Origin of the sequence: Blautia sp. OF09-25XD (genome assembly GCF_003482095.1) — a bacterium.
GTDB classification, from domain to species: Bacteria; Bacillota; Clostridia; order Lachnospirales; family Lachnospiraceae; genus Fusicatenibacter; species Fusicatenibacter saccharivorans.
The window spans coordinates 1-57,671 of sequence record NZ_QUMG01000021.1 but is presented as its reverse complement, the minus strand read 5'-3'; the positions used below and the strand labels follow the sequence as shown (position 1 = coordinate 57,671).

Below are 57,671 nucleotides of genomic sequence, written 5' to 3'. Positions count from 1 at the left end.
ACCAGAGTTCTTACTTTCATTTTTACAAGGAGGGATTATTTTATGAGTTCCTATGTCATCAGCTGCTGCTCTACGGCAGACCTTACCGAAGAACATTTCTCCAAACGGGAAATCTCATACATCTGTTTCCATTACAAATTAAATGACACCGAGTACGCGGATGATCTCGCAAATCCATGCCGTTCGATCAGTTCTATGCCGCCATGGCCGCCGGCGCTTCCACGAAAACATCCCAGGTGAATGCCGATGAATTTGAAGCCTATTTTGAAACATTCCTGCAGGACGGCAAAGACATTCTCCACGTCTGCCTCTCCTCCGGCATTTCCGGTGTCCTGAATTCTGCGATGATCGCCAAAGCCGACCTTGAAGAGCGCTACCCGGAACGGAAAATCCTCATCGTGGATTCCCTCGGCGCTTCCTCCGGCTATGGTCTTCTGATGGACCGCCTTGCCGACCTGCGCGATGAAGGAAAACCGCTGGAAGAGGTTTACGATTTTGCGATGAAAAACCGCCTCAAAGTCCATCACTGGTTCTTCTCCACGGACCTCACCTTCTACGTGCGCGGCGGCCGCATCTCCAAAGCCTCCGGCGCAATCGGCGGCTTTCTCGGCATCTGCCCGCTGCTCAACATGGACAACGAAGGACGGCTGATTCCGCGGTTCAAAATCCGTACGAAGAAAAAAGTCATCAAAAAAATCGTCGACCAGATGGAAGAAAACGCCGAGGGCGGCCTCTCCTACTCCGGCAAATGCTACATTTCCCAGTCCGCCTGCTACGACGATGCGCGGGCCGTTGCGGATCTTATCGAGGAACGCTTTCCCAATCTGAACGGAAAAGTCGAGATCAACAACATCGGAACCACCATCGGCAGCCACACAGGGCCAGGAACCGTGGCATTGTTTTTCTGGGGGAAAGAACGGGTGGATTAACTCTCCTGCACTTCCATCTAAAAACAGGGAAGAAAAAAGCTCTGTCCATTTGGGCAGAGCCTTCTTGTTTTCCTTCTATTCTTCTATCTTCCCTCTCCAACATTTCCGCACCAGTGCAAACACCAGATACCCGATGGCTGCTCCAAGCGTATTCGTCACAACATCATCTAACTGGCAGAAGCCGCGCTCTGTTAAAAGCTGCACAGTTTCCAACATCATGCTCGTGGCAAATGCGGCATACACACAGTACCACCATCTCCGAAGAAACGGCACCGCCGCCGGCAGTAATACACCGAACGGCAGAAACAGCAGAATATTTTCCACAAAATACCGGTCCGGCAGACACTGGTTTCCCCAGGTTTCAAATAGCTTCAAATCCACACCTGTTCTCGAACCCGGTTCTCTCGAAAGCAGTGTAATCGAAATCAGCATGGCAAAATAGACGGCTACCAGAAACCACGCCAGAAGCTGCCCGCCGTGCAGCGCACGGTACTGCTCCAGCCGTTTCCGTTTCTTCTGGATCTGCTGATTTTTCCACGCCGCCGCAACCGTCACAAAGCCGACACCGACTGCAACCGCATGCGGCAGATACCGGAATGTATCAAAAATATCCTGTTCAATCGTTGTCAGATAAAGAGGAATTGCCATTTACATCACCTTCCGTATTTTCGCGGCTGATCGGAAACACCCGCGAGATAATCGAGACTGCAGTCATACAGCTTTGCCAGCGTAATCAGACAGTCCAACGGAATCTCACGGATGCCTTTTTCATACCGGTTGTAGGTGTCCGGGTGACTGAAAATCTTCCGCGCCGCCTGTGTCATCGAGTAACCGCGTTCCAGACGGAGCTCTTTCAGCCGGATCAGCATTTTCTCCCGCCCCGGCGTTTCTTCTATTTTTCTGTGCATTACTTTCCTTCTTTTTCCTGCTCCGTTTCCGCCGCTGCTTTTTCTGCCTCCGGCACATACCCCGGATTGTCGTCGTATCCTTCCAGGAAATTGTGGCGGATGCCGTGCTGCTTGTAGCCGACCACGGTGTCAATGTTGACATTTTCGACACTGCGGAAAATATTGCTCTCCACGAACGGATTCACCTTTTTCAGGTTTTTGATCAGTTCCTTGATCTCCACGCGTTTCGAACGATTCTCCTCGTTATTGCAGGTCGTGCAGGTATCGGTAAACTTGCAGGCACACTGGATAAAATGCAGACCGTTATAATCTCTCCACGCCTTGATATCATCCTCGCGCACCAGATACAGCGGGCGGATCAGCTCCATGCCCTCGAAGTGGATGCTGTGAAGCTTCGGCATCATCGTCTGCACCTGCGCACCGTAGAGCATTCCCATGAGGATTGTCTCAATGACATCATCGTAATGATGGCCAAGTGCGATCTTGTTGCAGCCAAGCTGCTGTGCAAAATGGTACAGATGGCCGCGGCGCATTCTCGCGCAGAGGTAACACGGCGAATTTTCGACATGGTAAACCGAATCGAAAATATCGGTCTCGAAAATCGTGATCGGAATATGGAGGCTCTTTGCGTTATCCTCGATCACCTTGCGGTTCTCCGGGCTGTATCCCGGGTCCATGACAACGAATTTTACTTCGAAATCAAATTTATTGTGAAGCTTTAACTCCTGAAAGCATTTCGCCATCAACATCGAATCTTTTCCGCCGGAAATACAGACAGCGATTTTATCGCCCGGTTTTACCAGCTCGTATGTGTTGATCGCTTTCGTAAATTTGGACCAGATCGACTTTTTGAATTTTTTGCGGAGACTCTTCTCCACGTCTGCCGCCTTGTCCTGCTCCTCCGGCGCGCTCATCACATCCATCAGCCAGGCGATGTAACCGCCCTCCAGGCTCACAGCGTCCCAGCCCTTTTCCTGTAATTCTTCCGCCGCTGCGACACTGAACCGGCCGCGGCTGCAGCAGATAATCGTCTTTTTGCTCCGGTCAATCGCATCACTTGTCTCGATTTCTTCTGTCTTCATCACAAGCGCTCCCGGAATCGCGCCGTGGGAGATCTCTACCGCATCGCGGATATCGACGATCTGATAGCTTGACGGATCGAGCTCTTTTAGTTCTTTTATTGAAATACTGGTACTCATGTAATTTTTCCTTTTCTAATTAAAATGCCTTACTTTTCTTCATTCTTTCATTGTATCGTTTTTTCTGTGACTGTCAAGAAAAAACGGGGAGTCTCTGAACATTCGTTTCAAATCCTCCCCCACTTTTTTATTTTTTCCGGATATCCGCCATCGTCTTCAACAGAAGTTCTTTCTTCCAGAAGACCAGCCCTGCACTTGCGAGCAGAATCGCGTAACGCAGGATCCTGTACGGGAAAATCAGATTGCAGATGATGCTTGCTCCAATCAGAAAAACGGAGCACGCCAGAAGAAATCCTGGATTCATCAGATTTTCCTGGATTCCTTCGTTCACCAGAATCTGTTTGCTCACAATATAATGGCCGACCGAATACAGCATATAGCATGCCAGCGTCGTGTAACCGGCCGCAATATAGCCGAACAGGCGGATAAAAATAAAGTTCAGCACCACATTCGCTCCAGCCGCCGCCATGGATGCAGCCATCAGAAACTGTGTTTTTTCATAATAGAACTGCGGCATCGAGAGAATATTATAAATAAAGATAAAAAACACACTCGCTGCCACCGGCGGAATGACGTACACCGCCTCGCGGTACTTCGGCGATCCGAAAATCAGCACCATCTCCGGACTGATCAGCATCAGCGCCACGGCTATGCCGACCACTACAATACTAAGAAGCTGCAGCACCTTCCGCATCGAGCGGATGTCGCCCTTTTTGATCTTGCTGTACATCCACGGTGTCAATGCACTGTTCATACCGCTGATGAAAAGCTGCACCAGCATACCAATGCTGTACGCCAGCCCGTACAGCGCAACTTCCGTCTTTCCGACCATCTTGTCGATCATGATGCGGTCGCCCTGATTCAGGATAATACCGGACAGATAATGCGGCACAATCGGAATTCCGATCCGCAGTGCGTAGCCCCAGTATTCCTTCGAAAAGAACTCTTTTCCTTTGCAAAACTGGAACACAATAATCGGCACACAGATGCAGACCTGCACCCCGACGATACCTAAGATCCGCATCATGGCCGTACCGCCGTTGATACGGATCAGCACCAGGCTCGCGATCGGGTTCATCAGCGCCTGCAGAATCGTCACGCAGACCAGAATCCGGTACCGATACTCAAACCGCTGCCGCCCCGACCAGTAAGAAAGCGCCGGACTCAGCAGCGCTTCCAGAAACATCAGCAGAATCATGGATTTCGGCAGATTTAAAATCTTCTCCCAGAAACCCGATGTAAAACAATACAATGCAAAAACCGCACCCGTAATCACAAGCGTCAGTCCCTGCATTGCAGATGTATATTCATCCCGCTGCTTCTCGTACTTTGCCATCGCATTGTCATAAACACCATTAAATAAATACAGCGATGTCATAATCGTCAAAATCTGCAGCCAGGACAGATAAACCGTATAGGTTCCGTACTCCTCGGTGCTCATCAGACGCGTGAAAATCGGAACTGTGATGAACGAAATGCCTTTCTGTAAAAAACTGCAGATCGTAAACCAAAGCGCCGCCTTCGCCTGGACGGAGAGAGAACGGTATTTTGAGGTAATGTTCATGTAAAATAGAACTCCTTGCTGTTGGTTATTTGCGTGTTTTATGTTAACACAAAATGGGGGGGACTGCAAGAGGAACATCCATTAAAATCCCCCATGTGAACGCTTCCATTCAACCATGGGGGATTCTCACTGCTTTATGTGTTTCGATTCCCAAATGATTCAGAATATACATATAGGCCAATGCATACGACTGACACACACCTCTTCCGTCCATCAGCACACCATAACTGGTATAATTCTTATAATTCAGATCATACTCTGCATGCAATACCAGATAATCGTGAATTACAAACGCCTTCTACTCATCTGTCATGGAATTGTTCATCAGTTTATAGATGGATGCCAGTTTCTCATCCACTGCATTAAAAATCTGTTTGGTTTCTTCCGGTGTTCCGAATGTATTGGTAATTCTCAAACCTGTATAGTATGCATCACCATACCAGGCAATGATTCTATTATACGTATCACTCGGAAAATACGGCGAATAGCATAATAAAAGCTTAAGTCATAGGTATCCCTTCTTATTTTTAAATCTTTAATGGATACCCATTCATTTCCAGCCAGCATCGCTTCTTTCACACGATTCTCCAGAACCGTATACAATTCATACTCCGTTCCGCTGAACTCATCGCCTTCATCGGCCCCGTATGTATCAATCCCGGACTCATCCTGCTGTGGTTCCATGGGTTTAATATCGCCCGTCGGCAATGTAACATCCTCATTTTCGTCCGCAAACGCCTTTTGCGGCATCACAAAAATGGATGCCGCAAGCAGAAACAAAAATGCTGTCAGTTTAACGATTCTCTTTTTTCTCCTCTCCATGCGCTTTTCCTCCCTGCAATTCTTCTAAATACAGTTTTGCATCTTTTAAGAAGCTGACCGCAATCATCACGATCACAATGCCGATCGGAAATGCCGCTACGATACTGACAGACTGCAGACTGTTCATGGAACTCTCTGCAAAAAGAAGTGCAATCGGAAGCAGGATCAGCAGGATACACCACATCAGCTGAATTCCTTTTGCCGGCTCTTCGCCGTCTTCCAGTTTCCGGTAGCTGTAGCACGATGCCGTCAATGCGATCGAGTCGAACGATGTCGCATAAAATGCAACCATCGTAACTAATACAACAACCATAATCAGCGGTGCACACGGCATGGTTTTGATCATCGACACGATCAGATGATATAAATCTCCACTTTCATTATACTGCGAAATGAAATCAATTGCACCTGAAATCTGCTTTCCCATCGAATAATTTCCAAGAATAATAAAGCTGACAAGCGTGGAACCCACACCAAAACCGTATCCGCCGAGAATCGTCTGGCGCACTGTTCTTCCGCGGGAAATGCTGCCAATGAAGAACGGTGCTGCCACACACCATACCATCCAGTATGCCCAGTAATAAATGGTCCAGTTCTGTGGGAAGTTTGTCGTACGCATCGGGTCCGTATACGTTGATAAGCCGATAAAGTTCTGAATCATTTTTCCAAGAGAAGAAAATCCAGTTTCAATAATATACCGCGTCTCTCCCCCAAACAGCAGGACGAAGGCAAGGAGTCCGAAAAACAGATAAATGCACACCTTGGCCAGAATGCTGATTCCTTTGAATCCATGCAGAAGAGAATAGGTATAAACACAGCAGGTGATCAGAAGAATGATAATATTAATCACAGTTCTGCTGACTTCCATATGGAACAGCTCGCCGATGATTTCCGCCATCAGAGGAGTTGCCACACTAAAAGTGGTAGCAGTTCCGGCCAGCAATGCAAAGACAGCCAGAAGGTCAATCAGACGGCCGCCAATTCCATCTGTCTGTTTTCCCAGAATCGGACGGCACGCCTCGCTGTATTTCTGACGGTTTCGTTTTCTTACATGAAGCATAAAGCCAAACGCAACAGCCAGTACCAGATAGAATCCCCACGGGATAAAGCTCCAGTGAAACAGTGGAAATACGCCTGCCCAGTCCTGAATGCTGCCAAGTTCTGCGATGTGAGGATCTGTTGCGTACAAAATCCACTCAGAGAACGAATAAAACAGAATATCTGCTGCCAGACCACAGGTAAACATCATGCATCCCCATGCAAAAAAGGAATATTTTGGCTTCTCATCCGGCTTTCCAAGCACAATATTTCCGTATTTGGAGCCTGCCAGAAACAGAGACAGAAAGAAAATGCCAAGTCCGATGACCAGGTAATACGTTCCAAAGGTGTCTCCAAACAGAAATCGAATCTGGCCAAGTACCTGATTCGACTGCTCCGGTGCAAAGAAAAATACGATACATAGAGCAACGATCAGCGCCAGAGGCACCAGCGTAATCATCCAGTCGATTTCTTTTTTCTTCTGTTGGTTCTTACTGTTCATTTTCTTCCCTTTCTGCGTAATCCGCATACGATGCATCGAGTGCAACAAGCTCGCTGAAATTGTCTACTTCTATGATATCCTCTGCCTTCATTGGCCGGATGCCAAGCTGATACTCTTTCGGGTAGCAGAACATTGCCACATCGTCCCAGTAAATCTGACGGTTTTTCTTTACTTCAAACTCCTGCTCCAGATGGCCTTTTAACCGCTTTCCATCTTCTGCTGTCCATCGGGAAATGCTGTAGAGCTGCCAGCCGCCCTTTCCGCCGGTTCTGCTGCAGCCTGTCACAATGCCGTTTTCCACGGTCTGCAGCCACTCGTCGGTCTCATCATCCGTCCACACGCTGTTGTAACCGGATCGCTCAAACTCCGGTGCCAGAATTTCCGGATGATAGATGATCTGGTCACCGTCAAGAATAAACGCATTTTCCAGATGTTCCCGCGCCACATACAGCGATGCGATGTTGTTGCAGGTATCGTACCACGGATTGTCGATCAGCTTCAGACCCGGGTACTCCTCTTCCAGTGTCTGGAACTGTTCCTTGAGGTAACCGACTACCACGTAAATTTCTGTGATTCCGTTTTTGTGCAGTCCATTGATGACGGTATCAATCATCCGCACACCGTTTACCCGGACCAGCGGTTTTGGTGTTTTTAACGTTACCGGCTTCATCCGGTTTCCGAGGCCTGCCGCCATAATAATGGCGCGCTCTACTTTGTACATATTTCTTTTCCTTCCTCTCCCAGTTCCTGCTGGACAATTTTGTAATAATCTTTTGCGTAACGGTACTGCCGCAGGGAATATTCTCCGAATTCCACGCCTAATTTCCGTTTATATTCGCACCAGTTGCTCCAGAGCAGACCGCAGACTGCGATGTAGCAGTAGATTTTTATGCGTGTTCTGTCGTCACAGTTTCCTTCAAAATAAAGATCAATCAGATGGTCCACCTGCTCTTTTTTGTAAAGAGAATAGATACAGAACATCGCAATATCCACATGCGGATCCTGCATTCCGGCGTATTCCCAGTCGATCAGGCGGATCTCCTCTTTTCCGTTTTCTTCCACAAACAGAAAATTGTCCGGCACAGCATCAATGTGAGTGAGCACCCACTCTCCGGCATTTGCTTCGATGTAATCCTTTAACTGAAGCACATGCGCTTTCGTCTTTTCGTAATCTTTATATGCTGACGGAGTTCCTTCCCAGAGGCTTTCATAGTATTCCATCTGTCCGAACAGGTCGAAGGAATGGTCTACTCTTAATTTCTGCCCGTGAAACTCCCGCAGTTTCTTCATGCATTTCTGAAGATCTTCCTCATTTTCTGCATCGCAGACCCGCGCACCTTCGAGATATTCTGTGATTTTGTAGCCGTTCTCCGGGTTAATATAGGCAATCTCATCGCAGATCCTGCGGCCGGCGATCGTCTGATATACAGCGGCTTCCTGCCTGCGGTTGATCAACTGATCGGTTCCCTCTCCCGGAATTCGCATAATGTATTTTTTATCTTTACAGGAGAATAAAAAGGATCGGTTTGTCATTCCTTTTTTCAGAACTGTAATGTTTGTCACTTCGTTCTGCTGTGCTCCAAGTGCTTCACAGATTACCTGAATCGCATCCGTCTGCAGCTGGCTGGAATCGCTGTCAATCTCACGCAGCTGCTCATAGGTATTGATTTCTACGGCATCGGCAGCATGTACAACACGGGCCGTCACAATCATTCTGTCTTTCCGGTATAAGGTTTCCTCCCAGAACGCTCCGTCGTATCGGGAATCTCTTCCCAGTTCTTCCAGACGCTCCCGCACGATCTCCGCTTCTGTTTCCAGCAGATAACAGATGCCGATCATCGCGTTTCCGCCTGCCTGTTCTTTCTGTACGACCAGCTCCTGCTTCCGGTTTACGCGGACGGTACTGTCATCATCCACCAGATCGCTGACCATGTACCAGGAATATAATTCGTTTCTGCTGTATGGATTCTTTTCACACCAGATATCACAGGGAATGATGTAGCTGTTTGATAAATGGGCTGCCGCCGTTTTCAGGGAATGCAGATTGTTTTTCGACACATAGTCCGGAGCGACGATCAATTCTACGCCGTATTCATCGATCAGATATTCATACTGCTCTTTCATAAATCCGACAACGACGTAAATCTCTGTAATGCCGACTTCATGAAGCTGACGGATTGTGCGCTCTATCAGCCGCTCTCCCTTGATTTCCAGAAGTCCTTTCGGTGTCTCTGTATTAATCGGAACCATCCGCATACCAAATCCGGCGGCAAGGATAATGGCGTTTTTCGGCGCTTTCTCTTTTGCCTCACGCAGTGTCTTTTCCGTCGGACGGATCTCTTCATCCAGGTAACCTTCTGAAATCAGTTCCTTGATCGAACGATTGACGATTCCAAGCGAATGGCCGGTCTGTGCGGCAAGGATACGCTGATTGATGAAGGGTTCTTTTATCAGGTTGTTCAATATATCTTGTTTTGAGTTGTTCATATACTTCCTTCTTTCATTTTTCATGAACTTTTGTTTTCGATTATACCATAACTTTATGACTTTTTCAATCCCCTGTGTGTTAGGATAGTTGTCAGTGAAAGATAATTACTTTTGTGGTAGTATATATGTGAACTTCCTATAAAATTAACTCTCATAAAATTCCTTTTAAAGTATGCTACAACTGGCTTAAAGCAAGAACATGTCGAAACGAGAGTTAATATTTCAGGAAGTTCACATAAAAAGGTCCAAATAATTAACATTATTTGGACCACCTGTCAAAGGAAGCCTTTTTCCTTTTCGCCGTCATCAGGACTTCTTTGCGCTTCCATTCATAAATTTTTCTTAAAATTTACCTTTATTTTACCACACTACTCCCAAAACTACAATATATCTCCATTTTTCATTTTTTTTACATAGAACCTTTCTGGCCTAATACAATCAGTACAGTTTTAAACAAAATCTTAATATCCAGCATAAAGGACCATTCTGAAATGTACTTCGTATCCAGTTTTACAACCTCTTCAAAATCTGTAATCTCGCTTCGTCCGCTTACCTGCCACATACCAGTCAGTCCCGGCTTGATTGCCAGTCTTGCTCTGTGATGGAGCTCATATTTCTCCCACTCATCCACTGTCGGCGGACGGGTTCCTACAAGGCTCATGTCGCCTTTTAACACATTGAAGAACTGCGGGAATTCATCCAGCGAGGTTTTGCGGATAAAGTTTCCGATTCCTTTGCCTGGTCCTTTTTCGCTTCCGATGACACGCGGGTCATTCTCCATTTTGAACATCAGACCATCGCTGACGCGGTTCTGTTTCATCAGTTCTTTTTTCCGCTCTTCCGCATCCATGTACATGCTACGGAACTTGTAAATTTTGAATTTTCTTCCGTTCTTTCCGACACGGTACTGTGAGAAGAAGATCGGGCCCGGAGACTTGATATAAATCGCAGGGGCAACGAACAGGAAGATGATTCCGGTCAGAATACATCCGGCAAGACCGCCGCAGATGTCCATGATTCGTTTCAGCACAAGCTGTCCTGCGCTTGCCATATTGATGCAGGTGGTGACCACGGTATAGTTGCCCATGCGCTCTACAGTCTGATTTTTTCCCTGCATTTCGTTCACGTCCGCAATTTTTACGTGGATCGTGATTCCCATTTCTGTGAATGCATCAAATACCTTCTGCGGAATCTCTCTGCCCTCCGGCAGGACGATCAGAACCTCATCAAACCACTCGCGGCAGACATATTCGGCTGCGTTTGCAAGGCTGGATACGACTGGCACGCCGTGGATTTTATGTCCGGTTCTGTCCTGGTCTACGAGGACAACGCCGGTCGGACGAACGCCGATATAGTCGAAGTCAAGCATGCTTTTTACAACAGACTGTGACTGTTTTTCGGTTGTAATAATTAAAAGGGAACGGCCGCTGTGTTCTCCGCTGCCGCGTTTTTTCAGGAACATTTTCCAGCCGATACGCATCAGATAGGAAAAGATTCCGTAGATGACTCCGGTTAAAATAATGGTTGCTCTGGAGAACTGATCTCCTTCCTGAATCAGGAACAGATAGAATACACCAAGAACGATGATGTATACCATATTTTTGATGGTTTTTCCAATTTCAACCAGATATCCACGTTTCATAACGTTTTTGAAGGAATCGTCGAAGAACATGATCATCAGCTGAATCAGTGCAAATACGATCGCTTCATTTCGGTAAATCGGGTTTGCATATGGGTTCGGGCTGTGGTGCCGCATAAAATAACCCATGATAAATGCAAGCTGAAGGCAGATGATATCAAGGATCATGAAATCCAGGTGCTTCAGCCAGCCTGTAGATGATTTTTTATACATACCTTTCTCCCCTGTCGTACTTCTCTTCTTCTGATATCGTAACAGAAAGATCCTTGCTCTATCTGCCCGTGACATTTCTGTGACGAATTCAGAAGCTGTTTTTCTTTATCCCAAACATTTTATCCCATCTCTACCTATTTGTAAAGATGTGGACAGCTTTTTGGACATACTTTTTTCACATTTTTGTAAAATATTTCATTTTCTATTACTTCATCAAGTCCAATATTTGCAGCGTTTTCATTTTTTTCTCAACATACCGATGCAGGTAAGCACGCAGCAGTCTTTCGAGCTCATCGAGAATCTCCTCGTTCACCGTAAACCCATACAACTTCTCCAGCGGTGCCGCAATGATATAGCGGCATGCCAGCACGGTGCCCGGCTGCAGCGGCCATGGATCTTTGATGGTTTTTCCGCAGTTTTGGCAGTAGATGGCGCTGTCGCGTGGGGAGAAAACGGTCAGGTTTTCTTTCGTGCCGCACTCCATGCAGGAGAACATCTGCGGTGCTTCTCCGCTGATTGTGATCGTCCGCAGTTCGAAGATGCACCGGATCAGGCGGAGATCCTGTTTTCCGCGGCGGATGGCGTTCATCGTCACGTACAGAAGGTTCAGCATCTGGGTTTCATCGTTTCCTTCCTGGCCGAAATATTCGGCCAGTTCCAGAAAATAAAAGCCGTAATAAACGCCGGGCTGCATCTGCGCCAGGTCGAGGAAGTATTCTTTAATGTTTGCGCCGGAGAGGGTGTAGCTGTCACGGCCCTCGTAGACCTGAAACTCGCCGAAGACGAACGGATTGGAGACGGCCATCAGCGGGCTTTTCATGCGGCGGGCGCCGCGCGCGAAGGCAGTGATTTTGCCGAGCTCCCGGGTCAGGATCACGACGCGCTTGTCATACTCTCCGACCGGGGAGGCGGATAATACCATTCCGCTTACATTGATTGGTTCTCGCATGTTTCTTCCTTATTATAATGCAATATTATAAATCGAGTTTCTTTTTATCATATCCGAAGTTCTTCACAAGGAAATCGCTGTCGCGCCAGTCTTTTTTGACTTTGACCCAGAGCTTCAGATTGACTTTCTGCTCCAGCATCTGCTCCAGCTCATACCGCGCGTTGCTTCCGATCTTCTTGAGCATCGCGCCCTGTTTTCCGATGATGATGCCCTTGTGGGAATCGCGCTCGCAGATGATGGTCGCATCAATATCAACGATTTTTCCGTTCGGGCGGTCTTTCATCTGGTCGATCACAACGGCGATGCCGTGCGGGATCTCTTCGTTTAAGGCGTACAGTGCTTTCTCGCGGATGATCTCAGCCACGATCTGGCGCATCGGCTGATCGGTGATGGTGTCCTCATCGTAGAACTGCGGGCCGTACGGCAGATATTTGAAGATGCTCGGAATGATGTCATCGGTGTTCTGATGGCGGAGTGCCGAGCACGGAATGATCTCGGCAAACTGGAACAGCTTGCGGTACGTATCGATGAATTCCAGGATTTTGTCTTTCTCCACGGTATCGGTCTTGTTGATAATGAGGATGACCGGCGCATTGACTTTCTCCAGGATCTCTGCGATATGGCGCTCTCCTGCTCCGATGAAGTTGCTCGGCTCTACCAGCCAGAGAATCACATCGACTTCTTTTAACGTTTTCTCAGCTACATCGACCATGTACTCGCCGAGCTTATTTTTCGCCTTGTGGATACCCGGTGTGTCGAGGAACACGATCTGTCCCTCGTCACACGTATAAACGGTCTGGATGCGGTTACGGGTGGTCTGCGGTTTCTTGGATGTAATCGCAATCTTCTGTCCGATCAGGTGGTTCATCAGCGTGGATTTTCCCACGTTCGGACGGCCGATCAGGGCTACAAAGCCGGATTTATAATTTGCATTGTTTTCCATTGCTGTCTCTTCTCCTCATTTATAAGTTCTCTACGTTCTTAAACAGTTCTTTCTCTTTCTGAATGGCTGCTTCGCTTCCGACAACGCAGATGTTGTTCTGTTTTAAGGCTGCATCTACAAGGTCTGCCAGTGCATGAATGTCATACAGGGTTGCATCGAGGATCTGATCTCTCTCCTGCTGGAAGTCTGCTTCGGTGATGCCGTTGAACCATGCGCTCTCGGAGGTCTGGCCTTTTGCGGACGGGTTCATCGGGACGTCGAGTTCGCTGATCGTTCCGATGATGTATTTGGTCATCTGGCGCTCGTCTGCTTCGAAATTGCGCACGTAATCGCCGATACCGCGGTATACTTCAAGGGTTCTTCCGACGTTCGGGTCACGGTAGGAAGAAATGCACGCGTTTCCGCCTCTTCCGAAAGCTCCGCCGCAGCCGTAAGCGCCGCCTTTGACGCGGATGTTGATCCACAGATAGTCATAGCTCAGCATGACACGCAGGATGCGCAGGGCTCCTGTGTAGTCGTAGCCTTCGCGCTCGAAGTTTCCACAGAGTGCCACGTACTGTACCTGGCCGGAGGTCTGGAAGGCTTCGTTTTTCTGTTCAAAGTCATACACAATGCTGCCCGGCTCCACTTCGTCGGTGTACAGATTCTCTTTGAATGCTGCGATTTTTTCTTCCAGCGGTGCGTAGCCTGTCTCGTCTGCGGTATAGGAGACGGTCAGATTCTCTTTGCGGAAGATGTATTTCATCAGGGTCTGCAGATTTTTAATCAGTTCTGCTTTTTTCTCATCGAAGTTCTCGTCCAGATCTTTTAAGAGCTGGTAGAAGCCGATGCCTGCGATGCGGTCCTGGAAATTGCTCATCGGGGAGTAATAGGAAGCTGCACGCATCACAGCCGTTGCATTTCCGGCGGAAGACAGGCGGTTCTGCAGGCCGGATTTCATGCTGGAGATGATCTCGTGAAGACGTTTCTCGTCACCCAGGCGGGAGGTGTTCAGGATTTCCTCGATCATTTTCATGACGAAATCCAGTTTGTCGTACAGGAATTTCGCGCGGATGCCGAACATTCTGCAGCAGTCGTCATCATTTTCCGGAATGCGGAATACCTGCAGTCCGCAGTTGATGCCGCCGGTCTGTGCATTGATCTCGTTGAACAGTTCGCCGTAGGTGTAGTGTTCGGTGTCCACATAGCCGAGAACGGATTTTAATACGCCCATGTACGGGATCAGATCGTTCGGCACATTTTTCGTATCAAACAGCAAGCTTAAGTAACCGATGCCGTTCGTGAATACGTTGTGATGAAGAACCGTCGTTCCATCGACTTCATGCTCGTCATTGTAAAGTTTGACAGACTCACGTTTGATATCGCTTCGTTTCAGGAGCGGAATCGTCTCGAGTGCTTCCTCGCTCTCCTCTTCTTCCTGATATGCTGCCAGCTCTTTGGTGTCAGCAATGATTTTCTCGATCTCTTCTTTTGACAGGCTCTCTTTGTATTTCTGCAGTTTTTCTGCGGTCTTTGCATCATTTTCTGCGGCAAGACCAGTCTTTGGAATGAGGGTCACGATGGAGGCATGGGTGTTGTCCAGCAGATACGTCTGGATCAGGTCTTCGAAATAGCCTTCTTTTGCCAGTTTTTTCAGCTCATCGTAGATCGCAAGCTGCTGCAGGTAGGCGAACGGTTTGTTCTCGTCGTACAGCCAGCTGTCGAAGACGTCAATGCCGTACATCAGGCCCTTCGGGAAGCTGGAGAAGTCCGCCTCACGGAAACGGAATTCGAAATAGTTGATGCCTGCCTCGATGGCTTTCTGATCCATGCCGTTTTTCACGATATCCTCGAGGGTGCCGCGGATGATGGACAGGAATTTTTCTTTCTCATTTTCATCGGCGTTCTTGGCTACGATGGAGAAGAATGGCTGCAGGATGCCGTCCTCGTAGGAGCCGTAAACATCTTTTCCGATGTGTGCGTCAAGGAGTGCCTGTTTGACCGGGGCTCCCGGTGCGTCAAGGAGTGCATACTCCAGAACAGAAAATGCCACGTTTAATTTTACATCCAGACCGCTGCCGATGACCATGTTGTAGGACAGGTACGCATTGTTTTCAAGCGGATCGCCATCGAGTACCGGGTACTCGTGTACAATGTCGAGGGTCTCTGCAAATGGTTTCTGATACGGAATTTCGGATTTTACTTCTTTTACATCAAAATGGGACAGGTATTTTTCATCCATCCATGCCAGTTTTTCTTCCATATCCATGTTTCCGTACAGGTAGATATAGCTGTTGGACGGATGGTAATAGGTCTGATGGAAATTCAGGAAGTTTTCGTAGGTCAGGTTCGGGATGCAGGACGGATCTCCGCCGGATTCTACGCCGTACGGAGTGTCCGGGAACAGGGTGTTGAAGGTTTCACGCTCCAGGACATCGTCTGCGGAGGAGAAGGCTCCTTTCATCTCGTTGTATACAACACCGTTGTAGGTCAGCGGGCCGTCTTCGCTTTCCAGATGATAGCTCCAGCCTTCCTGACGGAAGATTTCGTCGTGTTTGTAAATGTTTGGGTAGAATACGGCGTCCATGTAGACATGCATCAGGTTCTGGAAGTCGGCATCGTTGGTGCTGGCTACCGGGTACATGGTTTTATCCGGGTAGGTCATAGCATTTAAGAACGTGTTCAGGGATCCTTTGACGAGTTCTACGAAGGGATCCTTTAACGGGAATTCGCGGGAGCCGCAGAGGACGCTGTGCTCGAGGATGTGGGCTACGCCGGTGCTGTCGGCCGGCGGGGTACGGAACGCGATGTTGAAGACTTTGTTGTCATCTTCGTTTTCGAGAAGGAGCACGCGGGCACCGCTCTTGTTGTGACGGAGGAGGTAGCCGTGTGCATGGATATCGTCAATCTGCTGTTCCTGCAGCAGGGTATAGGCTTTGCAATGTTCTGCGTTCATTTTTGTATATCCTTTCTTGTTTTTCTTTATTATTTCCGGTTTTATGCAGTCAAAAACGGACCGCAGTGCCCGTTTGCTGGGATTTTCTGCGGCCCTGTCGGTTTTATTCTTCGTTGTCGGTTTCTGCTGCGGTGTTCTCTGTCTCGTCGACGTGTTCTTTTACTTCGTCGTTTGCAGCGTTGTTCTGTGCATTTTTCTGTGCCTGTGCTGCAGCGGCCTGTGCCATCATTGCCTCAAGGTTCGGGCGGACGCTCTGTGCCTGGGCTCCCATGATTCTCTGGAGCTGTTCTCTGGTCAACAGAAGGTTGAAGCCGGACGGGTTGATGACGAAGCCTTTGGCCTGTTTCATCAGGTACGGCAGAAGGTGCTGAAACGGGATGGCTGCCAGACGGAGTTTTGCCTGCGGATCCGGACGGAATTTCTGGAATTCACCGATATCGGAAAACAGCGGCTGGAAGATGTCTTCGTTCTGGTTTTTGATGTACGGGATGCGCACGTCTGGTCCCGGGTTGGCCGGATCGAATTCGCCCTGTACCTGGGAGATGTCGATGGCAAGGATGAATTTGCTTCGCATCAGATTGACAAGCATTTCTTCTTCGAGTTCACGCAGGTGCTGCATGCGCTCGGCATCGTCTCTTCTCTGGTTTGGTTTTCTGAGTTCCTGCAGAAAGTATACGACGGTGAGCTGTACGCCCGGGTTCAGAACCGGGAGGTGCTGTTTGTTCATTTTCTCCATGTCTGGTTTCGGGAAGATCTGCTCGAGCTCGATGCGGCGGGTCTGGTCGCCTTCGTGGAAGATGACCATATTGACGCCTTCGGCGTAGAGGCCCATATAGAAGTTCGGCATCTGCTTGCGCAGGACTTTTACGGTGAGCAGCGGGGTGTTCTTTTCTACATAGGATTTTGCAAACTCCTTGGCTGCTTCTTCTTCGGTAAACATGTATACCTGATCATCAAAGGTTTCCGGATCGCACTCTACGTATGGGAGTTTTGTGATCTGGGAAAAGGTCACATAGATGATTTCCATGCTCTGGAATTTCTTCATGGTGAAGCTGTTGTCTACTGTCATTTGTGGTTGAGTCCTTTCTTCGCTCTTAGAGGATATGGTATCCCCAAAATATCTATGTGACATTATATCATACTTTTGGTGGGTTGCCAAAGGTTTTCTTTGGGGGTAACGGACCGCGCAGACCAAAGCTGTCGAAACGGGGCCTGACTTTGCATGACGGAGGGAGAGGGCTTTTCGTAGTCTGTAATTGGGGCGTGCAGACTACGGAATTGTTTTTTAACACATTCTAGTTAATCGCTTTGGCATTGGGGTAGATTTTTTCCATTCGGGCGTCCGGGAAATGGGCATCTATGGTCTGCTCGATGGCATTAGCAGCGGGCTTTTGGTGGGCGCGTTCGTCGTATCGGGCGAGAGCAAGGGTAGATACGAACATGTTGGCCACCATGAACACAATCAGGATCCAAGTGATGATTTTTCCGAATTTCATCGGGATTTTTTCAATCCAGCGCGAAATGACAGGATAGAATTTTTTGAGCCAGACGACGGCGGCTATTCCCCAGAAGAAACAGTACAGGAGGTTGATACGGCCTCCGAGGTTGAAGGGAATGTCGCTGTAGTCCCAGAAGACTTTTCCGAATACGATTTCGGTGAACACACTGCAGATGTATTCGTAGGCTCCGCCGAGGAAGGTACCAAAGGCAAACAGGAATCCATCGGAGCGGTCGCGGTAGTTGTAGAGGAACCAGGTAGCGAGGGCGATGGCCAGGCCCCAGACGATGCTGAACGGGCCCCAGACAAGGCTGCTGCGGCTCATCCAGACACCGGCGGTGATGCGGCAGAATATGGTTTCTGTAATATCGCCCAAAAATGCGCCGATGATGAAGAGAAGAACGATTTTGTAAAAGCTGCATCCTTCGGCAAATACGCCGGTTTCTGTTTTCTCTTTTTTCTCCGGAACTGGCTGTACGGCCGGATAGGCACGTTCCACACGACGCTCCAGATAGCGGTAAACACGGACAGAAAGGCGTCTGGTGAAGGCGTCGATCTGATCGTTCATAGCGCTGATCCGCGGCATTTTTTTCGTGATGTGGTGCAGAACAGCATAGGAACCGACGGCATCTACTACCAATATACCAAAGAGAATCCAGGATGTGATATGCAGGAAACCGGCCGGAATTAAATGAAGAACTGTAAAGCAGAGGCGATTGCCGATTTTCATGGCAAGCAGTCCTAAAATTCCCCAGAGTACAGAATACTGGAGGCAGATATAGCCGTCCATGTTCCATTTTTTATTGGAATAGTCCCACCATTTGCCATGGCCAATGCGTTCCAGCGCGTGACCGGCCAGCCACTCGGCTGCGGTAGCGATAATCATACAGCCAAGGAACAAAAAGACGGGGCTTGACTGCAGTTCATACAGATAACGTGTCATAAAGACAGCTGTGATTCCATAGATGGCGCAGAGCGGACCATTTAAGAATCCTCTGTTTACCATATGTTTTTTCCGGATCGCGGCCACAGAAGTTTCCAGAAGCCATCCAAGGAAGGCGTAAAAGAAAAACAGGCCGAGATAGTCATAAATTGTATAGTTCATGTTCTTCTCTCTATTCTTTCATTATTTTTGCTATTTTAAGGATTTTATTTTCCACTGAATCCCTTGTATACTCTCCAGTATTTTGTTTTTATTTTTATCCTGCAAATAAGATGGATTTAATTTTGCTTTTTTATACTGCAAATATGTTCCTTCTGTTTTCTGAATCAGCAATTTTGTAAAATATTGTTCCCAGCTAAAAAACTCTGTGCTGTCGATATAATCTTCTGGATTTTCCAGAATTTTACGAACCTCTTTGTCCTGTAAAAGATCTGAATTTAAAATCAGCCATTCAAAAGACTCCGGTAAATATAAATGTACGTTCTGTTTTTCCTCTATTTTATTGCTGAGAAGATTCATTTCTGCTCCAATTGCAGCACCGTCCGCAATAATACAGGTTTCTTCTGTTCCTGCCTTGCCGATCATTTCCGGTATTTTTGTTTTTCCACCAGCGCTTTCACATGTAATATTCCTTTCTGCACATACATTTTCAAAAAATTGATACCCAGAATTGGAATCTTCCGTAATTATTTTTTGTACTCTAACAGGAAGCCGTGCTGTTTTGGGATAGATCTGATACATTTTCTGATATATTTTTCTGGTATCTCTGTATTTTCCGGAAACATGCAATCCATAAATCTCTTCTACACTATACGACAAATTATATAAGTTTTCTCTCGTAATCAATACAAAATAGTTTTCTGAACCCCGTATGGCAGAAGCAAATTCTTCTGTTTTTATAAAATAATTCTCCTCGTCTATGAAAAAGATGCTTTCCCGGCTGTTTTCCAAAATAATTTTCCAATTAACACCTTCCAGCACTCTGCACGGTACTTCACAGGAAACGTTGATTCCGCTGGACTCCCCTAAATTTTCTGCCTGCCGGATCATATTTACCAGTGTTGTTTTTCCTGATGCACTATCCCCCTGGATGATTGTAATATTACGCTTTATCACAAATTCATAATGAACTCTGTTATTTTGAATAATAACTCTTTTCTTTCCCTTCATACATCCACCTATACATAAGCCTCGGCAACATCTACAAATTCGGACATATTCCGCACAATAGTCCCTGTATTTAAAATCAGGATTTCAAAAGGATCTTTGCCAAACCGCATCACATGATGCAGATTAATCGTCAGATCCTTTTGCTCTCCTAATTTTAAAATCCATTTTGCACAATTATCTCCACATACGGAGGCATTAAAGATCTTTCCGTCTGTATCGTATGCCATCAGCAGCAACGTTTTGATTCCTCCGGATAAATCTTTCGGTGGAATCGGACCAAGCACCGGGCTGTCAATCAGATGCGCACTGATTACCTCCGAGCGATCCACATCGCGGATCATTTCTTTTGCCAATGGCGTGGTCAGCCATTCATCTTCATAACAATTATCAAAATAGGTTGGCGGATGATAGATTGCACCTTTCATTTCTCCAAGATATATTTTCAACATAATAAAATTCCTCTCGCTAACGCTCATTATATCGTGATACGCACATTATACCATATCTCAAAGCCTTCTTGCGCAAATGTATCGTTGTCAACATTTTCCGGGATAAAAATGTTGACAAACGATACAAAACTATTGCCAAATGTCGCTAATTCATTTTTTCTCCCAAAAAGAAAGAAGCCATACTCTCTCAAGTATGACTTCTCTCCTTTTTCAAATTCTTTTTAAGGAAAAAGAATTACTCTTCTTCTGCGCCGTACAGTTTTACGAGTTTGTTCAGGTAAGTGTAACGGTCTTTTGCTTCCTGCTCGTTCTTGCCGAACAGTCTTTCTGCTTTCGCCGGGTTTGCACGTTTCAGAGAGTTGTAACGTACCTCGCCATTCAGGAATTCCTGATAATCTCCTGACGGAGCCTTGGAATCCAGTGTGAATGCGCTCTTGCCTTCTGCAGCGAGTGCCGGGTTGAAGCGGAAGCAATGCCAGTATCCGGTCTGAACAGCGAGCTGCTCCTCGGTCTGTGCTTTGCTCATACCTTTCTTGATACCATGGTTGATACATGGAGCGTAAGCGATAATGAGGGACGGTCCCGGATATGCCTCTGCCTCTGCGATTGCTTTGACTGCCTGATTGTAATCAGCGCCCATAGCGATCTGTGCTACGTATACATAGCCATAGCTCATTGCGATGCTTGCCATATCTTTCTTCTTGGTTTCTTTACCGCCTGCTGCGAACTGTGCAACTGCACCGGTCGGAGTAGCTTTGGAGGACTGTCCGCCTGTGTTGGAGTAAACCTCTGTATCGAATACCATTACGTTGATATCTTTTCCGCTGGCAAGTACGTGGTCTACGCCGCCGAATCCGATATCGTAAGCCCATCCGTCGCCACCGAAGATCCACTGGGATTTCTTAGCGAGGAAGTCTTTGTTCTTAACGATGTCTCTGCAAACGTCGCAGTCAGCGTCTTTGATTGCTTCTACAAGTTTCTCGGTTGCAGTTCCGTTGGTAGCGCCGCAGTCAAAGGTATCCAGATACTCTTTGCATGCTGCTTTTACTTCTTCCGGAGCTTTCTCGGAGTTCATAACATCCTCAACTTTGGCTTTCAGGCCGCCGCGGATTGCTTTCTGAGCAAGAAGCATACCATAACCGAACTCTGCGTTGTCCTCGAACAGGGAGTTGGACCATGCCGGGCCCTGTCCTTTCTCGTTTACAGTGTAAGGAGTGGACGGTGAGGAGTTGCCCCAGATAGAGGAGCATCCTGTTGCGTTTGCGATGTACATTCTGTCACCAAACAGCTGGGTGATCAGTTTTGCGTAAGGAGTCTCGCCGCAGCCTGCGCATGCGCCGGAGAACTCAAGCAGCGGTTTCTTGAACTGGCTGCCCTTTACGGTATTCTCTTTGAATTTTGCTACAACGTCTGTCTTCTCTGGAAGAGCTGCTGCATAATCGAAGTATTTCTGCTCTGCTTCGTGTGCTGCAAGGCTTTCCATAGCCAGTGCTTTCACACCCTTCTTGCCCGGACATACGTTTGCACAGGAACCACATCCGGTACAGTCAAGCTGGGAAATAGCCATTGTGAAGGTGTAGTCCGGCATACCGGTCATCGGCATGGTCTGGATGCCTTCCGGAGCTGCTGCTGCTTCTTCTGCGGTCATGGCAACCGGACGGATAACAGCGTGCGGGCAGACGAAGGAACATCTGTTACACTGGATACAGTTTTCCGGATTCCATACAGGTACGTTTACGGCGATACCACGTTTCTCGTATGCGGATGTGCCGGACGGAGTTGTTCCGTCTACGTAGTCTGCAAATGCGGATACAGGCAGGTTGTTTCCTTCCTGGGAAGTTACTTTTGCCTGGATGGTATTTACGAATTTAACAGCGTCAGCGCGGCCGCTCTCTGCATGAGTTGTGGTCAGACCTTCGTCTGCTGCATTTTTCCAGCTTTCCGGAACTGCAACTTCTTTGATCTGTTTTGCACCCTCATCGATTGCTGCCCAGTTCTTTGCTACGACATCATCACCTTTACGGCCATAGGTAGCTTTTGCTGCTGCTTTCATGAGTTCGATGGCTTTTTCTTCCGGAATGATCTTCGCAAGCTTGAAGAATGCAGACTGAAGAATGGTGTTGATACGGGTCGGTCCCATGCCGGTCTCGATACCGATCTTAACGCCGTCGATCACATAGAATTTAATGTTGTGGTTTGCGATGAATGCTTTTACCTGTCCCGGCAGATGCTCTTCCAGGCCTGCTTCATCCCATGGGCAGTTCAGAAGGAAGGTTCCTCCGTCTACCAGCTCTTCTACCATGTGATATTTGTTCACATAGGAAGGATTGTGGCATGCAACAAAGTTTGCTTTGTGGATCAGGTATGTAGATTTGATCGGTTTCTTTCCGAAACGCAGGTGAGACATGGTTACACCGCCGGACTTTTTGGAGTCATAGTCGAAGTAAGCCTGTGCGTACATGTCTGTGTTGTCACCGATGATCTTGATGGAGTTCTTGTTTGCACCTACGGTACCGTCTGCGCCAAGTCCCCAGAATTTGCAGTTGATGGTTCCTTCCGGAGTTGTTACCAGAGGAGCGCCAACCGGCAGAGACAGATTGGTAACATCGTCTACGATACCAATGGTAAATCTCTGTTTCTCTGTATTTTCATATACAGCAACGATCTGAGCCGGTGTGGTGTCCTTGGAACCAAGTCCGTAACGGCCTGTGAATACCGGTGTGCTCTCGAATCTGCTGCCTTTTAATGCTGCTACTACGTCCAGGTACAGAGGCTCGCCAAGAGATCCCGGCTCTTTTGTTCTGTCCAGAACGGAAATCTGTTTTACAGTCTCCGGAATTGCATTGATGAGTGCTTCTGCGGAGAACGGACGGTACAGACGTACCTTTACAACGCCGACTTTCTTGCCTGCTGCTACGAGGTAATCGATGGTCTCCTCGATGGTATCGCAGACAGAACCCATAGCGATGATTACGTGCTCAGCGTCTGCTGCTCCATAATAGTTGAACAGTTTGTAATCGGTTCCGATTTTCTCGTTTACTTTGTCCATGTACTCCTGTACGATTGCCGGAAGAGCATCGTAGTACGGGTTACATGCTTCTCTTGCCTGGAAGAAGATATCCGGGTTCTGTGCGGATCCTCTCTGGCACGGATGGTTCGGGTTCAGGGCATGTTTACGGAATGCATCTACTGCATCCATATCTACCATGTCTTTCAGATCTTCGTAATCCCATGTCTCGATTTTCTGAATCTCGTGGGAGGTACGGAATCCGTCGAAGAAGTTGATAAATGGAACTTTGCCTTTCAGTGCTGCACAGTGTGCAACCGGTGTCAGGTCCATAACCTCCTGTACGCTGGATTCGCAGAGCATTGCGACTCCGGTCTGACGACAGGCGTAAACGTCTGAATGATCTCCGAAGATGGAAAGTGCGTGGCTTGCAAGGGCACGAGCGGATACGTTGAATACGCCCGGGAGCTGCTCGCCGGCAATTTTATAAAGGTTCGGGATCATCAAAAGAAGTCCCTGGGATGCGGTGTAGGTTGTGGTAAGAGCTCCGGCTGCCAGTGATCCGTGTACTGCACCTGCTGCTCCTGCCTCAGACTGCATCTCAGTTACCTGAACTTCCTGTCCGAAAATGTTCTTTCTTCCCTGGGTTGCCCACTCATCGGTATGCTCCGCCATAACGGATGAAGGGGTAATTGGGTAAATAGCTGCTACGTCGGTATACGCATAAGACGCATGTGCTGCAGCCTGGTTACCATCCATGGTTTTCATCTTTCTAGCCATTTGATTTTATCCTCCTTAAAAAATGATGACCAAAAATTACTTTGGCTTTTCTCAGGTTGGTGTTCTGCCGGGTTTCGGTTGCCTCCGCGCTTCGAAAAACCCGGATAAGGGCATGGCAATGCCACTATGTCCAGTATTTGAATTATAACACCGATTGGGCATTCTGTCCAGATTTTCTGTGGGTGTTCAGGGAAAAATACAAGTTTTTTACAACTTCTGGTAATTCCGCGTCGAATTTCTCGATAAAAAAAGAAGGAACGACCCGCATATTTTTTCTCTTCTGCGGACAGTTCCTTTGCTTCTTTTATTTCTGATTCTGCGCCTCAATCTGTTCTGCGAGGTCGGTTAGATAAACCCATCTCTCGGTTTTTTCTTCCAGAGCAGCTTCGGTCTTCTCTTTTTCCACCATCAGTTCGGCGAGCTTTGCAGAGTTGGTGGCGTTTTTGAGCATCTGATCGTCAAGCGATGCAATCTTTTCCTCGAGTACAGCGATATCGTCATCGATGGTCTCGTACTCGCGCTGTTCTTTGAACGTAAATTTCAGGCGGGTCGGACGTTTCTGCTTCCAGTCATTGTTCTTTGACTTTGCAGGTTCGTCCGCGGACGTTTTGGACGGCGCTGCTTTTGCCGTTTCTTCCGCACTTCCGCCGAAACGGCGTTCTTTTGCTTCGAGGTAATCGGTGTAGCCGCCCTCGTACTGCAGAAGATTTCCGTTTCCGTCGAATTCGAAGATGCGGTCCACGACGTTATCCAGGAAATAGCGGTCGTGGGAAACGGTGATGACGATGCCGACGAACGTGTTCAGGAAATCCTCAAGCACGGTCAGGGTCGGGATATCAACGTTGTTGGACGGCTCGTCGAGGATCAGAACATTGGCGCCGCTCACTAAGACGGATAAGAGATACAGTCTCCGTTTTTCGCCTCCGGAGAGTTTGGAAATCGGGGTGTACTGCATATCCGGTGTGAACAGGAAGCGTTCGAGCATCTGCGATGCGCTGATGCGGCCGTCACGGGTCTGGACATACTCAGCGATATCTTTCACGTAGTCGATCACGCGCTGATTCGTATCCATGTCCGGCTCTTCCTGTGCCAGATAGCCGATGCGGATCGTGTCGCCGATTTCGATGGTTCCCGCATCCGGCAGGACTTCTCCGGTGATCATCCGCAGCATTGTGGATTTTCCGCAGCCGTTCGGGCCAATGATGCCGACACTCTGGTTCCGCAGGAAGATGTATTCGAAATCTTTCATCAGCGTTTTATCGCCGAAGGCTTTGCTGACGTTATGGAATTCAATCGTTTTCTTTCCCATGCGGGTCTCGACAGCATCCATCTCCACAACAGCGTCCGCAGTCGGTGCGGTGCCGTTTTTGAGTGCTTCAAGGCGTTCCAGGCGGGCGCGCTGTTTTGTGCTTCTTGCGCGGCAGCCGCGTTTCGCCCATTCGAGTTCCATGCGCAGGATGCTCTGGCGTTTCCGTTCAGAGGCGAGTTCCATCTCCTCGCGCTCAGCTTTCAGTTCCAGAAAACGGGAATAGTTGGAATCGTAGCTGTACATTTTTCCGTGGCTGATTTCGAGGATGCGGTTCGACACTTTATCCAGGAAATAACGGTCATGGGTGACCATAAAGACGGTTCCGCGGTAATTTTTCAAGTAATCCTCGAGCCAGGAGAGCATCGCATTGTCGAGATGGTTTGTCGGCTCGTCGAGGATCAGGACGTCAAAATCGGACGCAAGCACTTTTGCCAGGGCAACCTTGCGGCGCTGGCCGCCCGAGAGGGTGTCGAGTTTTGCGTCGTATTCGGTGATACCGAGCTGTACAAGGTTGCTCTGCACCTGCCAGTCCTCCTCATCACCGGAAAGGGCGTAGGACAGCACGGTGGCATCCTTTGGAAATTCCGGTGTCTGCGGAAGATAGGCCATTTTGAGGTTGTTCTGGCGGATAATCTGGCCGGAATCCGGGGTCTCCTCTCCTGCTGCCATGCGCAGCAGCGTGGATTTTCCGGTTCCGTTGATTCCGACGATGCCGACCTTGTCGCCCTCCTGCAGGCCGAAGGAAGCATCGTCAAAAATCAGTTTATCGCCGAACAGTTTGCTGATGTGTTCGATGTTGATGATATTCATTTGCACAGTTCTGCAACGGTCTGGTTGATGACTTTTCCGTCTGCTTTACCTTTCATATCTGCCATAACGGCCTTCATGATGGCACCTTTGTTCTTGGTTGCCAGAACGTCTGCGAATTTCTCCTGGATGTAGGCTTTGACTTCGTCTGCACTCATCTGTTTCGGTGCATACTCGCTGATGACGTCATAGCGGAACTGATACTCTGCTTTTAAGTCCTCACGGGATGCCGGGCAGGTATCGATCTGCTCTTTTACGGTCTTCAGCTCTTTTAAGATGACGCGGTCTACCAGCTCCGGTTTGATGTCATCGCGGCAGCCCTCGTCGATGGCTACTTTCTTTGCTGCGGAGATCAAGGAAGAGATGGCCTCTTTTCTCGCTTTGTCTTTGGCTTTCATTGCTGCTATCATATCACTTCTTAAAGTTTCTAATTCCATGGTGTTGTTCCTCCTGTACTAAATTTTGTCCGGTTTCAAGTATAACACTTCTCTTTTTGCTTTTCCAGTCACTTTGTAGGATAGCTCCCTTATTTTCCCCACGGCAGACGGTGTTTCTTTACCTGGATTGCCTGATGCGGGCACATTTCCTGACAGCAGAAACAGCGGATGCACTTTTTATAATCGTAGACCGGCGGATTTCTGCGGCCGTTATCAAAGCGGACGGCTTTCCCTTCCACCGGGCAGCTCTCGACGCAGACGCCGCATTTTTTACATTTTTCTTCTATGATATAGGGGCGGCTCTGGAAGACCCCGAGGATCTCGAGCAGGTCGAGGGCTCCTTTTTTGCGGGCTTTGCGGCGGTCGACGTTGAAGTTTGGATTTCCGTACTTTCTTTTCAGTTCTTCCTCGGATATGGTGCCATCCGCTGTCACGATTTCGATGCGGTCGTCGTGCCACGTTCCAAGGCCGAGCGTTTCCCCGTAGAGATTTGTCGGCACATACGACGGATCGAGGTTCACCAGATGGCAGAACACGGTATCCAGTGCGATCGGATCGGTGGACATAAGAAGAACTCCCATCGAAACCGGGTCGCCGGAAGTCGGACCATTGCCTTCCATTGCTACGATGCCGTCGCAGATATAGAGGCGCGGGGCGACTTTCTGGTTCAGCTCGATCAGCATGTGTGCGAAGCTCTCAGCGTTCGGATAATGCGTGTGGCCGAGTTTTTTGTAGACGCCGCTGATGCAGCCGTACTGGTTCTTGACAGCTCCGGTGATGCGTTCCAGCGCGTGGGTTTTCATTTTGCTGACGCTGATGAGGGCGTCGCAGTCGAGTGCATCTTTCGCAATCATCAGAAATTTGCCATCGGCGGTTTCTACGCGCTCGCTCGTAAGGAAATCCTTCAGCGGAACGTTGTGTTTTTCCAGCACCTCTTTCAGCCCGGCTTCTTTTGCAATGCCTCCGGGGTGCCAAGGCCGCAGGAATCTCCGCAGGAAATATTCTCATAGCCATTTTCCTGCAAAATCGTGATCAGGCATCCATGACTTCCGGGTCGGTCACGACGGCACGTTCGCGTTTTGCGGAGCGGACGAGGTTCGGTTTTAATAAGATATTCTCTTCTTTTCCGACCAGAGATTCCAGGCCGCCAATTGCTTCCAATCCCTTTTGCAGGCTTTCCTTTACGCGCGCCGGCTCATAGTCGGGACAGGCAACCACTGCCACTTTGCTTTTTTCCATATTCACCTCATGTTTTTCTATATTTCAAAAGAAGCTGCGATCCCCTTACCGGTTCTCACAGCTTCTTCGTATATTCACACAGAATATGTTTTTACTTATGCTACTTTGCTTTTTGCAAGCTCAGCCAGTGTTGCAAATCCTTCTGCATCGTTAACTGCCATGTCAGCCAGAACTTTACGGTTCAGCTCAACGCCTGCCAGTTTCAGACCATACATAAATTTGCTGTAGGACAGACCGTTCATTCTTGCTGCTGCGTTGATACGAGCGATCCACAGCTGACGGAACTGACGTTTTTTCTGTTTTCTTCCTGCGTAGGAGCTGGTCAGTGCGCGCATTACGGACTGTTTTGCTACTCTATACTGTTTGCTTCTGGCTCCTCTGTAACCTTTAGCCAGTTTTAATACTCTGTTATGTTTTTTCTTAGCGTTCATGCCGCCTTTAATTCTTGCCATTTCTTATTTTCCTCCTTGATCTGTTGGGCGTAACTCTACCTTGCAAAAATTACATGTAAGGTAAGATTTTCTTCATGTTCTTTACGTTTGTTGCATCAACAGTAGTCTGTTTTCTCAGGTTTCTTTTTCTCTTCTGAGATTTCTTGGTTAAGATATGGCTCTTGTAAGCTTTATTTCTTACTAATTTTCCTGTTCCTGTTGTTTTAAAACGCTTTGCAGCTGCTCTGCTTGTTTTTACCTTTGGCATTTTAATTTCCTCCTTGATATTGATTCAAATGTATTTTAACGTTTAGCCGTCAAAAACATGGTCATGCTTCTGCCTTCCACCTTCGGCGCTTTGTCAACCGTTGCAATATCGGACAGACTCTCTGCAAATTCATCGAGGATGTATTTGCTACTGTTCATATGTGCCATCTCACGGCCGCGGAAACGAAGTGTTACTTTTACTTTGTCTCCCTTTGTAATGAACTTGCGGGCTGCACCTACTTTGGTATTAAGATCATTGGTGTCAATGTTTGGAGAAAGGCGAACTTCCTTGATTTCAATTGTTTTCTGTTTTTTCTTTGCTTCTTTTTCCTTGCGGGCCAGTTCATATCTGTACTTTCCGTAGTCGATAATTTTGCAAACCGGCGGTTTCGCTGTCGGAGCAATTTTCACAAGATCCAGACCTGCTTCCTGTGCTTTCAGGTACGCATCTCTGGCAGACATAATTCCAAGCTGTTCTCCGTTCTGACCGATCAGACGAATTTCTCTGTCTCTGATCTGCTCATTAATCATTAATTCGCTAATTGTAGTGCACCTCCATCATTATAAAAGACTGTGTTCCCGCTTTTGCGGTGTAACGAAATCAAACTCGGCTCACCGGACCGGATTTGACTGATAACGCAAGAAAAGTGGATAGACAGACTATCCACTTAACATTGTACATAAATCTCTACACAAAGAGAACTTAAGATCAATATTGAACCGTAGTCGCGTGTTTGCGCTAGGGTGAGAGTGGATACTCTACTTTCTTTTTCTCAGACTATTGCAGTATAGCACTCTCCCATCCTATTGTCAATACTGATTTTCGCATTTTTTCGTATTTATTTCCCGCAGCCACAGCGGAAGGAGCTGCACTCGGTTTCCTGGCAGCTGCATGCGCTGTCTCCGGCGATATGGATATCTCCGGCTTCGCATTTACAGTTGTCGTTAAAGGTACAGTTCTGCGCCTTGCAGTCGACACCGATTTTCGTACAGCCGCAGCCGGTGGAGTTGGACATCGTGCCCTCACCGCGCTCCTTGAAGCTCTCGCAGCACGTTTCCATGGAGCTTTTGGCTCCGCTTCCGCCTACGCGGATATCTCCTTTGGAACAGAGCTCGTTCTGGTTGTAAACACAGGTCATAGCGGAACAACTTAATGCTGGCATAATAAATTACCTCCTGAAATTTAGTTTTCTGCGGTTTCGCCCGCATAGAAACCATTATTTCCAAGAGGTAATTTTTTATGCCTTATTTATTTGATAATACCAGTGTCCAAAGTTTGGAAATCCGACGCAAGCAAAGCTTGCACGAGGATTTTTAAATTTTGGACACGCCAAAACATGAGTAAGTAGCCATTTTTCGAAGAAAAATGAGCGGAGTACGAATGTTTTGAAGATTGCGGGAGTACGAAGTACGGAGCAATCTGGTATCATAGGTGTCAATTTTTTTGACACCTACCTTATTTATTTTCTTTTGTTTCAACAGTAACCGGGCGGTTAACGCGGCTTGCGATTTCTTCTTTGATATCTGCGATAAACTGCTCCAGGCTTCTCTGGCCTTCATCACCTGCAAAACGGCTTCTGACAGATACAAGACCTGCCTCTTCCTCTTTTGCTCCGGCGATCAGCATGTATGGAATCTTCTGTCCCTGTGCCTCACGGATCTTATATCCGATCTTCTCGGAACGGGTATCCATCTCTGCGCGGATGCCTGCCTCGTGAAGGGCGTCCAGAACCTTCTTGCCGTAATCTGCGTATTTGTCGGAGATTGGCAGAACCTTTACCTGTACCGGTGCAAGCCAGGTTGGGAATGCACCTGCAAAGTGCTCGATCAGGATACCGATGAAACGCTCAACAGAACCGTAAACAACACGGTGGATCATAATCGGACGATGTTTCTCTCCGTCTGCTCCTGTGTATTCCAGTTCGAATCTCTGCGGCAGCTGGAAGTCAAGCTGGATGGTACCGCACTGCCACGTTCTTCCGATGGAGTCTTCCAGATGGAAGTCGATCTTCGGGCCATAGAATGCGCCGTCGCCTTCGTTGACTACATAGTCAAGGCCAAGATCATCGAGTGCGCCGCGGAGACCTTCGGTTGCTACCTCCCAGTCCTCATCGCTTCCCATGCTGTCTTCCGGACGGGTGGACAGCTCTACGTGATATTTGAATCCGAACAGTTTGTAAACCTGGTCAATCAGGTTTGCAACGCCTTTGATTTCATCTTTGATCTGCTCCGGTGTCATGAAGATATGGGCATCATCCTGGTTGAAGCAGCGTACACGCATCAGGCCGTGCAGCTGGCCGGATTTCTCATGACGATGTACCAGGCCAACCTCTGCCAGACGCAGCGGCAGATCACGGTAGGAACGAGGCTCGGATTTGTAAACGAGAACGCCGCCCGGGCAGTTCATCGGTTTGATTGCATAATCTTCATCGTCGATGACGGTGGTATACATGTTTTCTTTGTAGTGATCCCAATGACCGGAGGTCTCCCACAGGCGACGGTTCAGGATGATCGGTGTGGAGATTTCTACGTATCCTGCTTTTCTGTGGATTTCACGCCAGTAATCCATCAGTGCATTTTTCAGATCCATTCCTTTTGGAAGGAAGAACGGGAATCCCGGGCCGTCCTCACTCATCATAAACAGGCCGAGCTCTTTTCCGAGTTTTCTGTGGTCACGCTTTTTTGCTTCCTCGATCATGTGGAGGTACTCTTCAAGCTCTGCTTTCTTTGTGAATGCAGTTCCGTAGATTCTCTGCAGCATCTTGTTTTTCTCGCTGCCTCTCCAGTATGCGCCTGCAAGGCTGGTCAGTTTGAAGGCTTTGACCGGCTTTGTGCTCATCAGATGAGGGCCTGCGCACAGGTCCGTGAATTCACCCTGGCGATAGAAGCTGATGACTGCGTCTTCCGGCAGATCTTCGATCAGTTCTACTTTATATGGCTCTTCTTTTTCTTTCATGAAGCGATGGCTTCTGCTCTCGGCAGCTCGAAGCGCTCCAGTTTCAGATCCTCTTTTACAATTTTCTTCATTTCTGCTTCGATTTTTTCAAGGTCTTCGCTGGTGAGTGGAGTTTCTCTGTCTATATCGTAGTAGAATCCGTCTGCGATGGACGGTCCGATTGCAAGCTTGGTCTCCGGGTACAGTCTCTTGATTGCCTGTGCCATGATATGGGATGTGGTGTGACGGAATGCTGCTTTTCCGCCTTCATCGTTGAAGGTCAGAATGGAAAGATTGCAGTCCTTGTCGATGACGGTACGAAGATCTTCTACTTCACCGTTTACTTCACCTGCACAGGCCATTCTTGCAAGGCCTTCGCTGATGTCTGCTGCGATCTCAATGATGGATTTCGGTTCGGAGTACTCTTTGGTACTTCCATCTTTCAGTGTGATGATCATTTGCTTTACCTCTTTCTTTGTATATTTTTCGCAAGCGTGTTTCAGAATTTTTATACTTTTTACAGCAACAAAAAAGTCCCTTCTGACACGCTTATGCTGTCAAAAGGGACGATGTATTTTCATTCACCGCGGTTCCACCCATTTTGTTTTTTCAAACCACTTCATTTGACGATAACGGAATCACCGGGCCGGATTGGGGCCGCTCAGAGCTGGTCTTCGATCACGTTCCTGTTAAAACCCTTGCACCACAAAACGGGGTTTCTCTCTGTCACATTCGCTGTGATTTACTCGTCTCTTCTACGCTTTGTTTTTTGTGTTCGGTGCTTTTTGGCTCCCGATAGTTTTAGATTATATCACCCAATGCGTGGTTGTCAAGACCTACATGGGCGGAAAATTTATTTTTCCGGCGATTTTTGTCCTGCTGTCTGCAGAGCAATTTTTTCTTTTGCTTTTTCCGGCATTTCCAGCAGGGCAAACTCGTAAAAGATGCCGTAAATATACGTGATTCCACGGATATCGCCCAGCGCTTTCGGGCGCTCGACAACCGGTCTTTCGCTCTCCTGCTGTAATTCCAGCACTTTCTGATATGCACTCCGGACGGAGCTCCAGACAAGACTTTTGCTTTTTTCTCTGCGGTTGATCCAGAGCTCTTTTGTATAGGTGCCGCTTCTGCCGTATTTCATATGGTAGGAATACGGCAGGCCGGAATAGGTATGAAATTCAAAATCCTGGAATGTGAGTAAGCACTCCCACAGGGCTTCTTCTGTCCGCTCCTTGCGGAGCCGCTGCAGGGCCTGTTCTCTTTTTCGCTGTAATCTTTCCTGTGTTTCTTTCGTTTCTTCCATCTTGTTTGTCTTCTCCATCCTGTTTTTAATCCACCAGAAATTTATCCAGCTCCGCCGTCACGACCGGATTACGTTTTACCTGCGGATGGTCGATTTTTCTTCCCTTCGCGACAACCATTTCGATCTGGCGCAGAGCACGGAGATCTTCGAGCGGATTCTTTGCGGTGACGATGAAGTCTGCACATTTTCCCGGCTCGATCGTTCCGGTTTCGGCTCCGATTCCTGCCATCTCGGCGGCGCGGGCGGTTGCGGATGCTTATTTTTCGAGGATTTCCCGCATCTGCTGTATAATTTTTTTGATTTCATAAACCGATACGCTGTTTACGACTTCAAAATTGATCTGCTTTTCTTTTCCACTGTATTTCGCTTCATACTCTCTGGCTCTTTCTTCGTCATGGTCTTTGTACCGTGCTTTGCCGATCAGATAGGCATCTGAATTGGCCGTATCGGGGTAGCCTGGGCCTTTTTCCAGTTCAAACAGTTCTTTCTCTTCTTTCAGATCATTTTCCAGTCTGCTTAAGTCTTCCAGAAATGCGGCGCAGACCTCGGATAATGTTTTCTGATGTATACCAGATTTTTGTGCAGACATGTCGCACTTTTTTCCATCAGATGACGCTCTGTTTCTTTTGTCAGATAGTCAAATTCCCCCCGCTGCACTTCATCCCCCTGAATGGACCGCGCAAGCTGTTCGAACCAGTACATCTGCCGCGGCATGCTGTCCGGGAACATGAAATACGTAGAAAACTCGTGATCGATCATCGGCGCCAGACGCAGAATCTTGTCATCCTCATCGCAGACAAACGCAATATTTTCATAGTGATAATTTTGATCCCCTTTCAAAATCGAAACCAGAATCTGCATTACCAACTCCTCCGCCATCGCCGTGTTGTTCTGGAAGTAGTCCGATTCGAGGATTTCGGTATAATCGTAGAACATCTGGCAGTAATTGACGTAATCATCGATGTGAACTTTGGGATCTGGATATTTTCGAAAAACTTCCAACAGATTCAGCAGATGCTCTCCCTTGTTATAAATCATCGGCGAAACGGTTCCATAGTCATAATACTTTTCCACCTCCGCCTCATACCCTTCACAAAACGCAAGCCGATACTGCGGCGCCGGCATAAAATACGCATCAATCACCCATGACCAGAAAACCTCAGCATAGGCGAACAGCGGCGTAGACAGCGGTTTAGATTTTGTAAGCGGTTTAAAAACAACATCTCCTTCAAAAACCGGAAAATGCTTCTCCCCTTTCACAACCCCCACTGCCTCCGCTTTCAGATTGCCGGAACGGGCAGAATACTTATATTTCTTTGGCAGATAGGATGGTTTCTGTTTCATCTTAATCCTCCTGCAATGCTGCCAGATATCCCAGGATTCGTTCTTTTTTTCTGTCTGACAGATTCCGAAAGCCTTCCAGAATGATTTTTTCTGTTTCATTTCCTGCGCTCATTTCCGGATTTCCCGCATTTCGCTCTGTCTCATTCTCCCCCAGAAGTTCATACGGCGTAACCTTCAGCACTTCGCAGATTTTCAGTATTTTATCCGCCGACGGATTCGTGCCCTTTCTTTTCCAGTCGCTGATGGTGCTCTGGGAAATTCCGGTTTCTTCGGAGAATTCTTTCTGGGTCATGCCGTTTCGAAGAATTAGCTCAAAAATTTTTTCACTGATCATTTTGTATCTCACCTTTTTCACTTAGATTTTGTTTTACTATACCATAAAATTTCCTGCCCGTCATTTCCTCCAATGCTGAAAAAACGCCTCTTCCTGCGCTGTGCGGATTCCGTATTTTCTTCTGGCGATGTAGAATTTTGATTTCCAGCTTGAGGTCTGCACCGGGATTGCGGTGATGTGGTGGAGGCGGACGATGTCCATGTAGGGGAGGATAGATATTCCAAAACCATTTTCCACAAGGCCGGTGATGACTTCGATTTCTTCGGCCTCACACACGGGTTTTACCTGGATGCCCTGTTCGGCGAAGATCTGCTCTTGGAGGCTGCGGAAGCCGCTCGTCCTGGAAAACATGACCTGCGGATACTTGGCTGCTTCTTTTAGTGTGATGTTCTCTTTCCCCTCCAGCGGATGACCTTCCGGGACGGCGGCCGCGATGTAAGATTCCCGGAGGGGATAATATTCGAGTTCTTCGGATTTCAGCAGTTCTGAGCAGAAGCCGATATCGTATTTTCCATCCAGCAGACCCTCCTCGATCTCTGGGGTCAGGCGGTTATAGATGATAAACGGGAAGGTCGCGCCGAATTCCCGCAGCATATGTGGTATTGTTCCTGCCGCGAGCGGATATACGGTTCCGATCCGCACTGTCTTTTCTTCCGTCCGAGGCCTGCCGCCCGCTCCTCCATTCGAAGATATGCGTCCAGAATCTCCTCGACATCCTGCATCAATTCTTTTCCGTAGCGGCTCAGGCTCACGTTTCGTCCTTCTTTCTGGAAGAGCGGAACACCGTACTCGTCCTCCAGTGTCTTGATCGCATGGCTGAGCCCCGGCTGGGAAATATTCAGCGCTTTTGCCGCTTTTCCATAGTGCTGCAGTTTTGCCAGCTCTGCAAAATATTTTAAATACTCGATATTCATAGATAGCCTCTTTTCCTGTTCTGCATCTATCATACCACTTTTCATTTAATTTTAGAATCAATTTATTCAAAATAATCATTTGTTTTTATCGGTTTCTGTGTCTATAATAAGCATAGTTTCAAGACCTTAACGTAATTTCATTCTCAGGAAAGAAGGATTTTTACTCATGAATACCAGAAAATTTCATCTTCCAGGCGAAGCGGCGCTTCTGATCGTGCTTCTGATCAACCCTCTTGCCATTGATCTGATATCAAAAAGCGTATTTGGAATTTCAACAATTTCCTCCGTGCCGCTCATCCTCAGCACAGCGTTTCCAGTTTTCAGTTTCGGAACGTGGAACTATATCTTTCAAACGCTGCTTGTCATCACCCTGATGGTCCTGAAGCGTTCGTTCTGTCCCGGCTATCTGTTTTCTTTTGTTGTCGGCATCGGAACTTTCTTCTGTGCTTTTATGACGGGACGAACCGTATCTCTGGTTCAAAAATTCATTGGAAATCATGTAGAATTTTACCGTCTGATGAAAAAAGAAATGGTAATGCCTGGGAAAAAGATGCGCCATGCATAAAAAAACTGCCCGAATTCCAGTTTTTCTGTTGAAATTCGGGCAGTTTTTTATGCGTTCTGCTCCGCTTCTACTTCCCGGTTGATCTCATCCTCGCTGTCAGCCATGGCCTGCATTGTCATAGTCAGCAGTTTTTCCAGCGGCCAGTCAAGCTGCTCGGCGCCCCGCTCAATGACTTCCCGCGAACATCCAGCCGCAAAGCCTTTGCTCTTATATTTTTTCTTCAGGGATTTCAGTTCCATATCTTTTGTACTCTTCGAGGCCGCATCAGCGCAGCCGCCCAGATCAGGCCTGTCAGCTCATCTGCGGCAAACAGCACCTTTTCCATCTCGTGAACCGGCTCCACATCCAGCGTCACGCCGCACTCGATGGTAATGCCGTATCCGTGTGATACAACACCATGAATGATATCCTCCGATACGCCGCCTTCCCGCAGAAGTTCCGGCGCTTTCAGACAGTGCTCGGCCGGATACAGTTCAAAATCAATATCATGCAGCAGGCCGACAATTCCCCAGTGCCCCTCTTCTGCTCCATAGCCGAGTTCTCTCGCATACCATTTCATCACAGCCTCTACGGTAAGCGCATGCTGAATATGGAAGGGATCTTTGTTGTATTTTTTTTAATAAGGCAAACGCCTCGTCTCTTGTAATTTCACTCATGATCTGTTTTCTCCTTTTTCTTCCCTGATTTTCCAGAATCTGTGAATCTGAATTGTAATTTCATCCATTATATACCCATATTCATACCGTATCAATAGGTTTATTCAGACTTTTTCCTATCCCCCATACAAAAAACGCTGCTTCACTCCCCCTTTTCGGAAGATGAAGCAGCTTTTTTTTCTGCAATCGTCTTACAGCAGTTCCGGTTTCAGCCGTACGGCGAATTTTATTTCGTTTTCTTTCAACTGATACTTCTCCAGCAGCATCGGTCCGCAGCTTGCCGATCCGATTCCCGCCTGGCGGTAGTCAATGCAGAAAACAGTGCTTCCGCACGGCTTAAGCTCATAGTTATGCGCTTTTTCCGTCAACTCCTCCTGCGTATAAACGGATGCCTGGAAGGAGAACGTTTTCTCTCCCACTGCCGTCAATACCGCACGATCACTGGCAAGACTTGCATAATCGCAGTCGTAGTGGCTGCCGTTCTCCTGCGGGCGGATATAGTCCTCCTGCTGTTCTGCCGGTGTGCTGTGGAAAACGCCGTGATAGCTTGCCTGGTGCTTATCCACGTAGCTCTCCACCGGGCCGAGGCCGCAGTAGGTCAGTTTTGCAAACGATTCCGGCAGGAACAGGCGCAGGCCAAAACGCGGCAGAACCGGGAATACCGGGTCTTTCTTTGCTTCTACATGGACATCGGTCGTTCCGTCGCTGTAAATTGTCCATTTGATCACACCTGCAAGGATCCGCTGCAGAGCCGGAGACGAAATCGAATAGCTTGTCTCGATCTCCACGCAGCCGTTTTCTTCTTTTGCCGTTGTCTCATACGCCCGCGTCACGGTGCGGTCATACTGCGCACGCATCCAGGTATTCTTGATATTGCGGTCATTGTCTGTCGGCGCACGCCAGATGTTCAGCTCCATCGGGCGGTCGAGCAGATTCTGGTTGGCATAGCACATTTTCTCGAACAGGCCGGTGAACTTATTATAGGTATAGCTGAACTGTTCCGTCGATACCGTCAGATAATGATCGTCCTCTTTCCATCCAAACGAAGCCGTTCCCTCCGGGCGCTTCATCATCTCTTTTGCCTTCTGGTTCTGATTGTCTTTCGTTTTCACCGGAACTTCTTCAAATCCCAGTTCGAACTGCTCCGGCAGCACCTCAGTAGCCTGTTTCTGATACCAGGTAACCTTCAGCGCACATTTTCCCTGCTCCGGCACGGAAATAGCAAGCGGAATCGTCTTCTCACAGCCTGCCGCAAGCTCCAGCAGTGCTTCATCTGTAATCTTGCCGCTCTCCGTCACTTCGCCGTCCACAAGCACCTCATAGCCGAGCACAGCGTAATCTTTCAGATTCACGAAATTCATATAGTTTTTGATGGTCAGTGTACCCTTTTCGGCATCATATCCCGTCACGCGCACCGGACGATACACGTTTTTAAATTCCATCAGTCCCGTATGCGGTGTGCGGTCCGGATAAACAAGTCCGTCCATGCAGAAGTTGCCATCGTGCGGATACTCGTTGTGGTCGCCGCCGTACGCGTACATCTTCTTTCCCTCGATCGTTTTTCCCATATCAATCGCGTGGTCGCACCACTCCCAGATAAAGCCGCCGCACATCTTCTCCTCGCTGTGGATCAGTTCAAAGTAGTCTTCAAGATCTCCCGGGCCGTTGCCCATCGCATGGCAGTATTCGCACATGATATACGGCTTATCCCCGTACTCCACCAGCTCTTTTTTGATCTCCTCGAGTGATGGATACATGCGGCTGTAGAGGTCGAGGTTGCTGTAATCGTATTTCTTCGGATCATCCACATACCGTGCCGACTCATAGTGCGTCAGACGCGTCGAATCAAATTTCTTCGTCCACTTTAAGGCCGCCTCGAAGGTACAGCCGTATGCGCACTCATTTCCCATCGACCAGATGACAACGCTCGGGCGGTTTTTATCGCGCTCTACGCAACGCTGTGTGCGGTCTACGGTTGCCTCGGTAAATACCGGATTGTTCGCAATTAGTTTATTCCAGTTCTTCGCATACTCTTCCCAGCTCGTATAATTCGCATAAATTGCCTCTGTGCCGTGGCTCTCATTGTCCGCCTCATCGATGACATAAAAACCGAGACGGTCATAAAGCTGATAACAGTACGGCGCATTCGGGTAATGGCTGGTCCGGATCGCATTGATGTTGTGCTCTTTCATTACCTTCAGATCTTTTTTTATCTGTGCAAGGCTGATTGCAAATCCCGTCACCGGATCGCTGTCGTGGCGGTTTGTTCCGTGGAATTTGATCTTCACGCCGTTCAGGTACAGCACACCGTCCTTCGCGTGGATCTCACGGATGCCGACATGATCAGTGATCACCTCACCCGCCGTCTCCAGCACCAGCGTATACAGATACGGCTCCTCGGCATTCCACAGATGTGCATCTTTTACATGCATCTGAACCGTATCGCCGCCAAACGCTGCCTCTGCCACAAGATGATTTTCTGCATCAAACAGCTTTGCCGTTCCTTCCTGCGGTTCCCCGTCACTCCAGGTAATCGCAATCGAAACTTCTCCATTCTGGTACGATGCGTCCGGCGCTGCCTTTACAAAGTAATCGCGGATGCCTTTTTCTGGTCTTGCAAGCAGATAGACATCGCGGAAAATGCCGCTCATGCGGAATTTGTCCTGATCCTCGAGATAGCTTCCATCGCACCATTTCAGCACCAGTACGGCGATGGTGTTGGTGCCATCTTTTAAGAAGTCTGTTACATCAAATTCACTCGTAGAATGAGACACCTGGCTGTAGCCGACGAAGCTGCCGTTCATCCACACGTAGAAACAGGAATCCACGCCCTCAAAATTCAGGAATTCCCTCGGTGCTTCCTCCTGTTTTTTCCACTCGAACGTTCTCACGTACGCACCGCACGGGTTCTCATACGGCACATACGGCGGATCCACCGGGAACGGGTAGCGGACATTCGTATACTGATGGTGGTCATGGCCATAATTCTGCCAGACGGACGGCACCGGAATCGTCTCGAATGCAGAAGTGTCGTATCCTTCTGCGAAAAACTCCTCTTTTACATCGTAAACACTGGTAAAATAGCGGAATTTCCAGTCGCCGGAAAGCAGGAAAAAGCGGTCCGACGCCTCCCGGTTCTCCACCAGATCCTCCATGCGGCGGGATGCCGGAATGTAGTAGGCACGGTTCGGCATGGTATTCACATGCAGGTGATCGAAATCTTCGAAATATTTTGGAACAATCATCTCTTTTTAAGTCCTCCTTATTCTGTCTTTTGTTTCCAATATCGGCACCGAAACACACGCGGTCCCGGTGCCGATCAGATTTTCTGTTATTCTTTTACTTTTTCCATGCAGGAAGAACGCCTTCGTAATTCATGCCATAACCGTAGTCATAGTTATGTCCTTCGCTGTCAATATAGGTTTCCATATCCAACGCACGGTCCTCGCTCTGCTCCTCAACCGCATCCATATCCTTCGGCATCTGGATCGGCAGACGGCCGGTCGGGTTGTAACCGCCGAAGACAACGTCGAGCACAGCGGCTCTCGAAACACCGAACTCTGCGACGATCGCATCGGCTTCGGCTTCAAATTCATGCATCACCATCGGGTTGTTGACGGTTGCGCAGACGATCACCGGCTTGTCGCCCATCGCGCGGCGGCATTCGAGAATATTGTCGAGATCAGCCTCGTTGTAGGCAGTGTTTGTCTTTCCAAGATAGCTGCGGTTCGTGAAATTCTCGCGGAAATCACCGCCGGCAATGCTCACCTCACGCGCTTTTTTCGCCGTATACGGGCGGTACTGCAGTGTAATCGGCAGATAGCCGTTGCCGCCGTTCGCAAGATCTTCGGTGGAATACGGGTTGCATGCCGGGCTTTCGATAAATACCAGCGCCACATCGGCCTCCTCCGGTGATGCCACGCGTGTACCGTACTTGGACGGCAGTCCATCCGGCAGCGGATCTTCGGTTTTTGCCGGCAGATCGATGCGGAAGAACGCTTTGGACGGTCCGATCTTTCTCTCCGGAATATAAACCTTCAAACCTTTCTTCAGCGGCAGCACACCCTTCTGTCCTTCCGGTGCACGTTTCGCACTGTTTTTCAGCAGGACGATGGATTTCTGCTGTGCCTCATAGCCATGGCGGCAGAACTCTTCGCATCCTACAATCTTTGCGGATTCTTCCGGATCAAGATACGGATCCTCAAACAAGCCGCAGTGGAAAATGTTGATCAGAAGACGTTTAGCGGACAGCTCCATGCGCTCACGCATCGCTTTCTCGCCGTATTTCTCACAGCCGATCTTATACGCCTCGACAATCGGACCGGACTCGCTGTTTCCGCCGAACTGGTCAACGCCGTTTGTAATCGCCAGCAGACACCGTTCTGCCTCGGTCATATCCTGCACGCCGTAGCAGCGGCTTCCAAATCCCTCAATCGTCTTCTCCGGATCCTGGTGATGCCCCAGTCGGTGCAGACAATGCCTTTAAATTCATATTTTCCGCGCAGCAGATCCTTGATCAGGTACTCGCTGTAGGAGTTTCCGACGTTCTTGCCGTTTTTCTTGTCCACGCCGTAGGATACGGTGTAGTACGGCATAACCGCGGATGCGCAGTCGGTCGGTCCGTCCAGGTGGAAGGCTGCCTCGGTAAACGGTTTTAAATGCTCCTCAAAATTTCCGGTCGGATAAACGGCAAACTGTCCGAATGCATAGTGTGCATCGCGTCCGGCCTCTCCGGTGCCGCCGCCCGGCCAGTGTTTGACCATCGTGTTGACGCTGTCTTTTCCCCAGCCGTCTGCTTCCCCTTCCGTTGTCTGCATACCGTCACAGTACGCTTTGGTAAGCTTTTGGGACATCTCCACTTCTTCGCCTAACGTATCGACAAACCGCATCCATCTCGGCTCGGTACAGAGATCAATCTGCGGTCCGAGTGCCGTTGTGATACCGAGTGCCCGATATTCGCGGGAAGCATCTTTTGCAAACTGTCCGGCTACTTCCGGATCGAAGCAGGCTGCAAAACCAACGCCCTCCGGCCATTTGCTGATCTCGCTTCCGCCGCTCTTGAACTCCGCGCCGGAATCCTTTGCTCCGTTCCGCGGATCGGAGGAGAGGTTGACCGGAATACCGTACGGCAGTGTTTCCGCTCTTTTCTGCAGCTCATTGCTCCACTTTGCGGAGATTTCCGGGCTTTCTACATTCGTCAGCAGAATATGACGGATGTGTTCGTCCTCCAGAAATTCCTTCTGCTGGTCAGAAATGGCATACGGCTCTTTGCCGGATTCGAGATACGTTTTTCCGTCAAACGTTCCCTGGAATGGTCCGCCCGGCATCGGCGGTACCGCCTGGTGCGGCGAGTACAGCATAAGGCCTGCAATCTCTTCAATCGAAAGACGACCCGCAAGGTCTGCCGCTCTCTCCTCATCGGAAAGACGCCAGTCCTCGTACGGCAGCAGTTCGCCGGTTTTTGCAAGATCTTTAAAGTAATATCCATCTTTTTCCAATACCTTTACACCGGACTCCTCCGCCCAGGCAATCGTTTTTCCGTCTGCCTGTGTGATGCGGTGGATTCCGTTTTTCGTTGTTTTCTCCATAAGTTTTCTCCTTTTTCCTGCTGCATTTATTTCAGTGTAAATACCGCACTGTTTTCCGTCGTGCTGCTGTCACCGACAAATACGGTAAACGTTCCAGGCTCGCTTCCAAAAGTTCCGTCGAGACGGTAGTAGCGCAGATCTTCTTCGGTAATATAGAAGGTCACTTCCTGCTCTTTGCCCGGAGCAAGCTCCACTCTTCGGAAGCCTTTCAGCTCTCGCACCGGACGAACCACATCGGAATAATCATCACGGATGTACAGCTGTACAACATCACAGCCAGCCGTATCACCTGTATTTTTCACGGTCACATGCGCTGCAATTCTGCCGTTTTTATCCATCTCGTTCTGATCCAGTGTTACCGCGGAAATATCAAACGTGGTATAGGAAAGTCCGTAACCAAACGGATACAGCGGTGCGTTCGGAATATCGAGATATTTGGAGCGGAACCGCTCTTTCATGCCCGGCAGATTCGGTCTTCCGGTGGAATACTCGTTGTAGCTGACCGGCGCCTGGCCCACGCAGTACGGGAAGCTCATCGGCAGATGGCCGGATGGATTTTTCTTTCCGGTCAGAACATCCACAACGGCACTTCCGCCCTCTGTTCCCGGGAACCATACCTCGAGAACGGCTTTTGCTTTTGCACTGATCTCACGCAGATCCAGCGGGCGGCCGTTGAACAGAACGACAACCACATTCGGGTTGACGGCCAGCACTTTTCGGAACAGCTCCATCTGAATCTCCGGCACATCGATCATGGCACGGCTGGTCGCCTCGCCGCTCTGCAGATAATGCTCACCCATCGGCATGACCACGAGATCGGCCTCTTTTGCTGCCTGTAGTGCGCTCTGCTCCATGGCAGCAAGCTCTTCCTCACTGTATTTTTTCGGTGTCGTCTCGGTAAATCCGATCAGCTCCACATCGTTTCCGATAACCGGGCATCCTTCCGCATACGTGGTGCGTGATGCGTCGAATACTTTCTCGGCTGCTTCCTGAATCGTCACGCAGTCCTTGCTGTCGCCGGTGAAGGACCAGCTGCTCTTGATTTCATGATTGTTGGTATACGGGCCGACAAATGCGATCTTTTTCGCAGTGTCGAGCGGCAGTACACCGTCGTTTTTCAGCAGGACGAAGGATTCCTCCGCTGCTTTTTTCGCCAGTGCACGATGCTCCGGGCAGAGGTTGTATGCTTTCTCTTTCTCGGCATCCGCATCTTTATATGGATTTTCAAACAGTCCCAGTTTGTTTTTCAGCTCCAGAATCCGCAGGCAGCACTCGTCAATCAGATGCTCGTCCACTTCACCTTCTTCTACGAGACGGCAGAGGTTTGCGGCGTAAACGGATGTCATCATATCAATATCCACGCCTGCCTCCAGCGCTTTTTTCGCTGCATCGGCGGCATCTTTCGAGCTTCTGTGGGCAACGGTTTCCAGAATGGCTGCAAAGTCAGAAATCAGCACGCCGTCAAATCCCATCTCGCCGCGCAGGATATCGCGCATCAGCCATTTGTTGGTGCTCGCCGGAACGCCGTTGATCGTGTTAAATGATGTCATCACCATCGCTGCGCCCGCATCAATGCCTGCTTTGTATGCCGGAAGATAGAATTCACGGAAGGTATGCTCTGAGAGCTCTACGGTGTTGTAATCTCTTCCTGCGACTGCTCCGCCGTAGCCTGCAAAGTGTTTGATGCAGGAGGCAACTTTTCCCGGTGTTTTTAAATCATCGCCCTGGAAGCCTTTTACGATCGCCTCGGAAAAGCGGCTGTTCAGGTACGGATCTTCGCCTGTGGATTCCACAACGCGGCCCCATCTCGCATCGCGCACAAGGTCAACCATCGGAGAAAAGGTAACGTGAAGTCCGGCCGCGGATGCTTCTTTTGCGGCTGCAGACGCGCACTCGCCGGAGAGCTCCGGATCAAAAGTGGCTCCCTGCGCCAGCGGCGCCGGGAAAATGGTCTTCATGCCGTGAATGACATCCATCATGAACAGCATCGGGATGTGATGCGGCTGTTTTGCCATGTAGTCATCCTGCAGTTTTTTCATCGTATCGGCACCGGCTGCACCGAGAATGGAACCGGCCATCTCCAGGTCCTCTTTTCCGATTCCCATGTCATTTGCCGGGCCGGTCAGGACGCTGTTTTCATCCCCGAGGTAAAATGCTCCGCTTAACTGAAGCATCTGATCTACTTTCTCTTTCAGCGACATATCCGCCAGCAGTTTTTCCAGATCTGTCTGTTTCATTGAAAAACCTCCCTGTTGTTATTTTCAGAATTTTCCTGTTTCTTATATCATTTGTTTCTATTTTACGGCATAACTCTGCATAAAACAATCACTTTTTTTGACCTTTTCCTCAACGATTTTAACAAAAGAAGCGGGTTCCGCCGTTTTTTGATTTTCGGCAGAACTCGCTCCCTTTTTATAATTTAATTCCTTTTAATGCCGCGGCAAACGCATTGTTCACCGGCTCTTCGGCCTCTTTTTTCTGTTTCTTCATATAAGCTGCCACATCGCGCTTCGTCACGCCGCCGCCCTCTTTTTTGCGGCGCTCTTGGAATTTTGTCATGCGCTCTTTGTGGCCGCAGGCGCAGACAAACGTCGCATCCTCGCCCTTTCCGATCATCTCCATGCGCTTATGGCAGACCGGGCATCTCGCATTCGTCGTGCGGGAAACCGTCTCGCGGTAGCCGCACTCTCTGTCCTGGCAGACGAGCAGTTTTGCGTTCTTTCCATTCACCGCAAGCAGCCGTTTTCCGCAGTTCGGGCACTTCTTGTTCGTCAGGTTGTCGTGGCGGAACGTTCCCTCTTCCGTCTTGATCTCATCGATCAGTTCCACCGTGTAGCTGCGGATCTCCTCCATAAACACATCGCGCCGCTTCTTTCCCTTTGCAATGTCGTTTAACTGCATCTCCCAGCTTGCCGTCAGCTCCGGCTTTTTCAAATCCGCCGGAACCAGCTTCAGAAGCTGGCGTGCTTTCGAGGTCAGATAGATCTCATTGCCTTTTTTCTCCAGCAGAAAGCTGCGGAACAGCTTCTCGATGATATCCGCACGGGTCGCAACCGTTCCAAGGCCGCCCGCCTCACCGATCGTTTTTACCAGGCTGCTGTCGCGGTTTTCCATGTAGCGGACCGGATTTTCCATCGCGGAGAGCAGCGTGCCTTCCGTGAAGCGTGCCGGAGGTTTTGTCTTTCCTTCGCGGAGACTGATCTTCGGCTGCCCGATCTTCATGCCTGCCTCCAGAAGCGGCAGATTCTGCTCCCGCACCTCTTCTTTCGCCTCATCCTCTTCGTCGTACCGGTTATCCTCGTACGCCTCCTGCCAGCCTTTCTCGACCATGCGCTTTCCGCGCGCAGTAAACCATTCCTTTTCGATGGAAGCCTGGATCACCGTCTCTTCATATACACACGGCGGCAGCAGTACCGCAAGAAAACGGCGCACAACAAGATCATAAATGCGGCGCTCCTCGTTCGAGAGTGCGGATAACTGCACGTACTGCTCCGTCGGGATAATGGCATGGTGATCGGAAACCTTCGCATCATTGACAAATGAGAGCTTTCCGTTCAGCGGACTGCGCTTCGCCTGCTGGGCCAGTGCTTTGTACGGGCCGATGCTGACCGCATCCAGCCGCTCTTTTAACGTCGGCACAATATCTTTCGTCAGATACCGTGAATCTGTCCGCGGATACGTAAGGACTTTATGGGTCTCATAGAGGCTCTGCATCAGATTCAGCGTCTGTTTTGCCGAATAGCCGAACCGTGCGCTCGCATCGCGCTGCAGCTCCGTCAGATCGTAGAACAATGGCGCTTCTTTCTGCTTTTTCTTCTTTTCTACGTTCTGTAAGACAAGCGGATACCGTTTTGCATTCTCTGCGATCTGCTTTGCCTTTTCCGGATCGGAGATTCTTGTGCCGCCCGATTTTTCATCTTTCCAGGTGTAGACCACACCGCCCGCCGCGGCCGTCACCGTGTAATACGGTTTCGGGACAAATTCACGGATTTCCTGCTCGCGCTGTGCGATCATAGCAAGTGTCGGCGTCTGCACACGGCCGCAGGAAAGCTGTGCATTGTATTTACAGGTCAGCGCCCGCGTCGCATTGATGCCGACGAGCCAGTCCGCCTCGGCACGGGAAACAGCAGCGCGGTAGAGATTGTCGTACTCTTTCGCATCCTTCAGATTGGCAAAACCCTCACGGATCGCCTTGTCCGTCACAGAGGAAATCCAGAGACGCTTACACGGCTTCTGGTTATGTGCTTTGTCGAGAATCCACCGCGCCACCAGCTCACCCTCGCGTCCGGCATCGGTTGCAATGACAATCTCATTCACATCCTTCCGCGCAAGCTGTGTCGTCACCGCATGGTACTGTTTTCCCGTCTGCGGAATGACCTTGATCTGCAGTTTTTCCGGCATCATCGGCAGAACTGCCATATTCCATTCCTTATACTTTTTGTCATAGTCTTCCGGATCTTTTAACGTCACCAGATGGCCGAGCGCCCAGGTAACGATATACTTGTTTCCCTCCAGCGCTCCGTTTTCTTTTTTGCTGCACCCCAGTACGCGCGCAATGTCGCGTGCCACGGATGGTTTTTCTGCAATTACCAGAGTTTTCATAAAATGTCTGCTCCTTTTATAGCTCTTTATACTGTTTTACAATTTCCTCCCGGTCTTTTCCGAGAATAAAGTAATAATCGATCTGTCCGTCCCCGGCGGTATGAAGATACGTTCCAAACGTCCGCACATTGCACAGCAGTGCCGTCCGGGACGCGGCGGCCGCAATGCCGTAGCCGCGGTTCGAAACAAACAGCGGCATCCGCGCCTGCTTTCCGCCAAAAGAGACGTAGCGCGCCTTCGCGGTCAGATCCAGCCACTCGGTCGAAAGAATGCCTTTTGCTTTCAGCTTTTCGGAACCGCTCCAGTCGAAGAACGTCCATGTCATGCCGCCGTCGATCATGCGCGGCTCGTCACGCTTCTCGGAAAGGATTGGTTTGTTGTCCGGCGTCAGGAACTGCACCGCGCCGTCCTTTTTTTTCTACCATGACGCGCAGCTTTTCCGTCTCGACCAGAACCGCCGTCTTCGATTCTTTCGCACTCCACGGAAACGCGGTGTCTGCCTCGGCTTCCAGTACGTGTCCTGCACTTTTGCGGTCACACCTTTTACGAAACTGATGCGGATCACCTCCGGCGTGATCGGGGTGATACGTAAAATGCCGTACATGCTGGCAATCTCAACCGCCGATTTTCCTTTCTTCGCCCATTTCACCGCACACTTGATCTTCGAATGGCCCTTGATGCGCAGCAGCTCGTTTTCCGGGATTGCACCGAAAGCGTAAGGTGAGGTATTCAGGCGCTCCGTCTTCTCGGCTTCTCCTGGTACCATACCTGCTCCGCCTGGTCTTTTTGCACTCTGCACTCCGGCCGTGCCCGTTCCATATTGCATTCCTGCCTGTGTTCCTGCACTCCGTCTGCTTCCCGGCGCTTTGCCGCCTGCCTTTCCATGATAAGCCGCACCAGCAAAAATAGATGACACCCCTTCCGGTGCACGCTGCTGCATTGTCTTTGCGGCAATTTCTTCTCCCGTTTCTGCCGCAGCCCTCCGCGTTGCCGTACTGCCTTTTGCCATCACCGCTGTTCCGGTCGTGCTTGTATTTCCAAGCGCCATTCCCGGCCTCTGCTCCGGCTTGATCACAATCCGTTTCGGTCCATGGCTGTTCCGCTCGTCCATCTCCTGAATGCCGATCGCGCGGTTCTCCTCACGCGCCTCCTTCTGCGTCAGCGAAACCTTCTCATACTCTTTCGCCTTCGTCAGCGTCTCCATGGCAAATTCCTGATTGTGACGGCCCTTCGGCGCTTCTTTGGCAAGGATTCCCGTCAGTTCTCCTGTATACAGCACCGCCAGCTCATGCAGTGCCCGCGTCGCCGCCACGTAAAGCAGCTTCACCTGCCCGTCATTTTCAGGATATTTTTCTTCCGTCGGATCAAGAAGCAGCACCGCATCGAACTCAAGACCTTTCGTATATGCCACCGGGAGCACCATCACGCCCTCGCCGAACTCTGCCGTCTCGAGATCCTCCTCCACAACCGGCACGTATTGTTTCAGCTTCCGCGCCGTATCCGCCGCTTCTGCCTCATCCCGGCATACAACGGCAATCGTCTCATATCCCTGCGCCTGCCATGTCTTGATTGTCTGAACACCCGCGGCGAGCAGCGCCGCTTCATCGTCAAATGCTTCTTTCCGCACCGCCGTTCCGTGCCGCAGCACCGGCTCCACCGGATAGATCGCAAAGTCCCCATGCCGCAGAATCTCGTTTGCAAAATCGGAGATCTCCACCGTATTCCGGTAACTCTTCCGCAGAACGCCGAACGCATCGTACGTGCCGGTCAGAATCAGCTTTTTCAGCTCCTCCCAGTCGTTCAGGCCGTAGGAAAAATGGATATTCTGCGACGTATCTCCCATAATGGTATACGTACAGTCACGCAGACAGTAATGAAGCACCTGGTACGCCATCATCCCGAAATCCTGCGCCTCGTCGATGACCACATGGCTCGCCTCGCGCACGGGATCGTTTTCCTTGATCCGCTTATAGAGGTATGCCAGCGCCGCCAGATCATAGACATCAAAGGAGTTTTCCGGCACTTCCACCGCTTTTCCTTTCTCCGCCTGCTGCTCCAGAAACTGTAAATAGAGATCAAAAATGGATCCCCGCCATTTTCCATCTCCAAAATATTTCTCGTATTTCCGCTTCAGCGCCTTTTTTTCGCGCGCCGGAAACGTCACTTCTTTTCCCGAAACCTCATTCTCAAATTTTGCCAGCAGGATCTCGTTCAGCATGCACATCTTTCCTTCCATGGAAAGTGTGGACTGCTCCCTGCAATAGTTATCAATATACTCGGCGTCCAGAAGCAATGTTCCCGTTTTTTCCAGCCGCACCGGCTCCCGCGGAATCTGCTCTGCCTCGTACGTACGGCAGAAATTTTCCAGATCGAAAAACCAGCCGCTTCCGCCCTTTATGCTGTTTTTCTCATCCGCGCGTCGATGGTGTGTACCATGTACTTTTCTTCGTCCCAGTCCTCATACAGAAGCCGGATGAAAAGCTGCTCCATCGTCATCTGACGGATGCCGTACACATCGAGTTCCGGCAGAACGCTGGTAATGTAGTTCAGCAGAATGCGGTTGCTTCCAATGATATAGAAATCCTCCGGCCGGAAGTCCTCCTCGTAATTATAGAGGATGTACGAAATCCGGTGCATCGCCACCGTCGTCTTTCCGGAGCCAGCCACGCCCTGTACGATCAGATTCGTCTTCGGGGATCTGCGGATAATGAGGTTCTGCTCCTGCTGGATCGTCGCAATGATCTCACCGAGCACCGCTTTTTTGTTCTTCGCCAGATACTTTGTCAGCAGCTCATCGTTCGCTACCACATCGGAATCAAAAAAGTCTTTCAGATGGTCATTTTCAATCTCATACGTCCGCTTTCTTTTCAGATCAATCGAAAAAGTACCCTCTGAACTCACCGTATAGCTGCACGGCCCGGTGCTGTTCTCATAATAGACGGAAGAAATCGGCGCCCGCCAGTCCAGCACAACCGGTTCCGCCTTCTCATCGGAAATGCCGACGCGCCCGATGTAATAGGACTCTAAAAACGAAAGCCGCGGATCCTGAAAATCAATCCGCCCGAAATACGGCTTCTTTCTCGCTTTTTCCAGCCGCGCCATGCCGTGCTGGTACGCATTCAGCTTCGCCGTCGCGTTGTTCCAGAGCGCCAGGCCTTCCGCCTCTTTTGCGTCGTACGTCTCCATCAGATCCGCCAGATCCTCATTCGCCAGCCGGATATCCGCCTTCGCCTGTTCCAGATTCTGCTCGGCAATCCCGATCACCTTCGCAAGCTGTGCTTCCTCCTCTTCCCTCGTAAGTCCGGGAATCTCTGATTTTCTGATGCTTCTTTCCAGTTTCTCTTCTTCCACTTTGTACCTCCTTTTTTACGAAAAACTTCTTCTACATCAGCCCGTTCTTTTGATTCTCTTATTTCCATCCCAATAGACTTTATTTTACCATGCACACGTCTCCCCGGCAAGATACTTCACCCGCTTTTTCGTGCATCAAAAAAGACACCATGCATCTTACACACAGTGCCTTTCCGACTTTTTTTCTTACTGAAGGTAATCCTTAAATTTCTTTTTAAATGCTTCGATATCGTTCGTATGGGCTTCCACAACCGCATCCGGGTTTCCGGCGATCATCAGGACACTCATCAGGGATTTCGCATCAAAGACGCATCGTCCTATTTTTACGTCAACGTCGTAATCCAGGCGTTTCACCATATTTACAAATTCTTCTACACTCTCTACTTCATCAAACTTTAACGGTAACGAAATCATATTTTCTGCATCCTTTCTGCTTTTTGGTCTTTTTTTCATGATTTTGAATTCTTTCTTTTATTTCCTTCAAAATCGGTCAAAAGCTTACACGATATTCCTTTTTTGCTGTTTTTTCTGAAAGTAGTAATGAAATCGCCTTCATTTTCGACTGACACTAAAATAGCATACATCTGTCTCACTGCAAATATCCGTTTTAGACAAAATTCGACGTAGTTTTACAGCAATTTGCTCATATGTTCCGTCTGATTCGTTAAGTTGTTTCTTTTCCGGCACTTTTTTCGTCTGATCTGACGGGCCGGAAGGCCTTACTTGAGAATCACTCTCATGAAAAGTTATTCGCTGAAAATAATATTTCGGATCTTCCGGGACAGGGTGTACGTTCCGGCATCTTTTTTCTGGGTCATCATCAGAAATGTCATATTCTGCTCCGGCACGACTTCCATGTAGCATCCAAGCCAGCCGTCCCAGCCGAACTCGCCCTTGCTTCCCAGCGTTACCGCACGCGTCGGATCTACCAGAACACGCATCAGATTTCCGTAGGAAAATCCTTCCAGACCGATCCAGTTATCAAAGCCTGCCTGCTGTACCGCGCTTAATGTGTGGCCTCCCATAAATTTTACCGTCGCCGGACGGAGAATCTGTACACCGTTGTAGGTGCCGCCGTTCAGCAGCATCTGTGTAAATTTCGCATAATCGTCGATGGTAGATGCAAGGCCTGCTCCGCCTGCCTCATATGCCGGGCGGTACGCCATATCGTTCTGAATGCCAAGGTTATTGTCCAGATAACGGACAGACGGCTGTCCCTCCCTGCAGTCATACACCTTCGCCAGACGATCCTGCTTTTCTGCCGGAACCCAGAAATCGGTATCGTTCATGCCGAGCGGCTCGAAAATTTCTTTTTTCAGAAAATCCCCAAAGCGCATGCCGCTTGCCACCTCAATCACCGCACCTACGACATCCGCCGACGTTCCATAACTCCAGGACTGGCCCGGCTGATACAGAAGCGGGACTTTTCCAAGACGGTTTGCAAATTCTACTGTACTGATCGTTCCGCCGTTTTCTTCCTTAAGTCCGTGGATCACCTCCTGAAAAAGTGCATCGGTCTGCCGTCCCGTCTCATCCGTTCCGCCGTACGTCAGCCCGGATGTCATATTCATAATATCCTCCAGAAGGATCTCCCGCTCCGCTTTTTCTATCTTCCCATCCGCTGTACATACAACCGGGTTCCGGAAGCCCGGCAGATACTTGCTGACCGGATCCGCCAGATCGACGATTCCGCGCTCTACCAGAATCATCATGGCCGTCGCGGTAATCGGCTTGCTCATGGAGTAGAGACGGAAAATATTATCGCGGGAAACCGGCTTTTTCGCTTCGATATCCGCATATCCGCTCTCCAGATAAACCTGCTCCTCTCCGTCTTTGATCACCATCAGAAGACAGCCCGGTGTCTCTCCTTTTGCAACAGACGCATCCATCACCTGCTGCAGTCTTTTCTTTATCACCTGTTCCATGGTATACCTCCATCTAAATTTCATTGTTTTTTCCTATTTTACCTCTCTTTTTGCCCCCTGTCATCTTTTATCTTGCTTTTCTTCTTCTATCCTCATTGTCTTTTTTTTTCTGAAATCTTACAACTTTTCTGAAATTAAGAAAAACCATCAAAAACCATCATTGCCCTATTCCGAAAAATATGCTATTCTATATGTATATATATTTATGAATCTTCAGCTATTTAGAAAAACGAGGTGAACATCTTGCTGAAAACGAATGAATCCGCAGAAAATTATTTGGAAACCATTTTAGTCTTAAGTCAGAAAAAACCCGTTGTACGCGGTGTTGATATTGCAGAAGAACTTGGCTTTAAAAAATCAAGTGTCAGCGTTGCCATGAAAAACTTAAGAGAAAAAGAGCAGATCCGCGTAACGCCGGAAGGCTACATCTACCTGACCGACAGCGGACGCGCGATCGCAGAGATGATCTATGAGCGCCACCAGCTCCTCTCCCGCGGCCTGATGAGCCTTGGTGTTGATGAGCAGACCGCCACGGAAGATGCCTGCCGCATCGAGCATGTCATCAGCCAGGAAAGCTTTGAAGCGATCAAACGTCATCTGCACATGACTGCCGAAAAATAAGCATGACAAAGAAAACGCTGCCGGAGTTCTCTTCTCTCCGACAGCGTTTCTCTTTCCGCCCGAAAGTCTCCCATTTCTTTGCCGGAGCCTTTCGGGTTTTCTTTTTACAGCATAAAAGTATACGTTCCGCTTCCCAGTTCCACGGTATCCGCCGGATCCTCCGTGTTTTTAAACAGGGTTGCCGTTGTATTGACCGGAATCGTAACCTGATACTCTATTTTGTCACCTTTCCGCTCCCATCCGGCAGAAATCACGCCGTACGGGCTGTCTACGGAACCTTTCATAAACTCGAGCGGGCCCGGCTGCGGTTTCAGCAGAATGTGCTGATAACCCGGTTTTGTCTCGTCTCTCTGGATACCAAGTCCCGTGTGATACAGCCAGGAAAGAACGCTTCCGAGAGAATAATGATTGAACGAGTTCATCGCATTCTGTCCGCCGAAGCCTTTTTCCTTCGTGTAGGAATCCCAGTGCTCCCAGATCGTCGTCGCTCCCTGGGTCACCGGATACAGCCACGACGGGAATGCCGTCTGCAGCATCATCTTCCAGGCATCCCCCACAGCGCCCTGCTCGGTCAGCATCTGGTTCAGAATACCCGTTCCAAAGAATCCCGTTCCGACCGTATAGCCGATCGCTCTCGTCTTTCGGATCAGATGCTCTCCTATTCTCTTTCTGTCTTCTGCCACACCATAAGACAGTGCAATTGCATACGAGCACTGCGTATCACACAGCGTTCCGTCCGCATTGCAGGTCTTTCCGGAATCCGGAAGTACAAATGTCTCATTCCAGAATTTCTTCACCTTCGCAGCAAGCGCCTCATACTGATGCTGCTCCTCTGTTCTTCCGAGCGCACCGGCAATCCGGCTCATCAGATCGGCTTCTTTATAATAGAATGCATTCCATAAAAGCAGCAGATCCGTCTCTTCCGGTGCCAGCCAGTCGCCAAGCGGTCCGATCGCCGGATTTACCTTCGTTCCCGGCAGACCCTTATCCTTCATATAGTCCATATATTTCTGCATGCCAGGATAAAATTTCTCCAGTGTGCGGATATCCCCATACTGCCCATACAGTTCCCACGCCATAAAAATACTCGCACACTCATACGTAATGCCGCCGAATCCGCCGCCCACCGGTGCAATCTCCGGGTACTGGCCTTCCGGTGTCTGCAGATCACGCATCGCCTGCAGGTTCCGCTCATAGAATTTCTTCAGGCTGCTGTTGTTGAGCGCCGTATGGCAGAAAATATGCGTATCGCCCGCCCAGCCCATGCGCTCATTTCTCTGCGGGCAGTCGGTCGGAATGTTGATAAAGTTGCATTTCTGTGACCAGGAAACATTCTCGGCAAACCGGTTCAGCAGTTTATGGCTACTCGTAAGGCTTCCATGGAATTCCGTCACAGAAGAATACTGAAGACTCTCTACTTCTTCCAGCTCCGGCGCATGCTCCACACCGCTGATCTCAATATAGCGGTAGCCGTGGAAGGTAAACTTCGGCTGGAACACCTCTTCCCCGCCGCGGCAGATATAAACATCCGTACTCGTCGCATCCCGGTAATTTTCCAGCATCATCGTGCCTTCTTTTCCGGCATACTCCGGCAGATCCGGATAAAGCACCTCCGCATAGCGGATGATGATCTTTGTGCCCGCCTTCTCATGCAGTGTAATCCGCGGTACACCAGCCATCTCCTGTTCCAGATCGTAGAGATACACACCCGGGAACAGCTCTTTTCTCGTCTTTGCCGTTCTCCGGTCCACAATCCGCACCGGCGCATCGTACTCACCGATATATTCCGGCTTCTGCTCATGAACCGCCGGCCAGGACCGTCCAAAGCCCGGCATCGTGCAGAACTCTTCGATCATGACGGTATCCACAACAACTGGCTTTTCCCAGGTGCTGTCATCAAACTCCGGCAGAGAATAAGTTTCGTAAACCTCTGCCCGGCGCGCATCGTACTGCTCTCCGGCAAAGTAGCTGGAAAACAGGTAAGGACCTTCTCCGAAATACTTCCAATCCTCGGTATTTGTTCCAAAGACCTCGCGGCTGCCGTCCTCGTACTTCATGACAACCTTGGCAAGCAGACTCTCCTTGTCTCCAAAGTAATTGAAGTTCTTCACCACAAAGGTCTGTGCCTCGCTCCACCAGCCCGATGCCAGCGTCACGCCGATTCCGTTTCGGCCCGGTTTCATCAGCCCTGTGATATCGTATGTCTGATAGTTCATTCTGTGGTCATACTGTGTCAGACCCGGACGCAGCAGATCTTCCGTGATCTCCTGTCCGTTGATCCGGCAGTCGTAGATACCGCGCGCAGTAATATAAAGGCGTGCCGATACCAGTTTTTTCTCTTTCTGGCAGGAAATACACGACCGCAGCATTGGAATTGAATGATGGGACGGATCTGCCGTAATCTGGCTGTCTTCTACTTTAAAGTATCCGTTTTCCACCGGAATCTGATCCGCAAAGATACTTTTTCCCCCATCCAGCCGTCCTTCCGGCGTCTCACGAACAATTTCCGCGGATGGTTTTCTTACGTTTCTTACGGTCAGATTCTTAAAATATCCTGTCGTCCCTTTTCCTGCATAAAATCCGATCTCATTCAGTCTCGGATACGGCAGCACATCGTTATTTCCTCTCGGATTCAGCTGGCGGCCTGATACTTTCGTTCCAAAAAATCCATGCTCTTCAATGGCATCCACGAGGATGCCGTCGACATAGGCGTATGCCACATTGCCGTCAACCTCTACGGTCAGCTTATGAAAGGCATCGGCATTCTCTGGTGTCAGGATTTCCTGTGTTTTCTCTTTCCAGTTGACCAGTTTCGTAACGGCAAACGGTTTTTCCGCTGTATCCTCCGGCGCATAGCCACGCGGTAAATTTCGAGGCGTGCATCTCCATCCTCAAGGCACACAACATAACGGATATAGTTCTCCCCTTCCATGCCAAGCTCATTTTTCGTATGGTCGTTCAGACGGAAGTCATTGGCTCCAAAGACGATACCCGCTTCTCCCTTCCCGCCTTCCATCCGAAATTCACTCTCGATCGTAAAGACACCGCGGTTTTCCGCGCATACCGTCGCATGCGGTGCGCCGATCCACTCAGCTCCCTCCCATGCTGCATACAAAGAATCCATAAGGCCTGTCTCGAAGGAACTTTCTGCTTCTGCTTTTCCGCCGTGGTTATCCCACACCTCTGCTTTTACCTCATATTTGGTACAGGGCTGCAGTGCTTCTCCTTCATAACCAATCCCTGTTGATACGCCGGTTTCCATTTTTCCGCTGTCCCACACAGTATCTTCTCCGATGCGCACAACGATCCGGCATGCGCTCTGCATCAGATTCTGTTCTCCTTCTTCTGCCGTCAGCAGCCAGGAAAATGCCGGTTTTTTCTCATCCAGCCCGATCGGTGCCATCTGATCTTCAATCAGAATTCTCTCTATCTTCATTTGGTAACCTCCCATTGCAAGTTTTGCCTTCTTTGCTGATTGTATTATACCGTCCAGCAGCTATTTCTGTTAAGATCAGTTTTTGCCCAAAAAAGCGTCTTTATTTGCATCTTTTCCGGTGTTATAATAAAGGAAATTATGAAAGAGAGGTACCATCAAATGAAAGTATTATTAATCAACGGAAGTCCTCACGCAAAAGGCAGCACTTATACTGCCCTGCACGAAATGGAAAAAGTCTTTACAGAAAATGGTATTGAGGCGGAAATCGTACATATCGGAAATAAAGATATCCGCGGCTGTGTTGCCTGCGGTGCCTGTTCCAAGCTCGGAAAATGTGCTTTTTCCGATATGGTAAATGAGGTTGCTCCGAAATTTGAAGAGGCTGACGGCCTTGTTGTCGGAAGTCCGGTTTATTATGCATCTGCAAATGCAACACTTATTGCTTTTCTTGACCGGCTGTTCTACAGCACACACTTTGACAAGACCATGAAAGTCGGCGCTTCGGTTGTCTCTGCACGCCGCGGCGGTCTTTCCGCTACCTTTGATGAGCTGAACAAATACTTCACCATCTCCGGCATGCCGGTTGCTTCCGGCCAGTATTGGAACAGTATCCATGGAAATAATGCGGACGAGGCACAGCAAGATCTCGAAGGCCTGCAGATCATGCGTACCCTTGCACGGAATATGAGTTTTCTGATGAAGAGCATCCAGCTCGGAAAAGAATCCTTTGGTCTTCCGGAAAAGGAACCGCGCGTCGGCACAAACTTTATCCGTTAATTTATCTGTTAAGCAAGATGCCGTATTTCAGACTTTTTTCTATGTCTGGAATACGGCATCTTTTATAGCTGGAAGAAATTTTATACACGAAAAAAGCCTGCTTCCGCAGACTTTTTAAAGCGACCCGGATCGGGATCGAACCGACGACCTCCGCCGTGACAGGGCGGCGCTCTAACCAGCTGAGCCACCGGGCCAGACATATACAGAATATAAAATATAGAACTAAAGTGGACCTTCAGGGACTCGAACCCGGGACCGACCGGTTATGAGCCGGTTGCTCTAACCAACTGAGCTAAAGGTCCAAAGAGCCGATGATCGGACTCGAACCGATAACCTGCTGATTACAAATCAGCTGCTCTGCCAATTGAGCCACATCGGCATACATAACAAATATTTTATATTCAGTGACTCCGACGGGAATCGAACCCGTGTTACCGCCGTGAAAGGGCGATGTCTTAACCGCTTGACCACGGAGCCATATTTACTTTTTGAAAGAACTGACCTGTAAGAAACTCTTACAGGCCGCATTCACTCCCCGAGTTGGGCTCGAACCAACAACCCTTCGGTTAACAGCCGAATGCTCTACCATTGAGCTATCGAGGATTATTTAATTGAAGATATTTGATATACCTTCAAAACCGCATACACTACACATCTATCATTCCATTTCTGTGAACACAACCATTCAGGTCAAGCCCTCGACCGATTAGTAACAGTCAGCTCCATGCCTTACGGCACTTCCACCTCTGCCCTATCTACCTCGTCGTCTTCAAGGGGTCTTACTTCTTTCGAATGGGATATCTCATCTTGAGGGGGGCTTCACGCTTAGATGCCTTCAGCGTTTATCCCTTCCCG

General features: G+C 49.1%; 47 protein-coding genes, 5 tRNA genes, 1 rRNA gene and 4 pseudogenes. 4 read left to right on the top strand and 53 right to left on the bottom strand.

Going from position 1 to position 57,671, the window contains the following annotated elements; genetic code table 11:
• Positions 1 to 42 precede the first annotated feature (42 nt).
• Positions 43 to 929: pseudogene (locus DXA93_RS15215) on the top strand (DegV family protein).
• A 75-nt stretch (positions 930 to 1,004) separates the two neighbouring features.
• Here DXA93_RS15215 and DXA93_RS15210 read toward each other — a convergent pair.
• The 34 genes and pseudogenes from DXA93_RS15210 to DXA93_RS18685 all read right to left on the bottom strand — a co-directional run bounded on the left by DXA93_RS15210 (position 1,005) and on the right by DXA93_RS18685 (position 35,295).
• Positions 1,005 to 1,577 carry a VanZ family protein gene (locus DXA93_RS15210; protein WP_117509397.1) on the bottom strand — a complete coding sequence of 191 codons (573 nt, stop codon included), beginning with the start codon at positions 1,575 to 1,577 and terminating at the stop codon, positions 1,005 to 1,007.
• 5 nt (positions 1,578 to 1,582) lie between these two features.
• Positions 1,583 to 1,837 carry a helix-turn-helix domain-containing protein gene (locus DXA93_RS15205; RefSeq protein WP_242991123.1) on the bottom strand — a complete coding sequence of 85 codons (255 nt, stop codon included), beginning with the start codon at positions 1,835 to 1,837 and terminating at the stop codon, positions 1,583 to 1,585.
• The gene (locus tag DXA93_RS15200) at positions 1,837 to 3,036 is read right to left on the bottom strand and encodes an ATP-binding protein (protein ID WP_117760621.1); all 1,200 of its coding nucleotides are present in this window, start codon (positions 3,034 to 3,036) and stop codon (positions 1,837 to 1,839) included. The genes DXA93_RS15205 and DXA93_RS15200 overlap by 1 nt, the downstream gene beginning before the upstream one ends.
• A 127-nt stretch (positions 3,037 to 3,163) precedes the next feature.
• Positions 3,164 to 4,600, bottom strand: coding sequence for a lipopolysaccharide biosynthesis protein (locus DXA93_RS15195; protein WP_158554972.1), 1,437 nt, complete (start codon positions 4,598 to 4,600; stop codon positions 3,164 to 3,166).
• A gap of 109 nt (positions 4,601 to 4,709) precedes the next feature.
• Positions 4,710 to 4,886, bottom strand: coding sequence for a transglutaminase domain-containing protein (locus tag DXA93_RS21040; protein WP_416388105.1), 177 nt, complete (start codon positions 4,884 to 4,886; stop codon positions 4,710 to 4,712).
• Positions 4,887 to 5,011: 125 nt separating this feature from the next.
• Positions 5,012 to 5,422: a hypothetical protein gene (locus tag DXA93_RS15190; RefSeq protein WP_119199237.1), complete on the bottom strand. Its 411-nt coding sequence runs from the start codon at positions 5,420 to 5,422 to the stop codon at positions 5,012 to 5,014.
• Complete coding sequence (locus DXA93_RS15185; RefSeq protein WP_055227905.1) at positions 5,394 to 6,962, bottom strand: BCCT family transporter; 1,569 nt, start codon at positions 6,960 to 6,962, stop codon at positions 5,394 to 5,396. Before DXA93_RS15185 ends, DXA93_RS15190 begins: the two co-directional genes overlap by 29 nt.
• On the bottom strand, positions 6,952 to 7,683 hold the full coding sequence (locus DXA93_RS15180; protein ID WP_117760619.1) for an NTP transferase domain-containing protein: 732 nt from the start codon (positions 7,681 to 7,683) through the stop codon (positions 6,952 to 6,954). The genes DXA93_RS15185 and DXA93_RS15180 overlap by 11 nt, the downstream gene beginning before the upstream one ends.
• On the bottom strand, positions 7,671 to 9,449 hold the full coding sequence (locus DXA93_RS15175) for a phosphotransferase (RefSeq protein ID WP_117760618.1): 1,779 nt from the start codon (positions 9,447 to 9,449) through the stop codon (positions 7,671 to 7,673). The genes DXA93_RS15180 and DXA93_RS15175 overlap by 13 nt, the downstream gene beginning before the upstream one ends.
• A 409-nt stretch (positions 9,450 to 9,858) precedes the next feature.
• A complete protein-coding gene (locus DXA93_RS15170) occupies positions 9,859 to 11,301 on the bottom strand; it encodes a sugar transferase (protein ID WP_119208667.1) in 1,443 nt (480 codons plus the stop codon).
• 205 nt (positions 11,302 to 11,506) lie between these two features.
• Positions 11,507 to 12,250 carry a DNA repair protein RecO gene (gene recO / locus DXA93_RS15165; RefSeq protein ID WP_119208665.1) on the bottom strand — a complete coding sequence of 248 codons (744 nt, stop codon included), beginning with the start codon at positions 12,248 to 12,250 and terminating at the stop codon, positions 11,507 to 11,509.
• Positions 12,251 to 12,275: 25 nt separating this feature from the next.
• On the bottom strand, positions 12,276 to 13,193 hold the full coding sequence (era, locus tag DXA93_RS15160) for a GTPase Era (protein WP_055227900.1): 918 nt from the start codon (positions 13,191 to 13,193) through the stop codon (positions 12,276 to 12,278).
• Positions 13,194 to 13,212: 19 nt separating this feature from the next.
• Positions 13,213 to 16,128 (bottom strand): insulinase family protein, encoded by a 2,916-nt coding sequence (locus DXA93_RS15155; RefSeq protein WP_119208663.1) that lies wholly within the window; start codon positions 16,126 to 16,128, stop codon positions 13,213 to 13,215.
• Between the two features lie 103 nt (positions 16,129 to 16,231).
• Complete coding sequence (locus tag DXA93_RS15150; RefSeq protein WP_158581007.1) at positions 16,232 to 17,197, bottom strand: SseB family protein; 966 nt, start codon at positions 17,195 to 17,197, stop codon at positions 16,232 to 16,234.
• A gap of 226 nt (positions 17,198 to 17,423) precedes the next feature.
• Positions 17,424 to 18,731 carry a putative ABC transporter permease gene (locus DXA93_RS15145; protein WP_119208659.1) on the bottom strand — a complete coding sequence of 436 codons (1,308 nt, stop codon included), beginning with the start codon at positions 18,729 to 18,731 and terminating at the stop codon, positions 17,424 to 17,426.
• Positions 18,732 to 18,761: 30 nt separating this feature from the next.
• Positions 18,762 to 19,739, bottom strand: a complete 978-nt coding sequence (locus DXA93_RS15140) for a translation initiation factor 2 (protein WP_119208657.1) — start codon at positions 19,737 to 19,739, stop codon at positions 18,762 to 18,764.
• Positions 19,740 to 19,747: 8 nt separating this feature from the next.
• Positions 19,748 to 20,188 carry a DUF4869 domain-containing protein gene (locus DXA93_RS15135; RefSeq protein ID WP_119208655.1) on the bottom strand — a complete coding sequence of 147 codons (441 nt, stop codon included), beginning with the start codon at positions 20,186 to 20,188 and terminating at the stop codon, positions 19,748 to 19,750.
• A gap of 235 nt (positions 20,189 to 20,423) precedes the next feature.
• A complete protein-coding gene (gene nifJ, locus DXA93_RS15130) occupies positions 20,424 to 23,975 on the bottom strand; it encodes a pyruvate:ferredoxin (flavodoxin) oxidoreductase (protein WP_117760614.1) in 3,552 nt (1,183 codons plus the stop codon).
• Between the two features lie 304 nt (positions 23,976 to 24,279).
• Positions 24,280 to 26,094, bottom strand: a complete 1,815-nt coding sequence (locus DXA93_RS15125) for an ABC-F family ATP-binding cassette domain-containing protein (protein WP_119208653.1) — start codon at positions 26,092 to 26,094, stop codon at positions 24,280 to 24,282.
• On the bottom strand, positions 26,091 to 26,528 hold the full coding sequence (locus tag DXA93_RS15120; protein WP_055221697.1) for a GatB/YqeY domain-containing protein: 438 nt from the start codon (positions 26,526 to 26,528) through the stop codon (positions 26,091 to 26,093). Before DXA93_RS15120 ends, DXA93_RS15125 begins: the two co-directional genes overlap by 4 nt.
• Positions 26,529 to 26,617: 89 nt before the next feature.
• Positions 26,618 to 27,460: a DUF362 domain-containing protein gene (locus DXA93_RS15115; protein WP_243109239.1), complete on the bottom strand. Its 843-nt coding sequence runs from the start codon at positions 27,458 to 27,460 to the stop codon at positions 26,618 to 26,620.
• A gap of 100 nt (positions 27,461 to 27,560) precedes the next feature.
• Complete coding sequence (locus tag DXA93_RS18700) at positions 27,561 to 27,767, bottom strand: hypothetical protein (protein WP_243109238.1); 207 nt, start codon at positions 27,765 to 27,767, stop codon at positions 27,561 to 27,563.
• Positions 27,768 to 27,862: 95 nt separating this feature from the next.
• Positions 27,863 to 28,219, bottom strand: a complete 357-nt coding sequence (rplT, locus tag DXA93_RS15110) for a 50S ribosomal protein L20 (protein ID WP_022461741.1) — start codon at positions 28,217 to 28,219, stop codon at positions 27,863 to 27,865.
• Positions 28,220 to 28,268: 49 nt separating this feature from the next.
• The gene (gene rpmI, locus DXA93_RS15105; RefSeq protein WP_022461742.1) at positions 28,269 to 28,466 is read right to left on the bottom strand and encodes a 50S ribosomal protein L35; all 198 of its coding nucleotides are present in this window, start codon (positions 28,464 to 28,466) and stop codon (positions 28,269 to 28,271) included.
• A 35-nt stretch (positions 28,467 to 28,501) separates the two neighbouring features.
• Entirely contained in the window at positions 28,502 to 28,996 is a 495-nt protein-coding gene (gene infC / locus DXA93_RS15100; protein WP_022461743.1) for a translation initiation factor IF-3, read from the bottom strand.
• A gap of 308 nt (positions 28,997 to 29,304) precedes the next feature.
• On the bottom strand, positions 29,305 to 29,628 hold the full coding sequence (locus DXA93_RS15095) for a DUF1540 domain-containing protein (protein WP_055221693.1): 324 nt from the start codon (positions 29,626 to 29,628) through the stop codon (positions 29,305 to 29,307).
• 293 nt (positions 29,629 to 29,921) lie between these two features.
• Positions 29,922 to 31,858, bottom strand: a pseudogene (thrS, locus tag DXA93_RS15090) (threonine--tRNA ligase).
• Between the two features lie 395 nt (positions 31,859 to 32,253).
• Positions 32,254 to 32,703, bottom strand: coding sequence for a hypothetical protein (locus DXA93_RS15085; RefSeq protein ID WP_117814457.1), 450 nt, complete (start codon positions 32,701 to 32,703; stop codon positions 32,254 to 32,256).
• A gap of 25 nt (positions 32,704 to 32,728) precedes the next feature.
• A pseudogene (locus tag DXA93_RS15080) lies at positions 32,729 to 32,944 on the bottom strand (amidohydrolase family protein); the annotation flags it as partial.
• A gap of 15 nt (positions 32,945 to 32,959) precedes the next feature.
• Positions 32,960 to 33,292 (bottom strand): hypothetical protein, encoded by a 333-nt coding sequence (locus DXA93_RS18695; RefSeq protein ID WP_242998554.1) that lies wholly within the window; start codon positions 33,290 to 33,292, stop codon positions 32,960 to 32,962.
• Complete coding sequence (locus tag DXA93_RS15070) at positions 33,220 to 34,047, bottom strand: hypothetical protein (protein ID WP_119208651.1); 828 nt, start codon at positions 34,045 to 34,047, stop codon at positions 33,220 to 33,222. The genes DXA93_RS18695 and DXA93_RS15070 overlap by 73 nt, the downstream gene beginning before the upstream one ends.
• Before the next feature lies 1 nt (position 34,048).
• Complete coding sequence (locus tag DXA93_RS15065) at positions 34,049 to 34,381, bottom strand: helix-turn-helix domain-containing protein (protein ID WP_055221741.1); 333 nt, start codon at positions 34,379 to 34,381, stop codon at positions 34,049 to 34,051.
• 60 nt (positions 34,382 to 34,441) lie between these two features.
• Positions 34,442 to 35,023: a LysR substrate-binding domain-containing protein gene (locus tag DXA93_RS18690; protein WP_330427395.1), complete on the bottom strand. Its 582-nt coding sequence runs from the start codon at positions 35,021 to 35,023 to the stop codon at positions 34,442 to 34,444.
• Positions 34,924 to 35,295, bottom strand: a complete 372-nt coding sequence (locus DXA93_RS18685) for a LysR family transcriptional regulator (protein WP_243109236.1) — start codon at positions 35,293 to 35,295, stop codon at positions 34,924 to 34,926. The genes DXA93_RS18690 and DXA93_RS18685 overlap by 100 nt, the downstream gene beginning before the upstream one ends.
• Before the next feature lie 166 nt (positions 35,296 to 35,461).
• On the opposite strand from DXA93_RS18685, the gene DXA93_RS15055 reads away from it, so the two are divergent.
• The gene (locus tag DXA93_RS15055) at positions 35,462 to 35,860 is read left to right on the top strand and encodes a DUF6198 family protein (protein ID WP_119208649.1); all 399 of its coding nucleotides are present in this window, start codon (positions 35,462 to 35,464) and stop codon (positions 35,858 to 35,860) included.
• A gap of 47 nt (positions 35,861 to 35,907) precedes the next feature.
• Here DXA93_RS15055 and DXA93_RS20735 read toward each other — a convergent pair.
• From DXA93_RS20735 to DXA93_RS15010, 11 genes and pseudogenes are all read right to left on the bottom strand, one after another.
• Positions 35,908 to 36,516, bottom strand: a pseudogene (locus DXA93_RS20735) (hydrolase).
• A gap of 191 nt (positions 36,517 to 36,707) precedes the next feature.
• Positions 36,708 to 39,761 (bottom strand): glycoside hydrolase family 2 TIM barrel-domain containing protein, encoded by a 3,054-nt coding sequence (locus tag DXA93_RS15045; protein ID WP_119208647.1) that lies wholly within the window; start codon positions 39,759 to 39,761, stop codon positions 36,708 to 36,710.
• A gap of 94 nt (positions 39,762 to 39,855) precedes the next feature.
• Positions 39,856 to 40,911 (bottom strand): glycoside hydrolase family 3 C-terminal domain-containing protein, encoded by a 1,056-nt coding sequence (locus DXA93_RS18680; protein WP_243109235.1) that lies wholly within the window; start codon positions 40,909 to 40,911, stop codon positions 39,856 to 39,858.
• Positions 40,908 to 42,104 carry a glycoside hydrolase family 3 N-terminal domain-containing protein gene (locus DXA93_RS18675; protein WP_243109234.1) on the bottom strand — a complete coding sequence of 399 codons (1,197 nt, stop codon included), beginning with the start codon at positions 42,102 to 42,104 and terminating at the stop codon, positions 40,908 to 40,910. Before DXA93_RS18675 ends, DXA93_RS18680 begins: the two co-directional genes overlap by 4 nt.
• Positions 42,105 to 42,130: 26 nt before the next feature.
• The gene (gene bglX, locus DXA93_RS15035) at positions 42,131 to 44,341 is read right to left on the bottom strand and encodes a beta-glucosidase BglX (protein ID WP_119208645.1); all 2,211 of its coding nucleotides are present in this window, start codon (positions 44,339 to 44,341) and stop codon (positions 42,131 to 42,133) included.
• A gap of 175 nt (positions 44,342 to 44,516) precedes the next feature.
• Positions 44,517 to 46,706, bottom strand: a complete 2,190-nt coding sequence (locus tag DXA93_RS15030; protein WP_119208643.1) for a DNA topoisomerase III — start codon at positions 46,704 to 46,706, stop codon at positions 44,517 to 44,519.
• Positions 46,707 to 46,722: 16 nt separating this feature from the next.
• Positions 46,723 to 47,106: a hypothetical protein gene (locus tag DXA93_RS15025; RefSeq protein ID WP_119208642.1), complete on the bottom strand. Its 384-nt coding sequence runs from the start codon at positions 47,104 to 47,106 to the stop codon at positions 46,723 to 46,725.
• An 18-nt stretch (positions 47,107 to 47,124) separates the two neighbouring features.
• Entirely contained in the window at positions 47,125 to 49,023 is a 1,899-nt protein-coding gene (locus tag DXA93_RS20220) for a 3'-5' exonuclease (protein WP_330427392.1), read from the bottom strand.
• Positions 49,024 to 49,100: 77 nt separating this feature from the next.
• Entirely contained in the window at positions 49,101 to 50,057 is a 957-nt protein-coding gene (locus DXA93_RS20215) for a hypothetical protein (RefSeq protein ID WP_330427391.1), read from the bottom strand.
• 186 nt (positions 50,058 to 50,243) lie between these two features.
• Positions 50,244 to 50,471: an HPr family phosphocarrier protein gene (locus tag DXA93_RS15015; RefSeq protein ID WP_147326098.1), complete on the bottom strand. Its 228-nt coding sequence runs from the start codon at positions 50,469 to 50,471 to the stop codon at positions 50,244 to 50,246.
• Positions 50,472 to 50,803: 332 nt separating this feature from the next.
• Complete coding sequence (locus DXA93_RS15010) at positions 50,804 to 51,982, bottom strand: serine hydrolase domain-containing protein (RefSeq protein ID WP_119208640.1); 1,179 nt, start codon at positions 51,980 to 51,982, stop codon at positions 50,804 to 50,806.
• A gap of 246 nt (positions 51,983 to 52,228) precedes the next feature.
• Here DXA93_RS15010 and DXA93_RS15005 point away from each other — a divergent pair, with 246 nt between their 5' ends.
• Positions 52,229 to 52,603, top strand: coding sequence for a metal-dependent transcriptional regulator (locus DXA93_RS15005; protein ID WP_055221737.1), 375 nt, complete (start codon positions 52,229 to 52,231; stop codon positions 52,601 to 52,603).
• A gap of 104 nt (positions 52,604 to 52,707) precedes the next feature.
• Here the strand turns inward: DXA93_RS15005 and DXA93_RS15000 are convergent, their stop codons facing one another.
• Both DXA93_RS15000 and DXA93_RS14995 read right to left on the bottom strand, forming a co-directional pair.
• Entirely contained in the window at positions 52,708 to 55,323 is a 2,616-nt protein-coding gene (locus tag DXA93_RS15000) for an alpha-L-rhamnosidase (RefSeq protein WP_119208638.1), read from the bottom strand.
• 53 nt (positions 55,324 to 55,376) lie between these two features.
• The gene (locus DXA93_RS14995; protein WP_119208636.1) at positions 55,377 to 56,039 is read right to left on the bottom strand and encodes a glycoside hydrolase family 78 protein; all 663 of its coding nucleotides are present in this window, start codon (positions 56,037 to 56,039) and stop codon (positions 55,377 to 55,379) included.
• A 159-nt stretch (positions 56,040 to 56,198) separates the two neighbouring features.
• Between DXA93_RS14995 and DXA93_RS14990 the strand changes: the two genes are divergently transcribed.
• Complete coding sequence (locus DXA93_RS14990) at positions 56,199 to 56,816, top strand: flavodoxin family protein (RefSeq protein WP_022461984.1); 618 nt, start codon at positions 56,199 to 56,201, stop codon at positions 56,814 to 56,816.
• Between the two features lie 120 nt (positions 56,817 to 56,936).
• Here the strand turns inward: DXA93_RS14990 and DXA93_RS14985 are convergent.
• The 6 genes from DXA93_RS14985 to DXA93_RS14960 all read right to left on the bottom strand — a co-directional run.
• Positions 56,937 to 57,010: transfer RNA gene (locus DXA93_RS14985), tRNA-Asp, on the bottom strand.
• A gap of 34 nt (positions 57,011 to 57,044) precedes the next feature.
• A tRNA-Ile gene (locus DXA93_RS14980) sits at positions 57,045 to 57,118 on the bottom strand.
• Between the two features lie 4 nt (positions 57,119 to 57,122).
• Positions 57,123 to 57,195, bottom strand: a tRNA-Thr gene (locus DXA93_RS14975).
• Between the two features lie 26 nt (positions 57,196 to 57,221).
• Positions 57,222 to 57,293: transfer RNA gene (locus tag DXA93_RS14970), tRNA-Glu, on the bottom strand.
• 54 nt (positions 57,294 to 57,347) lie between these two features.
• Positions 57,348 to 57,419 (bottom strand) — tRNA-Asn (locus DXA93_RS14965).
• An 83-nt stretch (positions 57,420 to 57,502) separates the two neighbouring features.
• Positions 57,503 to 57,671 (bottom strand): 23S ribosomal RNA (locus DXA93_RS14960); the annotation flags it as partial.

Excerpts from the sequence above, each read along its gene's own strand:
- DXA93_RS15150 (WP_158581007.1), bottom strand. The coding sequence starts at position 17,197 with ATGACAGTAGACAACAGCTTCACCATGAAGAAATTCCAGAGCATGGAA.
- DXA93_RS15190 (WP_119199237.1), bottom strand. The coding sequence starts at position 5,422 with ATGGAGAGGAGAAAAAAGAGAATCGTTAAACTGACAGCATTTTTGTTT.
- DXA93_RS15045 (WP_119208647.1), bottom strand. The coding sequence starts at position 39,761 with ATGATTGTTCCAAAATATTTCGAAGATTTCGATCACCTGCATGTGAAT.
- DXA93_RS15205 (WP_242991123.1), bottom strand. The coding sequence starts at position 1,837 with ATGCACAGAAAAATAGAAGAAACGCCGGGGCGGGAGAAAATGCTGATC.
- DXA93_RS15085 (WP_117814457.1), bottom strand. The coding sequence starts at position 32,703 with ATGGAAGAAACGAAAGAAACACAGGAAAGATTACAGCGAAAAAGAGAA.
- DXA93_RS15195 (WP_158554972.1), bottom strand. The coding sequence starts at position 4,600 with ATGAACATTACCTCAAAATACCGTTCTCTCTCCGTCCAGGCGAAGGCG.
- DXA93_RS15175 (WP_117760618.1), bottom strand. The coding sequence starts at position 9,449 with ATGAACAACTCAAAACAAGATATATTGAACAACCTGATAAAAGAACCC.
- DXA93_RS15200 (WP_117760621.1), bottom strand. The coding sequence starts at position 3,036 with ATGAGTACCAGTATTTCAATAAAAGAACTAAAAGAGCTCGATCCGTCA.
- era (WP_055227900.1), bottom strand. The coding sequence starts at position 13,193 with ATGGAAAACAATGCAAATTATAAATCCGGCTTTGTAGCCCTGATCGGC.
- DXA93_RS15055 (WP_119208649.1), top strand. The coding sequence starts at position 35,462 with ATGAATACCAGAAAATTTCATCTTCCAGGCGAAGCGGCGCTTCTGATC.
- DXA93_RS15210 (WP_117509397.1), bottom strand. The coding sequence starts at position 1,577 with ATGGCAATTCCTCTTTATCTGACAACGATTGAACAGGATATTTTTGAT.
- DXA93_RS15170 (WP_119208667.1), bottom strand. The coding sequence starts at position 11,301 with ATGTATAAAAAATCATCTACAGGCTGGCTGAAGCACCTGGATTTCATG.
- DXA93_RS15125 (WP_119208653.1), bottom strand. The coding sequence starts at position 26,094 with ATGAATATCATCAACATCGAACACATCAGCAAACTGTTCGGCGATAAA.
- DXA93_RS18675 (WP_243109234.1), bottom strand. The coding sequence starts at position 42,104 with ATGGAGAAAACAACGAAAAACGGAATCCACCGCATCACACAGGCAGAC.
- DXA93_RS15120 (WP_055221697.1), bottom strand. The coding sequence starts at position 26,528 with ATGGAATTAGAAACTTTAAGAAGTGATATGATAGCAGCAATGAAAGCC.
- DXA93_RS15095 (WP_055221693.1), bottom strand. The coding sequence starts at position 29,628 with ATGCCAGCATTAAGTTGTTCCGCTATGACCTGTGTTTACAACCAGAAC.
- DXA93_RS15180 (WP_117760619.1), bottom strand. The coding sequence starts at position 7,683 with ATGTACAAAGTAGAGCGCGCCATTATTATGGCGGCAGGCCTCGGAAAC.
- rpmI (WP_022461742.1), bottom strand. The coding sequence starts at position 28,466 with ATGCCAAAGGTAAAAACAAGCAGAGCAGCTGCAAAGCGTTTTAAAACA.
- DXA93_RS15140 (WP_119208657.1), bottom strand. The coding sequence starts at position 19,739 with ATGAAGGGAAAGAAAAGAGTTATTATTCAAAATAACAGAGTTCATTAT.
- DXA93_RS14995 (WP_119208636.1), bottom strand. The coding sequence starts at position 56,039 with ATGAAGATAGAGAGAATTCTGATTGAAGATCAGATGGCACCGATCGGG.
- DXA93_RS15155 (WP_119208663.1), bottom strand. The coding sequence starts at position 16,128 with ATGAACGCAGAACATTGCAAAGCCTATACCCTGCTGCAGGAACAGCAG.
- DXA93_RS18680 (WP_243109235.1), bottom strand. The coding sequence starts at position 40,911 with ATGACCGAGGCAGAACGGTGTCTGCTGGCGATTACAAACGGCGTTGAC.
- bglX (WP_119208645.1), bottom strand. The coding sequence starts at position 44,341 with ATGAAACAGACAGATCTGGAAAAACTGCTGGCGGATATGTCGCTGAAA.
- DXA93_RS15185 (WP_055227905.1), bottom strand. The coding sequence starts at position 6,962 with ATGAACAGTAAGAACCAACAGAAGAAAAAAGAAATCGACTGGATGATT.
- DXA93_RS15015 (WP_147326098.1), bottom strand. The coding sequence starts at position 50,471 with ATGATTTCGTTACCGTTAAAGTTTGATGAAGTAGAGAGTGTAGAAGAA.
- DXA93_RS18700 (WP_243109238.1), bottom strand. The coding sequence starts at position 27,767 with ATGGAAAAAAGCAAAGTGGCAGTGGTTGCCTGTCCCGACTATGAGCCG.
- DXA93_RS15135 (WP_119208655.1), bottom strand. The coding sequence starts at position 20,188 with ATGTTGAAAATATATCTTGGAGAAATGAAAGGTGCAATCTATCATCCG.
- DXA93_RS15145 (WP_119208659.1), bottom strand. The coding sequence starts at position 18,731 with ATGAACTATACAATTTATGACTATCTCGGCCTGTTTTTCTTTTACGCC.
- DXA93_RS18685 (WP_243109236.1), bottom strand. The coding sequence starts at position 35,295 with ATGAATATCGAGTATTTAAAATATTTTGCAGAGCTGGCAAAACTGCAG.
- rplT (WP_022461741.1), bottom strand. The coding sequence starts at position 28,219 with ATGGCAAGAATTAAAGGCGGCATGAACGCTAAGAAAAAACATAACAGA.
- DXA93_RS15070 (WP_119208651.1), bottom strand. The coding sequence starts at position 34,047 with ATGAAACAGAAACCATCCTATCTGCCAAAGAAATATAAGTATTCTGCC.
- recO (WP_119208665.1), bottom strand. The coding sequence starts at position 12,250 with ATGCGAGAACCAATCAATGTAAGCGGAATGGTATTATCCGCCTCCCCG.
- nifJ (WP_117760614.1), bottom strand. The coding sequence starts at position 23,975 with ATGGCTAGAAAGATGAAAACCATGGATGGTAACCAGGCTGCAGCACAT.
- DXA93_RS15010 (WP_119208640.1), bottom strand. The coding sequence starts at position 51,982 with ATGGAACAGGTGATAAAGAAAAGACTGCAGCAGGTGATGGATGCGTCT.
- DXA93_RS15065 (WP_055221741.1), bottom strand. The coding sequence starts at position 34,381 with ATGATCAGTGAAAAAATTTTTGAGCTAATTCTTCGAAACGGCATGACC.
- DXA93_RS14990 (WP_022461984.1), top strand. The coding sequence starts at position 56,199 with ATGAAAGTATTATTAATCAACGGAAGTCCTCACGCAAAAGGCAGCACT.
- DXA93_RS18695 (WP_242998554.1), bottom strand. The coding sequence starts at position 33,292 with ATGTCTGCACAAAAATCTGGTATACATCAGAAAACATTATCCGAGGTC.
- infC (WP_022461743.1), bottom strand. The coding sequence starts at position 28,996 with ATGATTAATGAGCAGATCAGAGACAGAGAAATTCGTCTGATCGGTCAG.
- DXA93_RS15030 (WP_119208643.1), bottom strand. The coding sequence starts at position 46,706 with ATGAAAACTCTGGTAATTGCAGAAAAACCATCCGTGGCACGCGACATT.